The sequence below is a fragment of the Amycolatopsis sp. La24 genome, from assembly GCF_029087445.1.
In the GTDB taxonomy this organism is placed as follows: domain Bacteria; phylum Actinomycetota; class Actinomycetes; order Mycobacteriales; family Pseudonocardiaceae; genus Amycolatopsis; species Amycolatopsis nivea.
The window spans coordinates 115,344-171,198 of sequence record NZ_JARACH010000007.1 but is presented as its reverse complement, the minus strand read 5'-3'; the positions used below and the strand labels follow the sequence as shown (position 1 = coordinate 171,198).

Sequence of the window (55,855 nt, the reverse complement as noted above, 5' to 3'; positions counted from 1 at the left end):
GCGCCGAGTTCGCGCAGGAAGCCGAACGTGCGCTCGGAAGCAGTCCCGAGCACCCAGGCACCGGCCAGTTTCGCCAGTTGCACGGCGAAAATGCCCACGCCGCCCGCCGCCCCGCCGATCAGGACGGTGTCCCCGGTGTGAAGCCCGATCGCGGCGAGTGCGGCGGAGGCCGTCAGACCGGCCACCGGAAGCGTGCTCGCCACCTCGTCGCTGATGCCCTCCGGGGTGCGCCACAGAGTCGTGGCGGGAGTCTTGACCAGGACGAAATCGGCGACGGATCGCCCGATCGCGCCCCCGAACACCCGGTCGCCCACGGCGAAACCGGAGGCTCCGGCTCCTGTTTCGTCCACTACTCCGGCGAAATCGCTGCCGAACCCGGCGGGCAGGGTGATGCCGAACCGCGCCGCCATTTCCGGCCGGGCGGCGATCTGCCAGTCCATCGGATTCAGCCCGGCGGACGTGACCCGGACGCGGACCTCGCCCGGTCCGGCGTGCGGCTCAGGCACCTCCTCCAGGTCGAGGACGTCGAGTCCGCCGAATCGGCGGTAACGGACAGCTTTGCTCATCGGGGGTTCTCCTCGGGCAGTGATGGGACTTGGTCTCATCAACCGTACCGCAGTGACGAGACCAAGTCCCGTAGACTGCTCCCATGGCTCGCTGGCAACCCGACGCACCAGGACGGCTCGCCGCCGCGGCGCTCGACCTGTTCGAGGAGCGCGGCTACGAGAACACGACCGTGATCGAGATCGCGGAGCGCGCGGGCCTCACCAAGAGCACGTTCTTCCGGCACTTCCCGGACAAGCGCGAGGTGCTCTTCGGCGGAAGCGCGCTGACCGGCCTGCTCGTCGACGCGATCGCCGCGGCGCCGCCCTCGGCCGGGCCGCTCGAGGCGGTGACGCACGCGCTGGACGTGCTGGGCAACGAGTTCTTCGCCGGCGACCGGCGCGAGTTCAGCGCCCGGCGTCAGGCGGTGCTGGACGCCAATCCGGAATTGCGGGAACGTGAAGCGCGCAAACGGATCGGTCTGGTCGATTCGATGATCGAGGCGCTAGGACGCCGCGGCGTCCCCGGCCGGACCGCGCAGGTGGCCGCGAAACTGGGCGGGCTCGCCTGGGAAATCGCGCACGACGAATGGATCGGGACAAGCGGCGCGGATTTCGCTTCGCTGGCAAGGGAAGTGCTCGCCGAAGTGCGCGAGGTCAGTGCTGCTTGGTGAGGGTGTCCGCGGGTTGAGACCGCGGCGGCCATCCGGATTCCAGCAGCGCGAATACCGACGCCAAAGCGGCAGCGGGATCCGGTGCGGTACCGGTGAGATCCGGGATCTCCAGCACGAACCGTGCCAAAGCCCGGACTGCCGGGTCGTCTGGCGGCAAGTCGCTTTCGTCGGCCAGTGCGGCGGTCAGTTCGGGTTCGCAGGAATGCCATAGGCGGCGCGCGTACTCGCGCAAGGCGGGCGTCTGCACGATCAGGTCCCGTTTCGGGGCGTGCTCCGGCGGGATGTCCGTCGAGTAAGGGCCGCGGGCGGCGAAGAATTTGTGCAGGGCGGTGAGAACCGGTTCGTCGGGGGCGCGATCCCGGACCGCGGCGACGATTCCGGCTCGGCGTTCCGAGCCGTCGTCGAAGATCAGGGCGTCTTTGCCGTCCGGGACGTGCGCGAACAGGGTCGCGACGGAGAGGTCGGCCTCTTCGGCGATCTGCGCGACGGTCACCCCGTCGTAGCCGTGCTTCAGGAACAGCCGCAGCGCGACCTCGTCCAGCCTGCGGCGGGTTTCGAGCTTGCGGCGTTCGCGTCGTCCTGTGTTGACCACCACCCCAGGGTACCCCAAAGCTGAAATGGGTCTAAAGTTGAAGTCACTTCAGTTTTAGGAGGGTGTCATGACGGTGCTGGTGACCGGGGGAAACGCGGGGATCGGCTACTTCGTCGCGGAGCAGTTAGCCGAGGCGGGGGTGGAAGTGGTCCTCGGCAGCCGGGACGCGGCCAAGGCGGAGGTCGCGCTGCGGGTGCTGCGCGAGCGGGTCCCGGGGGTGCGCGCGTCGTGGGCGCGGCTGGACCTTGCCGATCTGGCGTCGGTGAAGGGGATCGAGGTCGGGGAACTCGACGCGGTCGTGCTGAACGCGGGGGTGTATCTCGAAGGGCCGGAGCGGCGGGAGACCAAGGACGGCCACGAGATGACCTTCGGGGTCAATCATCTCGGGCATTTCGCGCTGACCGCGGCGCTTCAGGACCGGTTGATGCCGGGGGCGAGGATCGTGACCATGGGCAGTTTCGCGGCGAAATCAGCGAAGCTCGATTTCGACGATCTCCAGAGCAAGCGGGATTACCAGCCGAAAACCGCGTACGAGCGGTCGAAGCTCGCGCAAACGCTCTTCGCGTTGGAGCTGGATCGGCGGCTGCGGGCGTCCGGCAGCAGCTGGCTGAGTGTGGTCGCGCATCCGGGCGGGGCATTGGACAGCCTGACTCCGGACCGGCCGCCGCTGCATGTGCGGAGCAGGAAGCTGAGTCTCGCGCGCATTGCCTTGCAGGGCAAGGATGGCGGCGCGCGGCCAGCGGTGCGGGCGGCAGTCGGTCCGGATGTCCACAGTGGTCAGATCTGGGGGCCGCGCGTGTTCGGGCTCAAGGGAAAGCCCCGGCCGGAGCCGGTGCGCGGGCCGTACGCGGACCCCGAAGCCGCCGCCCGGGTGTGGGCGGCGAGCGTGGAGCTGACCGGGGTCGAGCCGGTATTCAGCTGACGTCGATCAGCACCTTCCCGGTGACGCCCTTCTCCGACGCCTCGTGCGCACGTGCGGTTTCCGCCAGCGGGAACCGGTGCACGGGGAGCCCGTGATCCGGGCCGAGCCGGAGCCCGCCGTCGCGCAGGGCGGTGTTCAGGTCTTCCGCGCCGGCGCGCAGCCGGTCCCATCCGACGGTGTAGAGCACCAGGAACTGGTAGCGGCTGTTGAGGAAGACGTTCTGTCCAAAATCGACAGTCACGGTCCCGGTGCCGCGGTCGTCTCCGTAGGCCGCGACCACCCCGCGCGGGCGGAGAACCGCGGCGTGCAGGGGAGCGTTCACGCCGACGGCGACCTCCACGATCACGTCGACCCCGTCCGGCGCGATTTCCCGGATCGCGGCGGCGACGTCTCCTTCGGTGTACCGCACGACATGCTGCGCACCGGCGGCGCGCGCGAGCGCTGCTTTGTCCTCCGTGCTGACCGTGGCGATCACGGTCGCTCCGGCCCAGCGCGCCAGCTGGATCGCGGCGTTGCCGACCGCGCCCGCGCCGCCGCTGACGAGAATCGTCTTGCCCGCCAACGCATTCGGGGCGAGCCGCTGCGGTCCGTCCTCCGCGACGGTGAGCGCGCGGTGCGCGGTGAGCGCCGGGATCGCGAAGGCGGCACCCTCGTCGAACCCGGACTCGTCGGGGAGCGGGACGAGCCGGTCCGCCGGAAGCACGGTGTACTCCTGCGCGGTCCCGGACGTCGGCGAGTGCGCGGCGGCCAGCAGCAGCCACACCCGGTCGCCCACGGAGAATCCGTCCACCCCGGCGCCGACCGCGTCCACGACGCCCGCCCCGTCCTGGTTGGGCACGGACAACTCGGCCTCGACGCCGAAGCGGGAGCCGGAACGCGCCTTCCAGTCGGTCGGATTCACCGCGGACACGACGATCCGCACGCGCACCTCGCCCGGCCCCGGCTCGGGCACGGCGAGTTCGGACAACGTCAGCACTTCCGGGCCGCCGAACTGGCGGTAGGTCACAGCTTTCACCCTCGGTGCAATGCCCCGGCCGGCGCGGCTATTCCCGCCGGGCGACCCGCTGCAGCTTCGCGGGAGTGGCTCAGCGCCCGGCGAGCCGCGCGATCACCGGGGCGAAGTCCTGGATGAACGCGCCGTTCACGCTGTAGTACGACACCCCGAGCTCCTCCCGCCGCCGCTGCAGCTCGTCGGCCATCGCGGCCGGTCCGCCGCGCAGGAGGGTGAGGGAGTCGTGCTCGACGAGGGTTTCGTGGTCGTGCCCGATGAAACCGCGGATCCACGGCGGGATCTCTTCGCCGACGACGAAAATGTTCATCGCCAGTTCGACGTCCCGGCCGCCGGCCGCCGAGCGGATCTCGGCGGCGTACTCCGCGGTCTCGGCGCGGCTCGCGAGTACGCTGCCCGCGAGAGTGACGATGTCTGCCCGTTCCCCGGCCAGCCGCCGGGCTTTCGGACCGCCCGCGGCGACCATCACCGGCGTGTGCGCGTCACCGTCGAGGCGGCGCAGGTGCGAGATCGTGTCCGACACCTGAGCGAGCCGCTCCGGGCCGGTGCCGTACGGCAGGCCCAGTTCGGCGGCGGCCTCGCGCATCGGCGGGATCCCGGTGCCGATCCCCATCTCGAACCGGCGCTCGGTGAGCACGCTGAGGCTGTGCGCCTCCCACGCGGCCGCGCGCGGCGTGCGCAGCGGGCTGGCGTAGACGAACGTGCCGACGCGCAGTTCGGTCGTCACCGCCGCGGCGACGGCCAGCGCCGCGGTCGGGGTGGGGAGGCGGAGATTGTCCGGCGACAGCAGAGTCGAATATCCGAGATCCTCCGCACGGCGGGCCGTTTCGCGCCATTTCGCGCCGCCCTCCTGCGCTGCCGCGACCACCCCGAACCGAAATGTTTTTCCCGCCATGGCACCAGAAAACCACGGCTGCCGCACTCGCGCCAGCAAATGCGGCAGCCGGGTGAGTCAGCCGCGCTGGTACTGCTCCCAGGTCAGCTTCGGGTTGACCGCGGGGCCGTCGTCCTTGCCGTGGTTGGCGAGGCCGTTCTGCCCGAGGTAATAAGCGCCGACCTGGTGCTGCGCGCCCGAGGACAGATCCGGGTCGTTCACCGCGATCGCGTGGATGTGGTAGCCCCAGTCGCCCTGGGACGGCGTGCGCACCCAGGCCGCGAACCCGACTTTCCGGAGATCCTTGGCGAATTCAGTGCGGGTCGCCGAGGACATGTTCGCCACCGAAACGTCGAAAGCGCCGCCGCCGTCGTGCGTTCCGGCAGACGCGCCGACGCCGCCCGGGTTGTACGAGCCCTGGGTGAGGCCGACATCCTTGCCGAACAGCTTCTCCGCCGCCTGGAGCATCGCCTTGGTGCGCGTGTTCAGCGTGACGCCGTGGTAAGTCACGTGGCTGCCCGCGGACACGACGTTCGACACCGTGTACTTGCCGGAACCGAGCTTCTCCAGCGACGTCTTGCCGGGCAGACCGGACGCGTCGATTCCGGTGTAGCCAAGGGATTTCTGGTACTTCGAGTAGGCGTCGATCGTGGTGGTGCCGAAGTAGCCGTCGACGTACTTGGCGTCCAGCAGCCCCTTCGCCTGCAGCGCCTTTTCGACCAGCAGGACGCTGTCGTGCGCGCCCGGGGTCTGCGTGCTGTCGGCGCGCTGCGGGTCGATCTGGGCCGCGAGCAGCACGGCCTCCATGTTCGCCGCCGGCAGCGCCGCGGCTACGCCCGGAACGGCGACGGCGACCGTGGCCGCCGCCGCGGCTCCGGCGGTGAGCACTGCGAGTTTCCTGAGCATCCGTGTCCTCCCGGTCCTGGTCGGTCCGGGCCGAGCATCGCCGAACGGGATACACGGGACGTACAAATGCGGCTCGACCTCACTCCAGCCACTCGGTGACGAACCGGTCGTTCTCGTGGATGTGCACCGCCTCGTAGGGTCCGGGACCGAGGGAAACGAACTTGTGCGGGGTGTTCGCCGGAGCGACGAGCACCTCCCGGGCGACCCCTTCGCGCTGCTCCTCGCCGATGGTGAACAACGCGCGCCCGCGCTGGATGACGAAGGTTTCGCGGTAGGGATGCCGGTGCAGCCGAGGTCCGGTCCCGGGCTCGGTGGCGTATTCGCGGATGACGGAGACGCCGGAGCCGACCTCGTGGCCCTCGACGTCCCGGGTGGCAGGTTCTGTCATGTCCGTCGAGGCTAGCCCGGCAGGCACGCGAAGCGCAGGTCTGTGCGGAAACCCCGGACGGAATCTGATTCCGACCTCCGCAGGAGTCTGCCGTGCCGCCGGTCGGATGTCTGTCCGGTCGAAACCGGCCAGATCTCTGTCATCCGGTTGACCTCGCCGCCCGCGAGCCGGAAAGGTCGGACAACACGAGGTCTGGGAGGTGCCGTGCGGTACTCAGTCGTGGCAGCGTTGGCGACGGCGGCGGTCGTCGGAGCGGGGACCGTCGCGGCGGCCGCGCCGCAGGCGGCCCTGGTCGGCGATCCGGCGGCGTACGTGGATCCGCTCATCGGGACCGGCCGCGGCGGCACCTCGGTCGGCGAGATCAACAACTTTCCCGGGCCCGCGGCGCCGTTCGGGATGATGCAGTTCTCGCCGGACACCGACGGGTCCTACGCCGGCTACCAGTACCACAGCGACAAGATTCGCGGTTTCAGCCTCGACCACGCGTCGGTCGGCTGCAACGCGTTCGGCGACGTTCCGATCCTGCCGGTCACCGGCGACGTCGGGGCGAAACCGTGGGACCGGGTCGAGCGCTTCACCCACGACGGCGAGCAGGCTGAACCCGGCTATTACGCGGTCACCTTCCCCGATTCCGGCGTGCGCACCGAGCTGACCGCGACCACCCGCACGGGGATGGCGGCGTTCACCTTCCCGGCGGGGCAGAACGCGCAGGTGCTCGTGAAGGGCGGCGCGAGCCTGGCGGGCAACTCCGCGGCGGGGCTGCGGATCACCGGCGACCGCGAGGTCAGCGGCCAGGCGACGACCGGCCACTTCTGCGGAAAACCGAACAAGTACACCGTCTACTACGACATCACCTTCGACCGTCCGTTCACCGCGCACGGCACCTGGGACGGCAAAACCGTCCAGCCCGGCAGCGACCAGGTCGACGCGCCGAAAGCCGGGGCGTACCTGACGTTCGGCGACGCCGGCGTGGTCCACGCGAAGGTCTCGATGTCCTATGTGGACGTTCAGGGCGCGAAGAAGAACATGACCCCCGGCTGGGACTTCGCCGCGATGCGCAAGGGCACCAAGGACGCCTGGCGCGACGCACTCGGCCGGATCCGCGTGGCGGGCAAGGACTCCGCGCAGCTCAAGACGTTCTACACCGCGCTCTACCACGGCCTGATGCACCCCAACACGTTCAACGACGCCGACGGCCGCTACCTCGGCTTCGACAACCAGGTCCGCACGCTCCCGGCCGGGCATTCGCAGTATGCCAACTTCTCCGACTGGGATACCTACCGCTCGCTCGCGCCCCTGCACGGCATGCTGTTCCCGAAGGAAGCCAGCGACATGGCGCAGTCGCTGACCAACGACGCGGTCCAGGGCGGCTGGTGGCCGCGCTGGCCGATGGCCAACGGCTACACCGGGCAGATGACCGGCGACAGCTCGGTCGCGCTGCTGTCGAGCCTCTACGCCTTCGGCGCGCGCGACTTCGACGTCAAGACCGCGTTGAAGTACCTGGTCAAGGGTGCGACGTCGGTGGACGAGACGCCCGGCGCGTACCAGGAACGCCGGGGGATCGCGGACTATCTCGCCCGCGGCTACCTGCCCAACAACGACGCCTCCCGCGGCGACCACGCCCGCGTCGGCGCCTCGATCACGCTGGAATGGGCGATCGACGACTTCGCCATCTCGCAGTTCGCGGGTGCGATCGGCGACCGAGGCGTCGCCCGCGACTTCGCGAAACGCGGCCAGAACTGGCAGCATCTGTTCAACCCGGCGACCGGCTACCTGCAGCCGCGCGGCCAGGACGGCCGGTTCCCGGACGGCCCGGCCTACCAGCCGCCCGCGCCCGGCACCTTCGGCCAGGACGGTTTCGACGAGGGCAACGCCGCGCAGTACACCTGGCTCGTGCCGCAGGACACGGCCGGGCTGGTGACCGCGATGGGCGGTCCGGCGGCGGTGTCCGCGCGGCTCGACACGTTCTTCCAGAAGCTCAACGTCGGCCCGAACGAACCGTACATGTGGGCGGGCAACGAGCCCGACTTCGGCGTTCCCTGGATGTACAACCACGTCGGCCAGCCGTGGAAGACCCAAGAGGTGGTGCGCCGGATCGCGACCACTCTGTTCAGCGCTACGCCAGATGGAGAGCCCGGAAACGACGACCTCGGCGCGCAATCGTCCTGGTACGTCTGGGCCGCGCTGGGCCTGTACCCGTCGACTCCGGGCACGCCGGACCTCACCGTGCACAGCCCGCTGTTCGAGCGCGCGGTGCTGACCCTGCCCGGCGGCCGCACGCTGGACATCCGCGCGCCGGAAGCCTCGACGACCACGCAGTACGTCCACGGCCTCGCGCTGAACGGGCACCGGTGGGACCGGACGTCGCTGCCGCAAGATCTCGCGCGCAACGGCGGTCGGCTCGACTTCGCGCTGTCCGCGCAGCCGGACCGGAACTGGGCGGCGAACACGCAACCACCGTCCTATCGGGACAACGAGGAACCGTTCGTCGGCTCGGTCGCCAACCAGGTGACCCTCGAACCGGGCGGCTCCGGCACGGTCGCGGTGAACGGCCAGCGGCTCGGCGGGCACCTGCGCTCGCTGAACCTCTCGACGTCGGCGCCCGCCGGGATCACCGTGTCCGGACCGCGTTCGGTGTGGCTCGACAACCACACCGGCGGCGGGAAAACGGACCTGACCGTGACCGCGGCGGCGGGCACTCCCGCGGGTTACTACGAAGTGCCGGTGACATTGCGCGGAGCCGGACATTCCGTTTCTTCCTCGGTAATTGTTTTGGTCGCGCCGAAGGGAAGCCTCGCCGCGACCTTCGGCAATGCCGGGATTTCCGACGACGGCGACGGCGGTTCGGCGAATTTCGACGGTGCCGGAAACAGCTATTCGCGGAAAGCGCTGGCGGACGCCGGTCTCGCTCCGGGTTCGACCGGACACGCGGCGGGCACGACGTTCGTCTGGCCCGCCGCGCCGTCCGGCCGTCCGGACAACGCGGTGCCGTCCGGGCAGAAGCTCGATCTAGGTGGAACTTCAGCCGCCCGCCTGCTTTTCGTCGGTTCGGCGACGAACGGAGACCATCGCGGGAGCGCGACGGTCGCGTTCACCGACGGCACGACGGCGACCGCCGATCTTTCGTTCGGTGACTGGGTGTTGCCGGGCGGAAAAACCGAACCAGTGTTCGGCAATACGCTCGTGGCCCGCACCGCGTACCGGAATCAGCCCGGCGGCCAGGGAATCGGCGCATCGGTCTACGCGACGTCGCCGCTGGAAATCCCGGCGGGCAAGAAGATCGCGACGGTGACGCTCCCGTCCGATCCGGACCTCCACGTATTCGCCCTCGGCCTCGGCTGAGTTTGTCAAGCGGGATTCCCAGGGTGTGATCTGTTCGGGGGTTCCGGAATTTCTCGGCCCCCTTCGTCGTAAGTCACTGGCGTGCTCACGACGAAGGGGAGTGGCGTGAACGAAACACGCGAAGCGCCGAAAGCCGGGAGCCAGCTGAAGCTGGTGCTCGTGCTGGGCGTTCTGGTGGCACTGGGGCCGCTGTCCATCGACATGTATCTGCCGGCTCTGCCGGACATCACCCGCGAACTGTTGACGACGGAGTCGACGATCCAGCTGACCCTCACCGGAACGGTGCTGGGGCTCGGCCTGGGCCAGCTGATCGCCGGCCCGCTCTCGGACGCGATGGGGCGGCGGATTCCGCTCGTCGCGGGAAGCGCGATCCACGTGCTCGCGTCGCTGCTGTGCCTGGTCGCGCCGACGGTCGAGCTGCTGAGCGCGGCGCGCGTGCTGCAGGGGCTGGGCGCCTCGGCGGGCGCGGTGCTGGCGCTGGCCGTGGTGCGCGACCTCTACACCGATCGCGCCGCGGCGAAACTGCTGTCCAAGCTCATCCTGGTGATGGGCGTGTCCCCGGTGCTGGCCCCGACGCTCGGCAGCGCGCTGCTGGCGTGGACGCACTGGCGCGGGGTGTTCGTGGCGCTCGCCGCGATCGGGCTGGCGAGCGGCGTCGCGGCGGCGCTGGCGCTGCCGGAGACCCTGCCGCCCGCGCGGCGGCAGCCGTTCAAGGTCCGGGCGACCATGCGGTCCTACCGGACGCTGTTCACCGACCGCTCGTTCGTCGGGCTGGTGCTGGTGGCCGGGTTCGCGATGGCCGGGCTGTTCGCGTTCGTCAGCGGCGGGTCGTTCGTCTTCCAGCAGCAGTACGGGCTCGACCAGCAGCAGTTCGGCCTGATGTTCGGGGCGAGCGCGGTGTGGCTGATCGCCGCGACGCAGGTCAACGCCCGGCTGATGAACCGGTTCGAACCGCACCAGGTGCTGCTTTTCGCGAGCGTCGCGGCGGCGGCCTCGGCCGCGGTGCTGCTGGTGACCGCGCTGACCGGCTTCGGCGGCATGTTCGGCGTCGCGGTGCCGGTGTGGGTGGTGCTGTTCTTCGCCGGGCTGATCCTGCCGAACGCGCCGGCGGTCGCGCTCGACGCGCATGGCGACAACGCCGGGACCGCGGCGTCGCTGCTGGGCGCGGTGCAGTTCGGCGTCGGCGCGGCGGTGTCGCCGGTGGTCGGCCTGCTGGGCAACAACGCGGTCGCGATGGCGACGGTGATGTTCGGCGGACTGGTGGTGTCCGGCCTGGTGCTGTGGCTGGTCGCGCGGCCGTGGCAGGGCCGGGCGGCCGAGCCGGAGGTGCTGGCCGACACCCGGGTCCCGGTGGCCGTCGACTGAGGTGGCTCGTGGGTGGCGGTGCCGGTGCGCCCCGGCATCGCCGCTCACATGCTGCGGAGCACCGAGACGACCACGCCGAGCACCGTGGCCCGGTCGCCGTCGATCACGTCGTAGGCCGGGTTGCGGGGCTCGAGGTAGACGTGCCCGTCGCGGCGGCGGTAGACCTTGACCGTCGCCTCCTCGTCGATCATCGCGGCGACGATCTGCCCCGAATGCGCCTCGGGCTGCTGCTTGACCACGACGATGTCGCCGTCGCAGATCGCCGCGTCGACCATCGAATCGCCGCGCACGCGCAGCCCGAACACGGTGCCGCGGCCGGTGAGCCCGCGCGGCAGCTGCATGACGTCGTCCACGTGCTCCTGCGCGGAGATCGGCGTGCCCGCGGCGATGTCGCCGACCACCGGCACCGGCACGGAGTCGCTGCTTTCGCGCGTGGGCAGGTCGCCGAGGAAGGCGCGCACGTCGATCGGGCGGGAGACGGTGGGGCTGCGCCGCAGGAACCCCTTGTCCTCCAGCGCGGCGAGATGCTTCGACACCGAGGACGTCGACCGCAGCCCGACCGCTTCGCCGATCTCGCGCGTGCTCGGCGAGTATCCGTGCCTGCCCACCCAGTCCCGGATGGTGGCGAGGATGCGCTGCTGCCGCTCGGGCAGGGCCGAAGCGTCCAGGTCGTCGAAGACGTCGTCGTAGGCGGTCACGGGGCCGATCGTAGACGGCGGGCGGGCCGGTCGCCGGGGCCGGGGCGGTTGTTCCACTGTGGACGGTGGATGCGCTTGGTAGAGTGTTCCCTCCGGAGGGTGACGGAGGGGACCGGGGATGACTCAGCCGGCAGTACGGCCGAAGGTGACGGGGATCGGCATCGCGGTGGCGGTGGTCCTCGCACTGCTGGAGACCTATGTGGTACTCGGCGGATTCTGGTCGGTCGGCACAATCGTGAGCGTTGGAGGCCGCGCTGGCCCGTCCAGTTATCTGTCTGCGGCGTCCCTGGTGCTGGCGATCGCGGTGCTCGTCGGCATCGTGTTGATTTTCCCGCGGCGGCAATCGGTCGGCCGGATTCTGCTGTGGGGCGCGCCGGTGCAGCTGCTGTGCGCGCTCGCCGGGGTGATCCTCGCTCATTCCTGGTGGGACACCATCGCGTTCGGCGTGATCGCGATCCTGGCGGTGGTGCTGTGGCTGCCCGCGGTGTCCGCGAAGACGCCTCCGCCCGTGGGATACGGAATGCCTTACGGGGCACCGGTTCCGGGGATGCCGCAGTATCCGATGGGACAGCAGTATCCGGGGCAGCAGTATCCGCAGCAGTACGGCGCTCCGGGAATGCCGCAGCAGTACCCGCAGCAGCCGCAGTATCCCCAGCAGCCGTATCCGCAGCAGCCGATGCCGGGGCAATGGCCCGCCTCCGGCCCGCCGCAGCAGAATTGGCCGGGCCAGTGATCACTGCCCGGCGAAGTGCCGCTGCTCGTCCGTGACCTCGGTGAGCACCCGCTTGAACTCGGCGTACTCGGCCTGGCCGAGGCGCTGGGCGTGCCGGTCCTCGATCCCGGCGAGAATGCGGGTCGAGGCCGCGATCATGGCCTGTCCGCGTTCGGTCGGGCAGACGAGTTTCGCCCGCCGGTCGGCCGGGTCGGGGCGGCGTTCGACGTAGCCGAGCGTCGCGAGTTCGTCGACCATCGTGCCGATGACCTGCTTACGCCGTCCGGAGAGACGGGACAGTTCGGTCGCGCGGGCGCCGTCCGGGCCGAGGTAGGCGAGCACCGCGCCGTGCCGGGGGCTCAGGTCGGCGAAACCCTCGGCGGCCAGCGCGGTGAACAGTTCCCGCTGCACCGCGAACAGCAACCGCCCGGCGAGCATGCCGAGGTCGGGGTGTGCGGGCATTCGGGGGTCGGGCACGGCGGAGATCGTAGCGCGGGGTCAGGACCGCCGGGGGAGGACACAGAATTCGTTGTCTTCGGGGTCTTTCAACACAATCCAGTGGTCGTTCTCCGGATCTTCCACGACTTTCGCGCCAAGCGTGACGAGGCGGGCCACTTCGTCGCGCTGTTCCACGGTGTCCGGCGCGATGTCCAGGTGCAGCCGGTTCTTGACGGTCTTCCCCTCGGGCACCGGCTGGAACAGCAGCGACGGCCGGTCCGGCGCTTTCAGTTCGACGTAGGCGAGTCCGTGGCTGTCCGGCCACCGCTCGGCAGGCGGGTAGCCCAGCGCTTCCCGCCAGAATTCGGCGAGCGCGTCGGCGTCTCGGCAGTCGACGGTGACGGCGATCAGGTGGCTGCTCATGATCGGGGAATTACCCGCGATCGGCCGCGGTTATGCCCGGGATCTTGTTTGTCCACAGTGGACGGTCAATGCGGGTGGGCGAGCAGCGTGCCGAGACCCGGTCCGGCGGCAGGCCGGCCGAGCAGGGTGAGGCAGTGCCAGAGCGTCACCTGCGTCGCGGTCAGCACGGGTTTGCCCGCCCGGTTTTCGAGCTCGGCGAGCAGCGGCGCGGTGTGCAGGGCGGTCTCCGGGAGCAGGACGGCCTGGGCGTCCGGCGAGGCCGCGGAATCGACCAGTTCGCGGATGCGGCCGCTGTCCCACGCCGCCAGATCGCGGTCCGAACCGGCATCGGCCGACACGGCGTGCACGGTGGCGATGTCTTCCTCGGCAAGGAACGCCGAGAACGCGTCGGTGATGTCCGGCGCGTATACCGAGGCGAGCGAGATCCGCTTGAGGCCGAGCCGGTGCGCGGCGGCGAGGAACGCCAGTGACGTGCTGCTCGCCGGGACGCCCAGCGCGTCCGTCAGGGCGTCGGTCTGCGTCTTGGCCACGGCGACGCCGTCGAGGAAACTGCAGCTCGCGCACACCCAGCTGACCACGCGCGGGGACGTCGTGAACTTCGCCGCCGTCCGGACCAGCCGGTCCGGCTCGCTCAGCTCGCGCACGGCGGTCTGGACGTTCTCCCGCTCGACCACGCGCCGCGCCCAGGGCACGTAGGCGAACTCCACGCCGGGCCGGGCGTCCAGGCATCCGGCGAGGGCGGTGAAGTCGTCCTCGGCGCAATCGCGAGTGGGATACAGCAGACCGATCATCTCGGGCAGTGTCGCACTCGTTCGCCCGGACGGCAGAACTTCAGGAGCCGGGACCGGAGTAGATCTCGTCGGCGGAGGGGGCCTTGGCCGGGCGGGGGTCGCCCAGGTCGAGGTCCAGCGCCCCGTCCCGCGGGGACTCGTACCGCATCAGGGAGTAGGTCGTCCCGAAGCGCCCGAGGTAGATCGCCTTGCTGCCGTTCCGGTAGCGCACCGCCGGAGTGCCCTCCAGGTCGACGGGTTCGCCCGCGGAGTAGCCGGGCTGGCCGAGCTCGTCGGCGGCGGAGTCGAGGAAGGAGTCGCAGTCCAGGAGGTCCTTCAACTTCGCGCCGCGGCCGTGGAGCAGCGGAGCGTCCGCCGGCAGCCACTTGCCGTCCATTGTCGACATGGCTCGGGCGGACAGTCCGGTGATCTTCGCCAGCGCGGCGGTGACTTTGATCCACACCTTGTCGCCGACGCGCACCAGCGACAGCGGCGCGCCGTCCTTCTCGATCGAACCGCTCGCACTGTCGTGGTTGAGCTGCAGGTCGACGGTGAGGCCGTCGGCGCTCGTGCCTTTGAGGTGGACCGCCCTGGCCATGCCCAGTTCGTTCGCGACGGTGTCCCCGACCGTCGCGGCATCGGGCGGCGCGTCGAACGGCTTGACCGGCGAACTCGCCGCCGCGCTGACCAGCGGCAGGGTTGGACTCCCTCCGGCACCGGAGCAGGCGGCGCACACGAGCGCGGCCGCAATGGCACCGCAGCGCAGGAGGAGACGGTTTGGGACCGGGCGAGTCATGCGGTTTCCGTTCGGGACAGGCCTGGGACACCCCCGGGCGCATCCGGTTATCGCAAGGTCCGGCGGTTCGTTACGGCTGTGGTCCACAGTGGACGCGAGGCTGTCTGGTCAGGAACCGGGACCGGAGTCGAGCGACACCCGCTTGTCGTTCACCATCGCGGCGGCCGCGGCGGGCAGTCCGGCCTTCTTGGTGAGCGACTTGCTGAACCGCATCCAGATCTTGTCGCCGACGCGCAGCACGGGGACCTCGACGCCGTCCTTCTCGATCGAGCCGCTGACGCTGTCCTTGTTGAGCTGCAGGTCGATCTTGATGTCGCCGCCGCTGTTGACCGTGCCCTTGACGTGGACCGCGGTCGATTTCTTCATCGCCGCCTTGATGGCCGCGGGGTCGAGCGGGTCGGCGGTCCGTTACGGCTTATCTCGGCCCAAAGCGGATTCGTGACGCTGCGGTCCACAGTGGACGCAAGGCCTCGCGCTCCCGAACGGCGCGGGAACGCGAGGCCGTCCGGTCAGGAGCCGGGGCCGGAGAAAATCTCGGCAGCGGGCGGGGCCTGGGCCGGGACGGGCTGGTCCCAGCCGCTGAATTCCATCGTGCCTTCCGAGGGGGACTCGAGCCGCAGCAGGCGGTGGGAGCCCTCGGCTTCGAGGAAGATCGTCCGGCTGCCGTTCTTGTAGCGCAGCGCCGGGGTTCCCGCCACGTCGGCGGGTTCGGCCGCGGAGTAGCCGGGCTTGTCGACGTCGTCGGCCATGGAGCCGATGAAGACGTCGAAGTCCATGAACAGCTTGAACACCTCGCCCATGCCCTGGGCGAGCGGGGAGTCGAGCGACACCCACTTGTCGTTCACCATCGCCGCGGCCTCGGCGGGCATCCCGGTCTCCTTGACCAGCGACTTGCTGAACCGCATCCAGACCTTCTCGCCGACGCGCAGCACCGGCACCTCGACGCCGTCCTTCTCGATCGAGCCGCTCACGCTGTCCTTGTTGAACTGCATGTCGACCTTCATCTTGCCGTCTTCGCTCTTCGTGCCCTTGACGTGGACCGCGGTCGACTTCTTCATCGCGGCCTTGACGGTCGCGCCGACGGTGGCGGCGTCGGGCGCGGCGGCGGACGGCGAGGCGGGTGCGGCGGGCGAACTCGCGGCCGCGCCGGCGGCGGGCGGCGGGGCGGCGTTCCCGCCGGAGCCGGAGCCGGAGCAGGCGGTGCACGCGAGCGCGGCGGCGGCCGCTACGGCGCCCCAGCGCAGGAGGAGACGGTTCGAGACCGGGCGAATCATGCGGTTTCCGTTCGGGACAGGCCCAGGACGCCCCGGGCACATCCGGTTATTCGCCCGGCTCAGGCTTTCGTTACCGCTTGTCCGGTTTCGTCACATATCTGTGACTCACGGCCTGGTCCACAGTGGACGAACCAGGCTCAGCTGGCGGCGCGGGTGGCGGCGAAACCGGGATGCGGCAGCCGCTGCGGGCGGCCGTCCGGGTGGTACTCGAAATGCCACCATTCGTTGTCGTACACGCGATACAGGCCGAACCGTCCGCCGTGGGCTTCGAGCCACTGCGCGCCTTCGTAGGGCCGCACGTCGAGCGCGACGCCCCGCACGTGCTGCGATTGCGCGGGCGGGAGCGTGAGGTGCAGGGCGAGTTCGTGCGAACCGGCGCGCTGGACTTCGGCATGGAACAGGTCGGCCTGCGTCGCGGCGTCCCGGTGACCGGAAGTCAGGCCGAGCAGGATTCCGTGCCGCCACAACGCTTCGGTGCGCGCCGCGGTGAATGCGGCGTGCGTGCCGGGGGTGAGCCCGGCGAGGTTTTCGGCCGGATAGCGGGCCCCCAGCGCCCACTGGCACGCGACGTGCCGTGCCCGGCCCCGCGCGACCACCCACGCGACCGGCACGAAAAGCACCGCGAGCACGTGGGTGACCACTCGGTAGATTCCGGTCACTGCAACGCCTTCACGACCGCGGCGGCGGCCTGCGCGATCAGCTTGTCGTCGGTCTTCGCGTCCTTCTGCGGGCGATCGGACAGCACAGTGAGCACGATCGGCGCGCGGTGCGGCGGCCAGAGCACGGCGATGTCGTTGCGCGTGCCGTAATCGGCGGACCCGGTCTTGTCCGCGACCTGCCAGTCCGCGGGCACGCCGGCGCGGATCACGTGCGCGCCGGTGGTGTTGGCGCGCATGATCTTGGTCAGCACGGCCTGTTTGTCCGCCGGGAGTCCCGAGTCGAGCGCGACGGCGCGCAGGTCCTTGGCCCAGACTCGCGGGGTGGTCGTGTCCCGGACGTCACCAGGGCTCGTCTCGTTGAGAGCGGGCTCGATGCGGTCCACGTGGGTGACCGTATCCCCCAGCCGGCGCAGCTCCGCAGCCAGCCCGGCGGGACCCCCGATTTCGCGGAACATGAGGTTATCCGCCGTGTTGTCGCTGTAACGCAGCGCAGCGTCGAGGACGCTCTGTAACGACATTTGCTCCCCGATGTGCTTCTCCGTAATCGGGGAATTGGGCACGAGATCGCTTTGCCGAACCGTGACCGTGCGGGCCAGATCATCCCCGCGGTGCAGGATCGCTGCCGCGTTGAACACCTTGTGCGTGGAAGCGTAGGCAAACCGGTCGTCCGCGTGATAGGCGACCTCGCGGCCGTCGCCGGTGTCGATCGCGTAGACGCCGAGCCGGGCGCCGAAAGCCTTCTCCAGCGCGGCGAAATCCGGCTGCGCGACTGTCTTGGCCGCCGCCGGCGCGGCGGACTGCGCGGAACTCGCCGGGGCGTCGGGTGTTGCTGGTGTGGCACATGAGGCTAGCGCGACCAATGCGAACGCGGCCAGGGTCAGCCTGCGGAACACGGGGTTCTCCCTCCGAAGTCGATCAACTCCCCAGCAGCGTGCCCGCGTCCGGTTCATGCGGTCCAAGACACTTCCGTGCGACATGATGCGAATCTGGCATAAGCTCTGGTCGTGGACTTGGTCGGCTGCTGCAAAGCGTTCGTGAGCGTGACCGAAGCGGGGAGCTTCACCGGCGGCGCGGCGGTCGCGCGGATCCCGCAGCCGGTGGCGAGCCGCCGGATCGCCGCGCTCGAGAAGCACCTGGGGGAGCGGCTGTTCGACCGGTCGACCCGGCGGGCGCGGCTCACGCCGTTCGGGCGGGACCTGCTGCCGTCCGCGCAACGCCTGGTCCGGCTCGCCGAGGCGATGGAATCGGACGCGCAGCGCGCGCGTCGGCGGCCGTTGCGGCTGGCGGTCCCGGACACGTCGACCACCCGCGATCTCGCCGAGCTCGAAGCGCAGGCGCGGACAGTGGAGGTCTTCCTGGAGTTCCGCGTCGCCGGGCCGGCCGAGCGGGCCGAACTGGTGCGGACGCAGGAGGTGCGGGCCGCGCTGGTCGCGGTGCCGCCGGAGGACGGGGTGTGGACGGTGCCGCTCGGGCTGGCGAGCGAGGCCGAGCCGGACGAAGCCGTGGTGCACCTGGAAACCCTGCGCGCGGGCCGGTCGCCCGGAGCACGCCGCCGGGTGTGGGTGCAGCCGGAGGACGACGTGCCGCATGTTCGCGACCGCGTGTTCCGCGCCCGCGATGCGGCCGGGCTGCTGCCCGCGCAGGTCGAGGTCGCCGGGACGCTGACGACGGCCGCGGCGAGCGTGATCGGGTCGGCGGATCTGCTGTTGTGCTCGGCGGACCAGGCGCGGGAACTGGGGCTGGCGTGGCGTCCGGTGGGCGGCGCCCGGCTCGCGCGGGGATACGACGTGGCGGCGGGGCTGGGCGACGACGTCGACCGGGTGCGGACGCCATTGCGTGCGGCGATCGCGCGGTGCCTGGGGGCGGAGGTCGCGACGGGGGAGCGCGCTCGCCGTCCGGGCGCGGGCGGTGCGGCAGACTGGCGCCGTGAACACTGAGGCGCTGCTGGCACGGCTGCGGGACGAACTCGACGAGGGCGGGCTGCGAGGCTCGTTCCTCGTCCGCGATCTCGGGTCCGGCCGCGAGATCGGGATCGAGCCCGACCTGGAGTTCGCGACCGCGTCGCTGGTCAAGGTCCCGCTCGTCGCGGTGACGCAGGACCGGATCCGGCGCGGCGAACTGGACGGCGCGCGGCAGGTGGAGGTCGAACCCGGGCGTGCCGAGAGCGCGGGGCCGACCGGGCTGGCGCGGTTCCGGCATCCGGCGCGGGTTTCGGTCGAGGACCTGATGTACCTGGCCTCCGCGATCAGCGACAGCGCGGCGGCCGACGAACTGTTCGCCCTCACCTCGCCCGCGGAGGTCACGCGGACGGTGCGGGACTGGGGCATCACCGGCATCTCGGTGCGGCATTCGCTGAGCGAACTGAGCGACACGCCGGTGGAACGGTTCGGCGCGGCCGAGGTGCACCTCGCGCATTCGCTGGCGATCGGCGCGGTGACCGAGGGACAGGGACATCCGGTGCGGCAGCTGGACGTTTCGCGCGCGAGTTCCGGTTCGGCGCGCGCGTTCACCGATTTGCTGACCGCGTTGTGGACGCCGTCGAAAATCGACCCGGACGTGTCCGCGCGGGTGCGGCAGCTGATGGGCGAAAACCTGCTGCGCCAACGGCTGGCCCCGGATTTCGCGTCCGATTCCGCGAAGTGGTCCTCGAAAACCGGGACGCTGGTGAACCTGCGGCACGAGATCGGGGTGGTGGAGCACTCGGACGGCCAGGCGTTCGCGGTCGCCGCGCTCACCGAATCCCGGGTGCCCGCGGCGATCCAGCCGGAAGCGGAGATCTTGATGGCGCGGGTCGCGCGGGCGTTGCGGGACCACCTGCGGGCCCGCGGATAGGCCGGATCCGCCCTCGCGGCGAATCCGGCCGTTCCGCGTCAGGCCAGGCCCAGCAGCGTGAGGATGAGAACGATTCCGTGCGTCTGCATTTTCCCGCACCTCCCTCCCGGATCCAGGCACGGAAAACCCCCGCCGCGAAACAGTGCTCTTTCGCAGCTTGTCGGATTTCCGTGATTCTCGGCGAACCGCCCGGAACGAGCGGCGTGCACCCAGAATGCGATCCGGGAACGGGTGCGGACAAGGCGTTTCCTGTTTCCTCGAAAGCAGGAAACACGTGCCTAGCGCAGCGTCGGGTTTCCCCAGGCCAGCGCGGCCGGCCGGGTCGTGCGGGCAGCCGGGCCCGCCGCGGGACGGCGGATCTCGAGCCGCAGCCGCCGGACGCCGGTGACGTCGAGTTCGGTGTGCCGCGGGCTGCCGGACGCGGAATGGTCGAGGTGCCGGATTTCGCCGTCGAGCCGGACGCAGAACTGCCCGATCTGGAAATCCGCGTCCTCGGCGTCGTCGAGCACTCCGGCGACCGCGTTGAAATGCGCGTAGGAGCCGCCGAGGTCGATTTCCGCGAACGCCCACGCCCCGGAAGTCGGCCCGGCGGTGCGGAAAACGACGCTGTGCTCGTAGCTGATCCCGTCGATCCGCGCTGAGCCCGCGGTGATGTCCGCGCTCTTGTCGCGCCACGGCAGTTCGGTCGCCAGTACCGGCCCTGGCGCGGAATCCGTTGCTCCGCGCCAGATCCCGCGCACCGGACGCTCGTTCTGGCTGCGCCCGGTGATCGCGGAGATCAGCCCGGCGACGCCGTCGTCGGTGAATTCGGGAATCCGGAAATGCGTGGTGGAATACGGGGTGAGAAACGCCGGGATGTCTTCGACTGAAGCGCCGGGCAGCACCACCGGCAGGATGCGGCTGGTCTCGCGCTCCAGGTCGCGGGTGAGCGCGTCGCGCATGATCCGCGCCTCGAACTGGGAGCCGCGGCCCTCGTCGAAGGGCGCCTCGCCGTCCGCGCGCCGCCGGTAGTTCGGCGAGGCGATCACCAGCACGAAATCGGCGGCGTGGATGTTCCGGATCGCCCAGGCCGACCAGTCGATCCGGGACGCGTCGTCCCATTGGTCCAGCCGGACGTCGAGGCCGATCCGGGCACGGAGGAAGGTGGCGAAGGTCCCGACCTGCCGGTAGTGCTCGGCGGCGGTGTCGTGGGCGTAGCTGATGAAGATCCGGGGCGCGGCGGGGGCGGACATCGGGCTCCTCGAATTTCCGGCGGCAGCGACCCGTTCAGTCTCGGGTCCGGCCGGCGGCAGCGGGTTTTCGGCCACAAAGTGTCCAGAATCTGTCCCTTGCCGGGGTCTTCGCCAAAGGTATCGTCGTGGTCCGAGGACGGGATCGCCAGGACGCGGAAATCGACGGGGGAGCGCTGCCCAGGTGTATCACTACGACGTTTTCATCAGTTACGAACGGCGCGCCGAGGCCATCTCCAAATGGGTCCGCAACCATTTCCACCCGCGGCTGTGCGAACTGCTCGACGGCAACCTCGACCGGGACGTCCAGGTCTTCTTCGACGGGTCGGTGCGGGTCGGCGGCAAGTGGCCGGACGAACTGCGCTCCGCGTTGCGGCACACCAGGATCCTGGTCCCGGTGTGCTCGCCGAAGTACTTCTACAACGAGTGGTGCCTCGCCGAATGGGCCTCGATGGAACGCCGCGAAGAACTCGCCGGACGGGACCGCCCGGCGACCCTGATCTACCCGGTCATCTACTGCGATTCGAAAAACTTCCCGCCGTACGCGCACCAGCGCCGGATGAAGAACCTGACCGAGTGGAATCATCCGTACGAGCAATTCCAGGTCTCGGCCAAATACATCGGTTTCCACGACGAGATGAACCGCATCGCGACCGAGATCGAAGAACTGCTCAGCGCCGCCCCGGCGTGGCGGCCGGACTGGCCGGTGCTGACTCCGCGGCCGGACGTCCCGCCCGCTTCCCGGTTCCCGAGGCTCTGAGCGATGACGGGCGTCGTGATCACCTTCTATTCCTACAAGGGCGGCGTCGGCCGCAGCTTCACGCTGGCCAACATCGCGGTGCTGCTGGCCCGCTGGGGACACCGCGTGCTGTGCATCGACTGGGACCTCGAAGCACCGGGTCTGCACGAGTACTTCCGGCCGAAGCTGGACCACGATCCGCAAGGCGGCGTAGTCGATCTCGTCGCCGATTTCCGGGCGGGCACCGTCCGGCCGAACCGGCACGTCCTCCCGGTCCGCCTGGACAACGTGGCCGGCACGCTGGACTTCCTCGCCGCGGGCGGCGACGGCCCCGAGTATCCGGGACAGGTGCAGGGAATCGACTGGGAAAGCCTGTACGACGAGGAATTCGGCGAGTATCTCGAACGCTGCCGGGAAGCCTGGACCTCGGAGTACGACTACGTCCTGCTCGACAGCCGCACGGGAATCTCCGACGTCGGCAGCATCTGCACCGCGCACCTGCCGGACCGGCTGGTCGTCCTCTACACCGCGAACATGCAGAGCGTGCGCGGCGCGGTCGACGTCGCGCGCCGGGCGAACGTCGCGCGGAACGCCCTGCCGTACGACCGTCCGCAGCTTCCCGTGCTGCCGGTGCTTTCGCGGTTCGACACGCGCGAGGAGTACGACCGGTCGGAAAGCTGGCGGGAGATCTGCCTCAAGGAGACCCGAAGCCTGTTCGACAGCTGGCTTGACCAGGACGTTCCGCCCGCGGTGATCGCGCGCCACCTCACCTTGCCTTACGTCTCGTACTGGACCTTCGGCGAGCAACTTCCGGTGCTGCTGGAGAAAAGCCCGGGTGCGGACCAGATCGGGTTCGCGCTCGAGACCGTCGCCGCGGTGATCGCGCATTCCTTCGACCGGACCGAGCTGCTGGCCGAAAACCGCGACGCGTACGTGGCCGCGGTGCGCACCCGGACGCAGAGTTTCGCCTACGACATCCAGGTCAGCATGCCCCGGTCGAACCTCGAAGTTTCCCGGGAGCTGGTGGCGGAGCTGGAGAATCTCGGCATCCGGGTGGGCCGTTCGCTGTCGGGCGACCGTTCTTGGCTCGGCCGCGCGGAAACCGACGCCCGGCACCTGTGCCTGGTGATCGACGGCAAGGCGAGCCGGTGGCAGCTGGCGGAGGTCGAGTTGTTCCTGCACCGCACGCTCGGCCAGGACCGCAGGCTGATCCCGGTGCTCACCGAGGGAACCGACTCGCGCGAGCTGTCCGGCTACCTCGGCAACCTGCGGCATCTGCGCCTCAGCGCGCTGAACGGCCCGGCGAAGGTCGCGCGGAGCCTCGCCGACGAGATCGGCGCCGGGCGGGCTCTCGTCGACACCGGCCAAGCGGACCTGGTTTCCCTGCTGCGGCAAGCCGAACACGTCCGGCTGCGTCCGGAACTGTGGGACCTCGTGGGCGAGTTCGCCGGCGAACTGCCCGCCGTCGTCGGAGCCGGGGACAGCGTGCGCGCGCAGGAGCTCGGCGCGGACCTGGCTGTGGTGCTGCGCCCGCGCCACGACAACGGCGCGATACCGCCGCCGCTGCCGGTCCAGAAGGCCCTGGCGTGGGCCCAGCAAGTGCTCGACGTGCGGGTGAACGGCAACTAGCCGCACCTGCCAGACACCCGCCCGCGCCCGCGGCCGGGATGCCCCGAGGAAGGACGGCGGATGCACGAACGACTGAGCCACAAGCAGTCCGCGGCGATGATCGCGCTGATGGTGCACGGCAAGGAGATGACGAACCCGGAACTCCGCGACGCCGCGGGCTTCGCGCTCGACGGGAAGGACCGGGTCAAGCTCAACCAGCGCTACGTCAGCAGCAGGAAATCCGGCCGCGCGTTCGCGCATCAGCTCACCGACGCCGGCTGGGACTGGTGCGCGGAGGAACTGGCCGCGCTGTCCCCGCCGCAACCGGTGCGGAGCACGCTGACCGTGGTGGCTTACCTGGCGCTGAACAAGTTCTTCGAGTACCTGCGGCTGCACAACGTATCGCTCAAGGAGGTTTTCGGCGGCGCGGAGGGCAACGCGCCGCAGGCGGTCAACCTCAAGGAAATGATCGTCAAGGCCTACCGCGAACTCGCTCGCGAGCCCCGGGGCTGGGTCGGGCTGGCCGATCTGCGGTCGTCGCTCGGCGACGCCGAGACCGCCGAGGTCGACGCGGTGCTCAAGGAGCTGAGCCGTACCGGGCAAGCGAAACTGGTGCCGGAATCCAACCGCAAGGTGCTGACCGCGGCGGACCGGGCGGCGGCTGTGCGCATCGGCGGTGAAGAGAACCACATGCTGTCCATCGAGGCGTCATGATCGAACATCTGGCCGTGCTGGCGACTTTGCGGTTCGACTGGGCGGACACGCCCGACCACGTGTGGCGCGATTCGCCGTACCACGTCGACGGGCTGCACGCGGACGTGATCGCCGCGATCGACGTCGGCATCCGCGACGCGGCGGCGAGCGAGGGGCCGAGCCCGATCGGCCTGGTCATGCAGGGGATGAAGGGCGTCGGCAAGACCCATCTCCTCGGAATGGTCCGGCGGGCGGCGCACCGCGCGGGCGGGTACTTCTTCCTCGACGACCTCACCGCGGGCGACGCGTTCTGGGAGAACACGGCCGACGCGCTGCGCCGCGGCCTGCTGCGCACCGACGACTCCGGCGAGACGCAGCTGCGCAGTTTCGTGCGCCGGGTCTGCGAACGCGGCGACGTGTCCTGGGAAGCGACTTCGGCGTTGCTGGGCACGGGCGCACTGACTCGCGCGCACCTCGACGCGTTCGTGCTGGGGCTGCGCAAGCTCGACCGCCAGGTCGCCGTGGAATGCGCGGACACCGCCCGCGCGCTGGTGCTGTACGCCGCGGAAGACCTGACCCAGAACGAGATCGGCGACGAGTACCTCGGCAGTTCCGAGGAATCGAAATCCGGCGTCCGCCGGAAGTGGGGCATCCGGGCGAAGGCGAAGTCCGCGCTGGGGCAGGTGCACGACATCACGCGGCTGCTCGCGCTCACCGGTCCGCTCGTGATCGGGGTCGACCAGCTCGACACGCTCATCGCCCGGTCTTCGTTGCAGGCCCGCGAAATCGGGCACCGCGGGGAGGAGGACTTCCTCGTCGCCCAGATCGCCGACGGCCTGATGGAACTGCGCGAGGTCACCCGGCGGACGTTGACCGTGCTCGCCTGCCTCCCGACGACGTGGATGCTGATCAAGGACAAGGCCTCGGACACCGTGCCGGACCGTTTCCGCGAAACGCTGACGCTCGGCCGGGTGCTCGACGCCGAGGTCGGACGGCGGCTGGTGGAGCGGCGGCTCGGAGTGGCTTACGCCGCGATGGATTTCACCCCGCCGCATTCGACCTGGCCGGTCGCGCCTTCCGCGTTCGACGGGCCGTGGGAGGAGTACACCCCGCGCGAACTGCTGAAGCGGATCGGCGCGCACATCGACGCCTGCGTCCGCGCGGAACGGGTGCAGGAGCTGACCAGCTTCGACACCGACGCGCCACCGGTGCTGCCGGCCCGTGCGGAACCGAAGCCGGACCGCTTCGCCGAACTCGACGCCTGGTTCGAGCAGCTGCGCGCGGCCGCGGATCCGTCGGCGCTGCTCGACCACAAAGTGGAAGACGAGGTGATGCCCCGGCTGCTGTCGGCCGCGCTGCGCGGCTGGATCACCGAGGTCGGCGACGACGAAATGGAGTGGGACGCCCGCGGCAGCGAGGACGAACTGCACGCGTGGCTCACCCACACCCTCGACGAGGACTCCGATCTGGAGGAGCACTGGGCGTTCCGGGCGATCTCCGTGCGGCATCCGCTCGCGGTGCTCAACCGGTTCCGCAAGGCGCGCTCGGCCGCGGGACTGCGGCCCGGGGCGGACAACCGCCACCTCGTCCTGATCCGGAACTCCTCGTGGTCCAAAGGGGAAAAGACGCAGGCCGAGATCCGGGCGTTCGAAGCCGCCGGAGGGAAGCGGCTCAAGATGTCCGAAGCGGACGTCCGCACGTTCTGGGCGCTGGACGAGATGTTCGCCAAGGGCGGCCCGGACGTCCACGAATGGCTCATCGACCGCAGGCCCGCGCGGCGCTCCCAGCTGCTGTCCGGAGTCCTGCCCGACGCCGCGGCGCGTTCCGGCGGCCCCGCGAACCCAGCCCCGCTGCCAGTAGAGAAGCGACCCGTGCACCCGGCCCCCGCCGCCCAGCCTTCGCTCTTCACCCCGACCCCGCGCTCGAACCGCAATGGAACCTCCCAGGCCCCGCGTTCGGACGGAACCCACCCGCCGCCCGACGGCGCCCTCACCCTCGGCACCGAAACCGGTTCCGGCAAACCCATCCGCATCGAACTCTCCGCCCTGCGCAAGCACGCCGCCGTCTTCGCCGGTTCCGGGTCAGGGAAAACGGTGCTCCTGCGCCGGATCATCGAGGAATGCGCGCTGCTCGGCGTGTCGTCCATCGTGCTGGACCCGAACAACGACCTCGCCCGCCTCGGCGACGCGTGGCCGAGTCCGCCGAGCGGTTGGGGTCCGGAAGACGCCCAGCTCGCCGAGCGCTACTTCGAGGAAACCGACGTCGTCGTCTGGACGCCGGGCCGCGCCACCGGGCGGCCGCTCGGGTTCGAGCCGTTGCCGGACTTCGCGGGGGTGCTCGACGACGAGGACGAGTTTTCCGCGGCAGTCGAGGTGGCGGTCGCGGCACTCGCGCCGCAGGCCCGGCTCACCGGCAGCACCGCGAAGGCGGACATCGGACTGGCCGTGCTGCGGCAGACGATCGTGCACCACGCCCGCACCGGGTCGCGGAGCCTGCCGGAGCTGATCGAGGTCCTCGAAGACCTCCCCGAGGGCGTCACGAATCTCAACGGCGGCCGGAAAATCGCCGCTGAGGTCGCGGAGTTGCTCAAGGCCGCGATGGTGAACGACCCGCTGTTCGCCGGAGCCGGCACCCCGGCCGACCCGGCGGTGCTGCTCACCCCGGCCGACGGCAAGCGGGCGCGGATCTCGGTGATCAGCTTCGCCGGGCTGCCCGCCGAGGCGCAGCGGCAGAGCTTCGTGAACCAGCTGCAGATGGAGCTGTTCGCGTGGATCAAGCGGAATCCGGCGGGGGACCGGCCGCTGGGCGCGCTGTTCGTGATGGACGAGGCGCAGACGCTCGCGGCGTCCGGGTCGCTCACCGCGAGCACGCGCAGCACGATCGTGCTCGCCGCGCAGGCCCGGAAGTACGGGCTGGGGCTGCTGTTCGCGACGCAAGCCCCGAAGGGCCTGCACAACCAGATCGCCGGCAACGCGATGACGCAGTTCTTCGGGCGGCTCAACAGCCCGGCGCAGATCGCCGCGGCGAACGAGATGGCGCGGGCGAAGGGGAGTCCGGTGGCGGACATCTCGCGGCTGGAGCGGGCCCAGTTCTACGTGTCCGGCGAGGCGTTCGGGTTCCGGCGGGTGTCGACGCCGCTGTGCCTGAGCCACCACCCGGCGAGCCCGCTGCGGCTGGAGGAGGTGCTCGCGCGGGCCAGGGACAGGGAGGGGTGAAACAAGCGGCCCGGACCCGGGGATCCGTCCGGGTCCGGGCCGCCCGCGATCACACGCCCGCGACCGACTGGATCCAGTCGCGGTACTGGGTGACGTTGATGTAGGCGGTGTAGGACTGGCGGTCGCTGGTGGAGGCGACGCCGACCTGCTTGCCGTTCGCGTACATCGGGCCGCCGGAGTCGCCGCCTGCGGTGATGCCGTCGCCGCGGTTGGCGCACACCGAGACGCCGGCCGCGCCGTCCGGGCAGTCGACCGAGGTGACCTGGACGTTCGCCACCTTCAGCACCTGCGACTGGCAGTTGATCTCCGGCTGGTCGGTGCAGGTCGCGCCCCAGCCGTAGACCTGCGCGGTGTCGCCGACGTTGACGTCGCTCGCGGTGCCGAGCGGCGCGTACTCGGTCTGGACCTTCTGGTCGATCTGGACCAGCGAGATGTCGGCGTCGGGGGAGTCGTGCACGGACGTCGCGGAGACCTCGGTGCCCTGGGTCTGGTCGAGGCTGCCGACGTGGAAGGTGATCTGCTTGCCGCCCGCGCCCTGCGTGCAGTGCCGGGCGGTGAGGATCCAGTCGGGAGCGATGATCGTGGCCGAGCAGAGCTCCTGGCCGCCGGCGAACATCCGGGCGGCGGCGTGCAGGGAGTCGGCCGTGCTGCCGTCGATGATGGCGGGCTGGGCGGGGGCGGCGGTGGCCGGGGCCGCCGCGGCGACGGCGGCGAAGGCCAGGCCGGACAGGACTGCGGCGGTACGCGCGATTCGCACTGGTGATCATCTCCGGTGGGTACGGGGAGTGTGGTCAGGTACTGACCCACCGTCGTGAATGTCGGTAAATGACGGAACCCGCCGAAGGTCGGGCCGGTTCAGTTCCCGACTTTCGTCGTGGGACAAGCGGACCAGCGCGCGTTGACGAGCCGCCGACAAGGACTGTGAGCGCGGTCACCGTGCCCGGAGGTCCAGAATGGTGTCGGGTGGACGAGCGGGCGCGACGGGCCCCGCCTGGACAGGGAGTGCTGCACGCGGATGGAAGCCGGCTCACAGGGATCGGCACGGCTGAAGTCGTCGTACCGCTACGACGACCTCGACGTGCTCACGCTGCTGCTGGCGGGGGAACTCGACGCCGGCACCGCGCTGGTGGTGGTGCGGGCGGTGACGTTCGCGCTGGCCAAGCGCCCGATGGCGCTGGTGCTGGACCTGACCGGGCTGACCGAATTGAGCGACGCGGGCGTGCACGTCCTGCGGGCCGCGCAGGACCGCGCGGCCGCCGAGGGCGTGGTGCTGCGGCTGCTCGCGCATCCCTCGGGCGCGGCGGGCCGCAGGCTGGCCGAAACCGGGATGACCGGCGTGTTCGACATCTACCCGGACCGCACGGCGGTCCGCGTGGAGACCGACCGGATCGCGTTCCTGCGCCGGATGAAACGGCGGCTCGACGCGGGCTGAGCCGGTCCGGACCCGGGCGTTCCGGGCCCGCCCGCGCCGCCGAAGTGGCCCGAGCGGGTGAACTTCGGGGATTTTTTTCTCCAGTGGTCCGGACCAGTTCCGGCGATGTTGCGAGTTCACGCCAGCAGCGCTTCGGCGAGTCCCTGCTCCTGGATCGAGTCCCGCAGTTTCGCCAGCGCGCGGCATTGCGTCACCCGGACGTTGCCCGGCGACATCCCCAGCGCCTTCGCCGTTTCGGCCGACGTGAGGCCGACGACGACGCGCAGCGTCAGGATTTCCTGCTGCAGCTTCGGCATCCCGGCCATCAGCCTGCCCAGCGAAGCGCCGAGGTCGGCCGTCATCGTGTGCGATTCGGGGCCGTCGCCCAGGTCGGGGTTCTCCGGGACGTCGGACACCGGCCGCGAGCGGTCGCGCGACACCGCGCGGAACGCGTCGGCCACCTTGTTCGCCGCGATCGCGCGCACCAGGTGCAGGAACGATCCGCCGCGGTCCTCGTAGCCAGGGACGGCCTGCAGGACCGCGATGCACACCTCCTGCGCGACATCGTCGGCCGACAGGTACGACAGGTCGCGTCCGCCGATGCGGGCGCGGCAGTAGCGCGCGATCACCGGTTTCAGCAGCGCCAGCAGTTCCGGAGCCGCGCCGGGGACCTTGTCGCGGGCCGCGCGGACCACGGTTTCCAGCCGCTGCGCCAGCTCGGACGGACGCGGCAGCGCGGACAGCGGGACATAGCCTTCGACCGGTTCGGGCACGGTGGCGGTGGGCATAGGGGTCGTTCCTTTCGTACGGGCGGCCGCGGTGGTCTCGCCCGCTCGATCCGGGAATCGGCCGCCCGGGCGCCGGTGTTGCGCCCGCGCAGGTGTTGTCCAGCTTCTGTCCGTTGCGCGGCAACGGAATCCGCACGGACCTGGACAGATCTTGGACAGGTTCCGCCGGCGGGTAGCGCGGCGCGGCGCGGCGGCGATCCCGGTGCGGTCGGAGAAATCCCGATCGGGAAGGGGAATCGCGATGATCACGCACTGACCGGCGCCGGGCCCGGCCGGGGAGGTTCAGCCGGCCGGGCTCCACCGGATGCCGTAGGCGAACCCGGGCGCGAGCCGGTCGAACCGCAGGTGCACCTCGCCTGAGCCGTCCGGGCTCACCACGTCGCCGCGCGCGCCCAGATCGCGTGCGTCGTCCTGGAACACGCGGTCCAGCCGCACGATTTCGGTCGGCGGCGCGGCCGGGAAGCGCACGTGCAGGTCGAACCGGTCGACCGGATGCCGCGGCACGCACACGTAGTGCGGATGCCGGAACTCCGCGCGGAACCGCAGTCCGAGGTCGTGCGTTTTCCCGCGCGGCAACGGGTCGGCCAGCTGCAGCGCCAGCCCGACCCGGTCGTTCGACTCCATCGCGCGGCGGACCAGCGTGCCGCCGTGGAAGACGTCGACGTCCAGATCGCTTTCCCGCACCGGCCCGGAGGCCGTGGACGTCGTGGTGAGGGTGAGCGCGAGGTCCAGTTCGGCGAGGTCGTCGGCGTCGGCGACGATCCGCCGGAACTCGAACACCTCGGGCCGCTCCTGGTCCAGGGCAAGGGACACGCGCAGCAGTTCGGTGTGCCAGCTGCCCTCGGGCGCGGGCCGCCCGCCGCCCTCGCGCGGGCCGGCGAGCGCGAGGTGCGCGACGTGCTCGATGCCCTCGTCGATGCGCCGCCGGATCGTGCGGTCGTCGCGGTCGAGCTCGCGCGCGGCCCAGTGCACCCGCTCCTGGTAGAACGGCTTGCGCGCCGGTTCGTGCATCGCGAACGCCGCGAGCACGGCGATCCGGAGGTCGTCCGGGAGCGTCTTGGCCAGCGGTTCCAGCACGTGCGCGAGCCGGTCGCGGATCTCGACGTTTTCCGCGTTGTCGGGAATCCCGCACACCTCGCGCAGGACCGGGCCGACCCGAATCCCGAGCGGAGTGGTGAAAACGCCGCGCCCCTTCCGGAGCACTTTCAATTCCGCGACCAAGTCCGCCGCGTTCGGTTCCACCCGTTCCTCCCTCGCGTCTCCCCGCCCGCAGCCACTGTTCCGCAATGCGGGCGCGGATGTCCAGCCTCGCCCGGGCCCGGCGCACGGACTGTGACCGGAATGATTTCCCATTCCCGCGTCCGGCTGGTGCGGCCGGGTTTATCCAGGGCGGAAATTCGCTCGGATGGCTCCTTCCCGAAACGGCGGGTGACTGTTCCAGTCAGGGACGGCCGCGCCGCTTTCGATCCCGCGACCGGGGCTGGCGCCCTGCTCATCGGAGCGGAATGCCTTTCGCCGCGGCGTCGCCTCCGGTTCCCCGTTCACGCGATTAAGGTGGAAACGGGAAACTCCTTCCCCGATTGCCGCGCGCTCCCGCATTCTCGGGACAAGCCGCTGATCAGGCAGGCGGAAATCCTCGGAAGGAGCTTGTCGTGAAGGTCGTCTGTTCGTTTTCTCTGCTGGTGCGCGCCGCGTTGTGGCTCGCCGCGGCCGCGCTCGTGTCCGGAGTCGCGCTCGGCCATCCGGGCGGACCGGCTCCGGTCGCGCCGCCGGTGTCGGTGCGGACCGCGCCGTGACGAAACCCCGTCCCGGCGTCTGCCGGACAGTCATACTGGGAGCGAGAAGAAGGTGGGGGCGGATGACAGCGCGCGCGACGTTCGGGGCGGAACTGCGGCGGCTGCGCACCTCGGCCGGGCTGTCGCTCGCCGAACTGGCCGCACGGGTGCATTACAGCAAGGGGTACCTGAGCAAGGTCGAAACCGGCCTCGCCGCACCGAATTCCACACTCGCGGCATTGTGTGAATCCGAATTCGGCACTCCAGGAGCCCTTACCGCACTGGTTCCCGCGGAAACCGGAAAACGCCGGACCCGGCCGGACGTCCGCCCGTCCGGCCTCCCTCCGGTAACCGCGGACTTCACCGGCCGCGATGCCGAATCCCAGGCCGTGCGCGAGATTCTCGAGTCCGACGGCGGAGTCTGCGTCATTTCCGGCATGGGCGGAGCCGGCAAGACGGCACTGGCGGTGCGGTGCGCGTACCGGCTGGAGGCGTCCTTCGCCGACGGCAGCCTCTTTCTCGATCTCCGCGGCACCTCCGACGAACCGGTCACGCCCGCCGACGCGCACGACCGTCTGCTGCGGATCCTCGAGGTGCCCGCCGACCGGATCCCGGCCGATCCCGACGACCGCGCGGCGCTCTTCCGGACCTGCCTGCGCGGCCGGAGTTTCCTGCTGGTGCTGGACAACGCGGGCAGCACCGGTCAAGTGCGCCCGTTGCTGCCCGCGGAACCGAAATGCCGGGTCGTGATCACCAGTCGCAGCCGCCTGCCCGCATTGGACGAAGCCGAGCACGTCTCGCTGGGCGTGCTCCCGTCCGCTTCCGCCGCCGCCCTGGTCGCCACCCTGACCGGGGCGACCCCGGATGCCGCCCTGCGCATCGCAGACCGCTGCGGCCGCCTCCCGCTGGCAATCCGGATCGCCGCCGCCCGCCTGCGCGCCCATCCGGCGTGGGAGGTCGCGGAGTTGGAACGCCGCCTGGCCGACGAAACCCGCCGCCTGGGCGAACTCGACGACGGCGAACGAAGCCTGGCTGCCGCCTTTCGGTTGTCAGTCCGCCAATTGGAGCAGCCGGAAGCACGGCTGTTCGGCTTGCTGGCCCTGCACCCCGGCATCGACTTCGACGTGACCGCCGCGCAAGCGCTCGGCTCCCTGGACGCGGTGGCGGCCGAGCGCCTGCTGGACCGCCTGCACCAGGCGTACCTGCTCACCCAGCCGGAACTGGGCCGGTACGGTTTCCACGACCTGGTAAGGGTTTTCGCCGCCTCCGACGTGCCCGGCGAGGACGCGCTCCGCCGCCTGGCCGATTTCTCGGTCGCGACCGCGGAACGCGCCGACCGAGCGCTGAGCGGCCCGCGGTACCGCCCGGAGGTGACCTGCCCGCCCGGTCTGCCCGAGGTGGAATTCCCGGATCAGGACAGCGCGATCGCGTGGTTCCGCGCCGAATGGCCGAACCTGGTCGCGCTCTGCCGCCGGACCGGGGAGTCCGAGCGATGCTGGCAGCTGGCGTTCTTCCTGCGAGGCTTCTTCTACCTGACCAAACTGTGGGACCCGTGGATCGCGACGCACCGCTGGGCCCGCGCCGCCGCCGAAGCTGTCGGCAACCGCTGGGCCGCCGCGACGACCACCGCGAATCTGGGAATCGCGTACGTCGACCGCGGCGATCTGGACGAGGCGTCCCGGTGCTACCGCCAGGCCCTGCGGGAGTACCGGGAAATCGGCGACCGCCACGGCGAAGCGACCGCGCTGGCACATGCCGCGTGGGCCGAGCACTATCGGGGCAACCACGAACAAGCCCTGCGCGACCTGCGCTCCGCAGCCGATTTCTACGACCTGACCGGCAACCGACGCAGCGGCGCCATCACGACGCGAGGTGTCGCCCTGGTCCTGACCGCGCTGGGACGGCCTGCCGAAGCCGCCCGCCTGGTCGAGGAAACGCTGGCGGTTTTTGAGGAACTGGGGCTGGAACTGGACGTCGTGATGGGACTGAACTGCCTAGGCTGGGCACGATTCCGCGCCGGGGATCATCCGGGTGCTGAGTCGGCGTACCGGGAAGCGGCCACCCGTGCGGAGACCTGCGGCAGCACCCACGAGGCGGCGCGGGCTCACCTGGGGTTGGGAAATGCCGCTGCGGCGCAGGGGATTGCGGATGAGGCTGCGACGCAGTGGGAACGGGCCGAGGCGACCCACCCGGATCTCGACCCGGTGACGGTGGGGGAGGCGGCTGCGCGGGCAGAGTTCCGGTGAACGGCGGAGGGCGCTGGCTTCTCCGGAGGGGACTGGGCTGAGGTCGGTGCGCCGGGTTTGTCGAGTTCAAGCCTGGGCGGGGGCGTGCACGACGGTTCCCGGTCTGGTTCGCGGGCCGGGGCATCGGTCGGAGAGAGTAAGAAGTGGCCGCCGCTCGGCGGGCAGCGGCTCGATCGTCGCGAGACGAGGGCTCGCTGCAGTGGCGCACGAGGGCTGACGTGGCGGACACGAGCGACGGGCCGCGTTCGGCGGGGTTGGCCGTGGTTTTCTGTCCGCCGGAATTAGTGGGGGGTGCGGCGGGTTGGCGTGACGGCTGTGTTCGCGGGGCTGGTGGTTGTCTTCTGCTCGCAGGGTTAGCCAGCGGAGCTTGAGGGCTGGGTGTCGCGGTGGGTTGGAGTGACGGCTGTGTTCGCCGGGCTGGCGGTCGTCCTCTGCCCGCGGGGTTCGTGAGCAGAGCCTGAGGGCTGGGGGTGAGCGGCGAGGCGGGGCACAGCCGCGTTTGGTGGGCCGGGCAGTGTCTCTCCGTCCGCGGGCCAGGCGTTTCGATCCCGGAGCGAACCCGGCGCCGGGAGTGTGCTCGCGGTCTCTGCCAGCCGTGGCCGGGCTTTCGGGGCGGGTGGCGGCGTGTTGGGATGGGCGGATGGAGTCGCCCGAGCCGGTTGAGCAGTTGCCTCGTGTGGCGGGTTTTCGGGCGCTCATGTTCGCCTTGCCGCCGGTCGGGCGGAGGTGGTCGGCGGGGTTGCGGGCAGCGGCGGCGGTGGCCGTTCCGGGGATCGCGCTGGTGTTGGCGGGGGCTTCGGCCTCGGCGTTGTTTGTCACGCTGGGGACGTTCGCAGTCTTGTACGGCGAAGGGCGGCCGTACCGGGTTCGGGCGGGTGTCGTGGCTACTGCTGGTGCCGGGTTGCTCGCGGCGGCTGCGTTGGGTGCTTCGGTGGGGACCGTGGTGCCGCCGGGGCCGGTGTCGGTGCTGGTGGTTTCCGTGGTCGCGGTGCTGGCGACCTATGTCGTCGACGCATTGCGGCTTGGGCCGCCGGGGCCGTTGTTCTTCGCGTTCGTGTGCGCGGGTGCGCAGGCGGCGGTCGAGGCTGGGGCCCGGCCGTGGGTGGTGCTGGGGTGCGCTGCGACAGGGGTCGGGTCGTCGGTTGTGGTGTCGATGGCCGGGGTGCTGGTCGATCGGACGAAACCGGAGCGGACGGCTGTCGAGCGTGCGGTGCGGGCTGTCGACGCGTTCATCTCGGCTGAGCGGAAGACGGCGGAGGCTCGGCACGCTGCCGGTGCCGCGGTGTCTGCGGCGTGGACGTCCCTGCATGACGCGGGACATCCGCGCCGGGGCACGCAACCGGACCTGGTGGCGGCGTTGCTTGCTGCCCATCGGCGGTTCGCGGACGCTTCGCCGGGCGAATCCGTCGAACTGCCGCCGGGGAAACTGCCGTTGCCGCGACCGAACCTCGGGTACCGGCTGCGGCGGGCGGTTCCGTTGCGGTCGCATGCCGCGTTGACGGCGTTGCGCGTCGGTGCCGGTTGCGTGGTCGCTGGGGAACTGGCGGTGGCGGTCGGGTTTGGACGGCCGCACTGGGCGGTGCTGAGTGCGTTGGTGGTGCTGCAGCAGGGGTTGGACCGGCGGCGGGCGAATGTTCGTGCGCTGCACCGGTTTGTCGGGACCGCGGCTGGGCTCGTGCTGTTCGGGCTGGTGATGATGGTCGCGCCGTCCGGGGTGATGCTGATTTTGATTCTGGCGGTGCTGCAGTTCTGCGTGGAGCTGGTGGTACCGCGGAATTATGCGGTGGCGACAGTCGTCATCACGCCGCTCGCCCTGCTGGCTGCCGGGGTGGCGAGCCAGCCGGGGCCGGTGTGGCCCGCGGTGGCGGACCGTTTCGCGCAGACGGCGATCGGGGTCGTGGTGGCGGTGGCTGTGCAGTATGTGGTGGCGCCGCGTGCGCACCGGAAGACGTTGGACTGGACCGGGTCTCGGGTGCGCGCCGCCGCGCGTGCAGTGTTGGCCGGTGCGCCGGTTCCGCGGGCGGCTGCGCGCCGGGACCTCCAGTTCGAACTGGAAGGCGCGACCCGGGCCGGGGTGGATTCGGTGCACAATGAGCCCGGCTGGGCCGCTGAGCGCTGGCCCGCCCACGCCGCCCTGGTCCACGACGGCTACGACCTGCTCCAAGCCTGCTGGTCCGCGCCGGACGGCAGGGTGCGGGACGTCGAACGGTGGGAGCGTGCGTTCGGCCGCTGAGACCGGGATGCCTGCCCGGCTGGATGGTGGCGCGGTGTGGTGGGTGTGGGTTCGGCCGGTGAGGCCGGGATGCCCGCACGGCTGGATGGTGGCGAGGCGGGAGCGTGCGTTCAGCGACTGAGACCAGGACGCCTGCCCAACCGAATGGTGGCGCGGTGTGGTGGGGCGCGGGCGTGTGTTCGGCCGGTGAGACCGGGACGTCTGCTCAGCCCAACGGCGCCTGTCCGGCTGGATGGCGGCGCGGCCTGGCGAGGGGATGGGCTGGTGCCCGGCGATTGCGCAGGTGCTCGGCGAGAACGCCGGTCCGACCGTGGCGAGCGCGAGGCTGCTTGCTGATCGGGGCTTCGCGGACGCTCGACAGGGTTGCACAAAGCTGCGGTCATCGCCGCGAACCTGCGTGTGGCTGCCTCGCGGACGATGGGCGCTGACCTCGGCGCGCTAGGTCGCGATTTCGCCGCGGCCCAGCATCCGCCTCCGAACCGAGCAGTTCGAGGCCCAGCCAACGACCGGACAGCGGTCGTCAGCGCGAGCCCCGAGCCGCTCGTTCTGAAACGGCCCTGTCATCGAGGACGCAGGGCTGCCTCGACCTCCTCCTGGTCCGACTCGCCGGGCACGATGGTCAGCGGGCCCGCGACGTCCAGCAGGCCCGGATGCCGGACGGTCCAGCTCAGCACCGGCAGCGAGTCCTTCGTGAGGTCGTGTGCGGACGTCACGGTGACCCCGGGCGTCGGGCCGCAGGTGACGACGTCTGCGGACGGGCCGCGGCCGTCGCTGTGGCAGAAGGCGGCTCGGCCGTCGGCGGATAGGGCCAGCAGCGCCGGGGTGCCGTCGGCGGTGGTGGCTGGCAGGACGTGGTCGTAGCCTGCCAACCGGCGCGTGATCAGGCGGTGGACGCGTCGGCCGCGGATGCTGGTCATCGGCGCGGTGTAGGTGCGGGCTACGGCGTCGAGCCGCTCTGAGTCCACGGGATCAGGCCTCCTCCGGTTGTTCCGGGCGGGGCGACCGGACGAACCAGGCTCCGATCACCGCGGCCACACCGATGCAGCCAGCGACGAGGAACGCCATGTGCAGGCCGTCGGCATCGGGGCTTACTGCCGCGTGTTCGGCGCTGCTCAGGGTCGCGACGCTGATGAACACGGCGGTGCCCAGGGCACCGGCGACCTGTTGGAGCGTCGAGAGGATCGCGCTGCCGTGCGAGTAGAGGTGGTCGGGCAGCGCTGCCAGCGATTCGGTCATCAGCGGCGTCATCATCAGGCCGAGACCGGCCATCAGGACGATGTGGATGCCGATCACCGCGATCAGCGGCGAACCCGGGCCGAGCAACGAGAACAGCCACAGCGAGACCGCCATCGCGAGCGCGCCGGGCAGGACCAGCAGGCGCGCGCCGACCCGGTCGAACAGGGCACCGACCGGACGGCCGAGCAGGCCCAGCACCAACCCGCCGGGCAGGACGGCTAGGCCGCTGACGAAGGTGGACTTGTGCAGGACGGTTTGCAGGTACAGCGGCAGCAGGATCGCGCCCGCGCCGATCAGGCACATGAACAGCAACGCGCTGAGCCCCAGCGCGACGACGAAACTGCGGTGGGTGAACGGCCGCAGGTCGAGCAGGGCGCGGTCGCGTTGTTGCAGGCGAAGCTGCCGCCAGCCGAACACTGCCAGCGAAACCACGCCGACGACGATCGGCAGCCACGGCGGCATCAGCGCGGTCTCGGCGGATTCGCCCGCGGACGACAGGCCGTACAGGACTCCGCCGAAACCGATCGCGGACAGGACGACCGAGAGCACGTCGAGCGGGACCGCGCGGGTTTCGCTGTCGATCCGCAGCTGCAGCATCCCCGCGACCAGCGCGGCCAGTGACAGCGGCAGCACGATGAAGAACATCCACCGCCAGCCGAGCGACGACAGCACCGCGCCGCCGATCGTGGGGCCGATCGCGGGCGCGACCGCGATGACGATGCTGATCGTGCCCATCGTCGCGCCGCGGCGCTGGGCGGGCACGAGCCGCATGACGGTGGTCATCAGCAGCGGGATCATCACCGCGGTGCCGCACGCCTGCACGACGCGGCCGGCCATCAGCAGGCCGAAACCGGGCGCGACGCCGCACAGCAGCGTGCCGAGGCTGAACGAGGCGAGCGAGAAGACGAACACCTGCCGCGGCGTGAACCGTTCGAGCAGGAACCCCGTCGTCGGGATCACCACCGCCATGGTGAGCAGGAAACCGCTGGTGAGCCACTGGATCGTGGTGGTCGGGACGGCCAGGTCGACGGTGAGGTCGCGCAGCGCGACGCTCAGGATGGTCTCGTTGAGGATCATCACGAACGCCGACAGCACGAGCACGCTGATCAGCAGCCCGGGCTTGGCGGGCGGGCGCTCCAGTGCTTCCGTGGCGGGGGAGGAGACGCCGCTCATCGGCGCCCCTCGCTGACCGAGGCGAGGGCGCTTGCGAAGGCGGCGGGCACGAGGTCGGCGGCGCGAACGAAGCGGGCGCCGGCCGACGGAAGGCTGCCGGGGAAAGCTCTGCGCGCGGCTTCACCGGCCGCTGCGGACGGGGTTGGGGACTGCTGGATCTTCACCTGGCCAGGATACGGAGAAGCACCGACAAAACCGGCGGCCTTTTCCTCCCGCGGACCGCGGCGGCGGCCCGCGAAGAGCCTCGGGAAACGGCGGAAAAAGCAGCTCGACCAGCGGTAGGTCGCCAGCCGCGGCAACGATAAGCGAATCAGGAATCTCGTTCGCGGGCTTGGCGTGATCCGCAGGCGCCAGGATCGCCGGGCGGCCTTCTCCCGCCGAGGTCCGTGAGGGGCTCCTTCACGGACTTGGATTCCCTCAAGGCGTCCTTTACGGCCCTCGCCACCGCGCGCGAAACGGTCAGCAGATGCTCCATTGTGGAGCGTTCCGCCGCCACACCGTCACGGATTCATCGCCAGCACCAGGAATCCCGCCAACAACACCAGATGCACCCCGCCCTGAAGCCGCGTAGCCCGCCCCGGCACCACCGTCAGCACACTGACCACCACTGTGAGCGCCAGCAGCACGATGTGCGTCGGGCCGAGACCGAGCAGCAGCGGGCCCTTCAGCCACACCGACGCGAGCGCGATGACCGGAATCGTCAGGCCGATGCTGGCGATCGCGGAGCCGTACGCGAGGTTGAGGCTGATCTGCATCCGGTCGCGCCGTGCCGCGCGGACCGCCGCGAGCGTTTCCGGAGCCAGGATCAGCAGGGCGATCACCACACCGACGAAGGACTGCGGCAGCCCGGCCGCGCGCACGCCGGCTTCGATCGCCGGGGATTCGACCTTCGCCAGACCGACCACGGTGACCAGGGCGATCAGCAGCAGAACGAGGCTCACCAAGGTCTTCTGGGCGCTCGGCGGTTCCGCGTGCTCCTCCTCGCGGGTCTCGCCGTCGTGGTCGACGGGAAGGAAGAAATCGCGGTGGCGGACGGTCTGCGTCATCACGAAAGTGGCGTAGAGAACTAAGGACGCACCGGCCGCGAAAGCCAGCTGCGGCCCGGAAAACGCCGGTCCGGGCGTGCTCGCGGTGAACGTCGGCAGAACGAGGCTCAGCGTCGCCAGCGTGCCGACCGTCGCCAGGGCCGCGCCGCTGCCTTCGGGGTGGAAGCGCGTTTCCCCGTACCGGCGCGCGCCCACGAGAAGCGAGAGCCCGACGATGCCGTTGGTGGTGATCATCACGGCGGCGAACACCGTGTCGCGCGCCAGGGTTTCGGCCTGGTCGCCGCCGGAAGCCATCATCGTGACGATCAGCGCGACTTCGATCACGGTCACCGCGACCGCGAGCACCAGCGAGCCGTACGGTTCGCCGACCCGGTGCGCGACGACCTCGGCGTGGTGGACCGCGGCGAGAACCGTGCCCGCCAGCGCGATCGCGACCAGCGCGACCGGCACCGGACCCAGCGTGCGACCCCAGGTGAGCGCCAGCAGGACCAGGGCGAGCAACGGCAGCAAAGTGGTCCAGGACAACAGATAACCGCGGACGCTCGCCATGCGCACACCCTGGCATATCGGACCCCTGGTCGCCGGGCATCCCGTCCGCGCGGGGGAGTGTCGCGTCCGAAATGGACACTGCCCGTCGCCCGGCCGGGCGCGAAATTCACTCGTTCGGCCTAGCGAATGCAGGGTTCCGCAGGTCGGCGGCGGGGTACGCGCGGCGGACAGGGGTGGTCGGCGCGGAAAGGAGCCGAGGATGACCCGGGAAATGAAGATGGCCGACCGCGCGATGCCGGCAGGCGGCGACGGCGCGGAGTATTCCTTCTGGCGCGAGCACACGCACATCAACCTCAGTCCGGTGGCCGCACCGTCGATCCTGGGACTCGCCGGGTTCGCGGTGTCCACGTTCATGGTGGCGGCCAACATGGCCGGCTGGTTCGGCGACAGCACGACGACGCCCCTGCTGCTCGCCCCCTTCGCGTTCGCCTTCGGCGGCGTCGCGCAGTTCCTCGCCGGGATGTGGTCCTACCGGGCCCGGGACGCGCTCGCGACGGTGATCCACGGGGCGTGGGGCGCGTTCTGGATCGGCTTCGGCGTCTACCAGCTGTTCGTCGGCCTCGGCGGGCTGCCGTCGACGGCGGCGAGCCCGGTCGCGGCGGCCGCGATCGGCTTCTGGTTCATCGGGCTCGCGGCGATCACCTGGACCGGCGCGCTCGCCGCGCTGGCGGAAAGCCTCGTGCTCTGCGCGCTGCTCGCGGTCCTCGCCGCCGCGTCGACGCTGCTGGCGATCGGCCTGATCGGCGACGTCGGCGTCGTGCGCACCATTGCCGCCTACTTCCTGCTCGTGTCCGCGGTGCTGGCCTGGTACGCGTGCAGCGCGATGGTCCTCGAAGCGGCGCACCACCGGGTGGTCCTGCCGATGGGCCTGCGCGTCCCGCGCCCCGCCCGGACCACGACAGTGCCGTTGCACCAGGCGATCCAGTTCGATCACGGCGAACCGGGAATCAAGGCCGGGCAGTAGCCCCGGCGAGGAGGTGACCACCGGATGAAGATGAGCATGGCGCTCACCGCGTTCACGCCGCGGGACCGGAAGCTGCGGGAGAGCAGGCTGCCGCTCACCGCCGAGTTCCTGGCCGGGGCGTGGCTGGTGTTCGCGGCGTTCGCGTACAGCTACTCGTTCACGCTGTCCGCGACGGCCGGGTTCTGGAACAGCCTCGCGTGCGGGATCGCCGTGGCGGCGGTCGCGCTGGTCCGGTTCGGCCTGCCGGAACGCGCGCGCTGGCTCGGGCTGGTCAACGTCGCGATCGGGTTCTGGCTCATCGCCGCGCCGTTCGCGTTCGGCTACCCGGTCGACGGGCACCGCGACGCGATCCGCACGAATTCGCTGATCGTCGGCGTGCTGCTGGCGATCTTCTCGGTGATCTCGGTGACTGTCGCCTATCGCAGGCACAGCGGCGAGTTCCGGGAGTGAGGAGGGTGTACTGGCCGGTGCTGGCGGTGCTCGCGATCGGCGTGCTCGCTTTGGGCAGCGCGGGATTGCGTGCGCGCAAGGCGACGCCGCCGGCCCGGAAAGAGGCGCTCGTCGGGGCCTGGCTGGTGGCCGCGTCGGGCGTGGTGTGGTGGGCGTCCGCGCCCGCCGCCGGAGCGGTGCTGCTGGTGGTCGGCGCGGCCGTCGTGTTCGGCGCGGCGCTGACGAACGGGCAGCTGCCGTATCACCGGGACAGCTGACACAAGCCGGGGTTTGCCGCGGGTCCCGGCCGGTTACCCGCCCCGGGTGAGGCCGGGCGGCCGCGGGCTGCCCGGCGATCGTCGGGTGCGCGGGAGGTCGGTCATGACACAGCTGAAGCCCCGGCCAGTGGTGATCGCCGCCGCGCCGCGCCGGGGCAAGAAGGGCTCGGTGCTGCTGGGCATCCTGCGCACCACCGACCACAAGCAGATCGGGCTGCTCTACCTCGGCACGTCGTTCGCGTTCTTCCTGGTCGGCGGCGCGATGGCGCTGCTGATGCGCGGCGAACTCGCCCAGCCGGGGCTGCAATTCCTGTCGCAGGAGCAGTACAACCAGCTGTTCACCATGCACGGCACGATCATGCTGCTGCTGTACGCGACGCCGAATGTGTTCGGTTTCGCCAATTTCGTGCTGCCGCTGCAGATCGGCTCTCCGGATGTCGCGTTTCCGCGATTGAACGCGTTTTCCTACTGGTTGTACCTTTTCGGCGGATTGATCGTGCTGAGCGCGTTCCTCACGCCGGCCGGGGCGCCGGACTTCGGCTGGACCGCTTACACGCCGCTGTCCGACGCCGTCCACAGTCCCGGTGTCGGCGGCGACCTGTGGATCATGGGCCTGATCGTGTCCGGTCTGGGCACCATTCTCGGCGCGGTCAACATGACCACCACGATCCTGTGCCTGCGGGCTCCGGGAATGACGATGTTCCGGATGCCGCTTTTCACCTGGAACATTTTCTTCACCGCGATTCTCGTGCTGATCGCGTTCCCGATCCTCACCGCGGCGCTGTTCGCGCTGGAGGCGGACCGAAGGCTCGGCGCGCACGTGTTCGACCCGGCGAACGGCGGGGCGATCCTCTGGCAGCACCTGTTCTGGTTCTTCGGCCATCCCGAGGTGTACATCGTCGCGCTGCCGTATTTCGGGATCGTCACCGAGATCATCCCGGTGTTCAGCCGGAAACCGCTCTACGGCTACCGGCTGATGGTGTTCGCGACGGTCGGCATCACCGGGCTTTCCGCGACGGTGTGGGCGCACCACATGTTCGCCACCGGCGCGGTGCTGCTGCCGTTCTTCTCGATCATGACCTTCCTGATCGCGGTGCCGACCGGGCTGAAGTTCTTCAACTGGATCGGCACGATGTGGAAGGGGACGCTGTCGTTCGAATCGCCGATGCTGTGGTCGGTCGGATTCCTCGTCACGTTCCTGCTCGGCGGCCTGACCGGGGTCCTGCTGGCCGCGCCCGCGCTGGACTTCCACATCACCGACACCTATTTCGTCGTCGCGCACTTCCACTACGTGCTGTTCGGCACGATCGTGTTCGCCACGTTCGCCGGGATCTACTTCTGGTTCCCGAAGATGACCGGAAGGATGCTCGACGAATCGCTCGCCAAATGGCACTTCTGGACCACGTTCATCGGCTTCCACACGACGTTCCTGGTGCAGCACTGGCTCGGCGCGGAAGGAATGCCGCGACGGTACGCGGACTACCTCCGCAGCGACGGGTTCACCGTGCTGAACACCATTTCGACCATCGGCGCGTTCATTCTCGGCGCTTCGGTGCTGCCGTTCATCTGGAACGTGGTGAAGAGCTACCGCTACGGCGAGAAGGTCAACGTGGACGACCCGTGGGGCTTCGGCAATTCGCTGGAATGGGCCACCTCGAGCCCGCCGCCGCGGCACAATTTCACCGAACTGCCGCGGATCCGCTCCGAACGGCCCGCTTTCGAACTGCACTATCCCGACATGGTCGAGCGGATGCGGGAGGAGCAGCACATCCATTGGGGCAAGCGGGCGAAGGCGGAATCGGACGCCTGATCAGGCCAGCCACATCAGCGGACGCCCGGATCTCGGACGCGCACAAGGTACGCACCTGAGCCCGGCCGAGAGCTTTGCGCGATCAGCCCTGCTGGCGGCGGAACTCGTCCAGCACCCGGCGCTCCCGCTTCGTCGGGCGACCCGCGCCGCGCTCGCGGCGGGCAACCGGGATCGCGGCTTCCGGCGGCGGCTTCGGGGTGCGGTCGATGAGACAGGTGGCCGCGACGGCCGCGCCGACCCGTTTCTGGATCACCTGCACGACCTCGACCACGCGGGTCGTCGTCCCGATCCGGGCACGGACCTCGTCGCCGGGCACGACCGTGGTCGCGGGTTTCGCCGGGCGGTCGTTCACGCGCACGTGCCCGCCGCGGCAGGCGGCCGCGGCGTCGGCGCGCGTCTTGGTCAGCCGGACCGCCCAGAGCCAGCGGTCGATCCGCGTCGATTCCATGGGTCCATCATGGCGGGTCCCACTGCCAGCGCAGGCCGAGGATCCCCGGAGTGACCTCGGCCGACACGACGTGCGCGGGAAGGCCTTCGGTGATCGGCAGTTCGGCGACGGTCGTCTCCGGCCCGGCGGGGGAGTCGAGGCGGTAGGCGTGGCAGGCCCGCGGTTCGAAGCCGGGCGCGAAGTGCAGTTCGAGCAGGTGCTCGTGCACGGCGTTGCGGAACCGGCGCTCGTAGGACCAGTCCGGGCGGTCGTCGGTGAACTCGAATTCGTACTCGGCGATCGCGGTTTCGCCCCGGTCCAGTCCTCGGCCGAGGACGAGTTCGCACACCGTGAACCCTTCTTCGGCGAGGGTTTCCGTGCGCCCTGGCGAGCAGTAGCGGGTGCGCACCAGTCGCGGCGGGCAGCCGGGGCCGACGCCGTGCGCGGTGACCAGCCGGATGTGCGTGTCGTCCTCGGTTGCGCGGACGACCTCGCGCACTTCCAGCCGGTGCAGCCGCCGGTCCGGGCCCACGTGCACGGCCTCGTGGAGGCTGACGACCACCAGCGACGTCCGGTACGCCGTCTCGAACGAGTTCAGCACGCGCAGCACGGCGTTCCGGCGTCCCCACAGCCGTTCCCAGCGCACGACCGGGACCGGCGGCGGTTCCGGATCGCGTTCGATCAGCCCGGTCAGCGAGCCAGGCGGCAGGTCAAGCACGCCCTCGAGAATCCGCACGGCGACGCGCGAACGGGCGCGGGCGGGCACGGTGCGGCCGGTCCGCCAATAGCTGAGAGTCGTGGTGCTGACCGCCGCGCCCGCCGCGGCGAGCCGGTCGCGCAGCCGGTCGAGACCGAGCCCGCTGCGGTCGATGGCCAGGGTCAGGGCACGGCTGAACGGCCCGTCCGCCAGCGCGTCGGCGAGCCGGTCCGGCTGGGTGCCGGGACCTGTCGAGAACACCTGCGTCCTCCTCGGGTCGTCCCCACCCATTCGCGTCCGGAACGAGCGGCGGCGCAACCCGTCGAAGGTCGGGTCTTGGCCGGTCAGCGCGGTTCCTCGACGAACGGCTCGCACAGTTCGACGACCCATTCGCTCTCGTCGCCGGAAGTGTGGAGGTAGACCTCGCAGGGGAAGTCGTCCGCGCGGAACCCGTGCTCGTCGGTCCACCGGGCGAGCCGCTGGTAGCCGGCGAGGAATCCGCTCGCCGGCCCGCGGTGGACCAGCGTCGCGGCGCGGGCGGCCGGCAGTTCGGCTGCCTCGAGGCCGTTCGGCCGGGCGACGGCCCCGGACACCGGGAGCGCCGCGTGCACGACGACGGGATCGTCTTCGCCCGCTGGCTTTTCGTAGTAGCAGGTCAACGGCCCGGCCGGGACGGCGTCGGATCCTTCGAGGCGGCGGCCGAGTTCCGCGCACAGTGGGCGCAGGACCGGGCTGATCGCCTCGGGGGAGAAGCTCTCGACGGTCGCGGTGAGCCGCACGACGTGTGCGGCGGGGAGGTCCTTGACGATGATTTCGGTGTCCGGCATGGCGTGCTCGCTTTCCAGCGTGCGGAGTCTCGCCTCGACCTCGGCCAGCCGGAGCCGGTCGGCGGCGACGCGTTCGGCCAGCTCGGCCCGGCGCAGGGCCAGCATGCCGCGGACCTGGTCGAGCGGGATCTGCTCGTCCAGCAGCGCGGCGACCTCGCCGAGCCCGAAGCCGAGCTCCTTGAGCGCGACGATCCGGTTCAGCGCGGCCAGCTGCCCGGCGGTGTAGCGCCGGTAGCCGGTGCACGGGTCGACCTCGGCGGGCCGGAGCAGGCCGAGCGCGTCGTAGTGCCGCAGCATGCGAACCGAAACCCGGCCGTGGCGCGCGAATTCTCCGATGGTGAACATGACCTCCCCAGCACACGCTCTGACACGGTGTGAGAGTCAAGTGTCCCCGCCGGACCGGGAACGGGCCGGCCCCCTGCGCCGACCCGCCCCGGCGGACCCCTCGTCCCCCGACGAACGAGGGGACCTCGCCGGTCCGCCGCCCTCCACAGGACGGACCGGCGCCGGTCGCGGCTCCCGCGAACGGAACAGCGCAGGTCCGCCTTCGTGACGGCAGTCGCCCGCAAAGCCACCCGATCGGGTGAGGATCCGCAGGTCCGTAGGCTGGCCGGGTGAATCGCACGGACCGGCTGTACGCACTTGTCGAGGAACTCCGGGCGGTCGCGCCGCGCACCCGGACCGCGGCGTGGCTGGCGTCCCGGTTCGAGGTCAGCGTGCGCACGGTCGAGCGCGACCTCGGCGCGTTGCGCGAGGCAGGCGTCCCGATCTGGACCGAAACCGGCCGGACCGGCGGCTACGGGCTCGACCGCGAACGGACCCTGCCGCCGCTCACGCTCACGCCGGAGGAAGCCATCGCGATCACCGTCGCGCTGCGTTCGGCCGCCGGTTCGCCCTTCGCGGGCGCGGCGGAGTCGGCGGCGCGCAAGGTGCTCGCGCGGCTGCCGTCCGACGTCCGCGACGCCGAACAGCACCTCGCCGCGCGGCTGCACCGGGTCGGCGAGCCCGAACCGCCCGCCGTCCACAGCGGACTGATCCTGACCGCTCTCGCCGCGCGGCGCGTCCTCCGGCTGTCGTATGTGGACGCCAAAGGCCAGGAGACCGAACGCGACGTCGAGCCGCTGGGCCTGCTGTGGGGCCCGGCGGGCTGGTACGTGCTCGGCTGGTGCCGCCTGCGCGACGCGGTCCGCGGCTTCCTGCTGGACCGGATCCGCGCCCTCGCGCTGACCGGCGACCGCGTCGAGCGCCGCGAGGTCGACCTCGACGCCGAACTCGCGCGGATCTCCGCCCGCCCGCTCGGCGAGTGACCTGCGCCACGCGGCGGGGAAACACCGACAGGACGGTGTCGCCGGCGGCCGCGATCGTTCTCGCATGGCAAACGACCTGAACCCCGAAGAAATCCCCGCCCTCTGGTGCCGCATGTGGAACGAGGACGCCTCGCTCGCGCACCGGCTGCTCACCGCCGACGGCCGCCAGTGGTCCGGCACCAAACCCGGCCTCGACCCGCTGGTCGGCCCGGCGGACGCCGAGGCGTTCATCGCGAAGTACCAGCGCGACGTCGGAAACGTGTTCGTCCCGCGCACTTTCGTCGTCGACGGCACCGAACGGCTCGCCTTCACCTGGGACGTCACCCGGCGCGACGGCGTGGTCATCACCGGAGCCGACCTGTGCGTGCTCGCCGGCGGAAAGGTCTCGCGGAACTGGACGATCCCCTCGCCGGACGGCCGGTCGGAACTGCCGGACGGGCCTGGCGAAGGCGATCTGGACCGCGAGGAATTGCGGGTGCTCGCCAAGGACGCGCACCCGTGGCACGGCGAACTGGTGCTCGACCCGGAGCGGCAGACCATCGCCGGGACCTGGTCGGACGGCTCGCGCGGCGGGATCGCGGTGCTGGTCGCGGTTGACGGCCGGGTCGACCGGGAATGGGTGGTGCCGGGGACGCGTCCGCTGCCGTGAGCGAGTCGCTGGTCCGTGCGTCAACAGTGCGCACGGACCAGCGGGCTCGTGCCATAGTGGACCCCGTGATCGAACTGCCCGTCCATCGGTTCCGTGCGCGCGACGGGCTCGAACTGGCTTACCGCGAACTCGGCGAAGGCACGCCGGTCGTGTTGCTGCACGGATTCACCTCGTCCGGCGAGGCGTGGCTGCGCAGCGGGCTGGCCGAGCAACTCGCCGAACGCGGGTTCCGCGTGCTGCTGCCGGATTTCCGCGGGCACGGCGCGAGCCCGCAGCCCGGCGATCCAGCCTGCTATCCGCCGGACGTGCTCGTCGACGACGGGCTCGCGTTCGCCGAGCAGCTCGGCCTGACCGAATACGCCCTGGGCGGGTACTCGCTCGGCGCGCGAGTCGCGCTCCGCATGGTCGTGCGGGGAGCGCGGCCGTCCCGGATACTCCTTGGCGGACAAGGACTTGCCGCCATGCAGCGGGGCGGCGGAGGCGGTCCGCTGCACCGGGTGCTCACGGCGTTGGCCGAGGGCCGGACGGTGGAACGGGCCGACGCCCAGACGGCGTACTGGATCGGCCGTCTCGGCGCCGACCCGCGGGCGCTGCTGCTCGTTCTCCATTCGGTCGTGCCGATGCGCGAACTCGCCGCGCTGAACATTCCGGCGCTGGTCGTGGTCGGCAGCGAGGACGAGGGGCACGCTGACGGCGAGCCGCTCGCCCGGCTGCTGACCGCGGAGTTCGCCGCGGTTCCCGGCAATCACTACGGGGCGTCGGCCGCGCCGGAGTTCACCGCCGCGGCGGTCCGGTTCTTCGCGGGCGAAATTCCACAGTAGACGGACGGTCAGGCTCCGATCCGGCGCTCGAATCCCGCCGGCACGATCAGGTCATCGCGGCTCAGGTCGTGCACGCTGCGGTGCCCCAGCGCGAGCAGCGTCGAGTCGATGCCGTTGCGCAGGACGTCCAGCACGTTCTCCACCCCGGCCTGTCCGCCCGCGGCGAGGCCCCACAGGTACGCGCGCCCGATCAGCACCGCGCGGGCCCCGAGCGCGAGCGCCTTCACGACATCGCTGCCGCGCCGGATTCCGCCGTCCAGCAGCACTTCCACCTCGCTGCCGACTGCCTCCGCGACCGCGGGCAGCGCGCGGATCGTGGCGGGGGTGCCGTCGAGGTTGTTGCCGCCGTGGTTGGACACCGAGATCGCGCTGACCCCGGCGTCGACCGCGCGGCGGGCCTCGTCGACGCGGTACACGCCCTTGAGCAGGAACGGCCCGTCCCACTGCTTCCGCAGCCAGCTGACGTCTTCCCAGGTCGGCGGCGCGGTCTGCATCCACTGGCCGTACGCGCCGAAGAACGTGGGAACCGGCGTGCCGGGCTCGGCCATGTTCGGGACGCTGAGGTCGGGCAGCTTCTTGGTGCGGGCGTAGGTCAGCAGCCAGCGCGGATGCATCATGCCCTCGGGCGCGAAGCGGATCAGTTCGCGCAGAGTCATCTTTTCCGGGATGTGCGGGCTGCCCCAGTCGCGGCTGTGCGAGAACGACCAGTCGAGCGTGAGGATGATCCCGACCGCGCCCGCCGACCGGGCCCGGTCGAGCCGGCGCAGGATGTCGTCGCGACTGCCGGTCCAGTAGACCTGGAAGTACGTGTTCGGGTTGACGGCCACTACTTCCTCGACGGGCTTGCTCGCGAACGACGACAGCCCCATCGACGTCCCGCGCGCCGCCGCGGCGCGAGCCACTGCGACCTCGCCGTCGGGGTGCACGGCCTGCACGCCGGTCGGCGAGATCAGCACCGGCAGTGCGACGTCGCGGCCGAGGACGTTCGTGCTCAGATCGCGTTCGCCGGGCAGCCCGGCGGTGCGCGGGGCGAAGCGCAGTTCGTCGTACGCGGCGAGATTGTCTTGCAGCGTCAGCCCTTTTTCCGAACCGGCGATCAGTGCCGAGTAGACGGACGCGGGCAGGCGCTTCTTCGCCCGCCGCTGTGCTTCGGCGACGGATTCGAACCAGGTGGTGCTCATCGTTTTCCCTTCGGGTCGACGCGCAGAGGGCGCCAGGTGACGCGCGGCCGCAGCGGGACCGCGGTGCGGTGGTTGAGGCAGCCCGCCCACACCCCGGCGCCGTACGCGAGGTCGTCGGCGATCGCGCCGGTGGTGTAGCGGAGAGGGTCGAGACTGGGGCGGTGCCGGAGCCAGGCGGTCAGCGGCGGTCCGGCGAGCAGGGACGCGACCGCGGCCCGGCGTCCCCAGCGTTTCCGCCCGCCCGGCAGCAGGAGCGCGGCGAGCAGGGGAGTGGCGAATTGCGTGCTGTAGCGGCCGAATCCGAGCCAGGTTTGGCCGACGGCGGTGGCCATCGTCTGGGCGACGCCGTGGGTGGGCACGTCGGTTTTGCGCAGTACGCGGGTCATGGTCAGTACCGCGCCCGCGAACGCGGCGGCGGCCGGAAGCGGACGGCGGGCGAGGAGAGCGGCGACGGTCAGCGTCGGCCAGGGATGCAGGACGAGCGGAGCCATCGCGGCCGGGCGGCGGAGAGCGAGCGGTGCGGCGGAAGTCCCGTAGCTGGCGCGGCGGCTGAGCAACGTGCGCCAAGTTGCCGGTTCGTGGTGGTCGACGTGCGCGGACGGGTCGTAGCGGATCCGGAAACCGGCGTCGTGGAGTCGCCAGCCGAGGTCGACGTCCTCGCCGACGCGCATTGCCGGGTCGAAGACCGCGCCGTCGCGGGCGACGGATTCCAGTGCTGTGCGGCGGACTAGGAGTGCCGCAGTGGGCACATAGGACAGTCGGGTGCCGGGTGCGACGCGGGCGGCGGCGGTGCCGAGGTCGAGGCTGCTGGCGGCGCGGGTGTAGCGGCCCGCCCAGGTATCGGGGGCCAGGGGACAGACGCGTGGGGCGACGGCGGCGACGAGCGGGTCGGCGAAATGCCCGGCCAGCCGGTCGATCCAGTCCGGCGACGGAACGCAATCGCTGTCCAGGAAAGCGATCAGGTCGGTGGAAACGTGTTCCAGTGCGGTGTTTCGAGCCGCGCCAGGGCCGCCGTTGACGTCGCGGCGGACGAGTTTCGCGCTGTGCGCGGAGGCTGCGGCGGCGATGGCGGCCGGGTCGGCGGATCCGTCGTCGACGACCAGCGCGGGGTATCGGCCGTCGAGCGCGGCGAGGCAGCGGCCGAGCAGTTCGGCACGGTCGCGGACCGGGATGACGACGGTCGCGTCGGCGGTTTTGGCTGGTGGCACCGGGTGTGCGAACCCGGCGTCGGTGAGCAGCCGGGCGAGGACGCCTTCTGCCGAGGTCTCGACCGGGTTGTCCGCCAGGCGTTCCCACGCCGTCCGCCCGGCTTTCGTGAGGCGCAGAACGCGGGCGGGGGAGCCGCCGAAGAGGAGGCCGTCGGTGAGTTGTTTGACGCTCGGGTCCACGGCGAGGCGGAATCCGGCGGGCAGCGGGGTGGTCACAGCGCCAGCCCTCCGTCCACCGGGATGACTGCGCCGGTCGTCGCGCTGCTCTCCGGGCTGGCGAGGAACGCCAGGACGGCGGCGACCTCGGCGGGATCGAGCAATCGCTGCACAGGTTGTTGCGCGGCAAAGCTTTGTGCCGAAGGAAGGTCGTACAGGCGGGCGCTCTCGGCGAGGATCGGCGTGTCGGTCGAGCCGGGGCTGACCGCGTTCGCGGTGACGCCGGAGTCGCCCAATTCCGTGCCCAGCGCGCGAATCAGCCCGGCGACTCCGGCTTTCGCGGCGCAGTACGCGGCGAGCATCGGCAACCCGCGCGTGGCGGCGGCGGACGCGACAGCCAGGAACCGTCCGGAGCGGGGTTTCGGACGGCGCAGCAACGCGGGAATCGCGACGTGCGCGAGGTTGAGGACACCGCGGAGGTTGACGTCGAGGACCGCTTCTTCCTGTTCCGGCGGCATTTCCCACAGCGGTACTCCGCCCGCGATCACCCCGGCGGCCGCGATGGCCGCGTCGAGGCCGCCCCAGCGTTGTTCCGCTTCCGCGACCGCTGCGGCCAGTTGGGCGCGGTCGCGGACGTCTGCGCGGAATTCCTCGGCGATGCCGCCGGTTTCGCGGATTGTCTCGACCACTGTGGACAGTTCTTCGCCGGTTCCCATGGGGTAGGGGAGAGCTGGGTCGTTTTCGGCGATGTCGACCGCGAGCACGGCCCAGCCTTGTTCGGCCAGCTTTGTCGCGGTGGCTGCGCCGATCCCGCGCGCGGCGCCGGTTACGAGGGCGGCTTTCATGGCGTGCCTACCGAAGTCCAGTCGCGCACGTGCGCTCGCAACTGCGCCGTCAGGTCGTCGAGGAGATCCCGTCCTTCGTCTGCTGTCGCGCCGGTGGGGTCGCCGAGGATTCCGGTGTCAGTCACCGCTTTGACACCGCCTTTGCGTAGTGCGGGGAGCAACTGGCTCAATGGACGGTCGTCTCCCGGCACGGCTTTGTCCATCTGCACCTTGTCCGGCCGAAGGTTCAGCTGCAGAGCGGTTTCCGGCCGTCCGGCGTGCGGATCTCCTTGCCAGCGCGGCTCGAACACCGAAACGTCCCGCGATTCGGCCCGCAAAGTCGCGACCGCACGGGTCACCGAAGCGGCATTTCCGCCATGGGCGGACACGAAAAGCAGCCGCCGGAAGGTTTCGGAGGCCGACCGGCCCAGTTCCACGAGCAGAAGTTCCGTGGCCGCCTGGCCGATCGACAGCGTCCCGGCGAAGCCCGCGTGTTCGCCGCTCGACCCGTACGGCACGGCCGGTGCGACCAGCACGTCCGGTCGCTCCGCGGCGAGCCGGTCGCACAACGCAGTCGCGATGTCGGTGTCCGTGCTCAACGGCAGGTGCGGGCCGTGCTGCTCGGTGGCCCCGAGCGGCACGGCGAGGATCGCGCCGGACGCCGCGTGTTCCGCGACGTCCGGCGACGACAGATCGGCCAGGCGCATTTCAGCGGCCCGGTGCCGGGGCGAAGCCGGCGAGCGGGTTTTCGTCGCAGGCCCGGTCCGGCGGACGGCGCATGCCGATGGTCACCGGCACCGGTTCGCGCTTGCGGGTGCGGTGCGAGTGGTCCAGCGACGGTTTCGGCACGCTGCCCGCGGCGACCCCGGCCAGCGCGCGTTCGCCGTGGCCGCGCACGCATTCCGGGTCCGGGCCGTCGAGCGGCAGCCCGGTGAAGAACTTCGCCGCCATGCACCCGCCGCGGCAGGCGTCGAAGGCCGAACACGACGTGCAGGCCCCGCCGCTCTGCGGGCTGCGCAGTTCGGCGAACAGCTCGGATTCCCGCCACACGCTGGTGAATCCGCCTTCGCCGCGGGTGTTTCCGGCGAGGAAGGTGTCGTGGATGGCGAACGGGCACGCGTAGACGTCGCCGACCGGGTCGATCAGGCACACCACCCGGCCCGCGCCGCACAGGTTCAGCCCGGGCAGGCCGCCGTCGCCGTAGCCCGCGAGGTGGAAGAACGAGTCGCCGGTGAGCACGTTTTCGCCGTGTTTCACCAGCCACTCGTACAGCTCCCGCTGCTGGGCGGCGGTGGGGTGCAGCTCGTCCCAGACGTCCGCGCCGCGGCCGGACGGGCGGAGCCGGGTGAGCCGCAGCTGGGCGCCGTAGCGGTCGGCAATGGCTTTGAAGTCGTCGAGCTGCCCCGCATTCTGCCGGGTCACCACGACAGAAATCTTGAAGTTCCCGAACCCGGCCGCGGCGAGGTTCTCCATCGCCCGGATCGCGGTGCGGTAGGAGCCGGGGCCGCGGACGTGGTCGTTGACCTCCTCGGTGGCGCCGTCGAGGGAGATCTGGACGTCGACGTAGTCGCTGCCGGCGAGCCGTTTCGCGACGTCCTCAGTGATCTTGATGCCGTTGGTGGAGAACTTGACCCCGACGTGGTGTTCGGTCGCGTAGTCGACCAGCTCCCAGAAATCGGGCCGGACGGTCGGTTCGCCGCCGCCGATGTTCACGTAGAACACCTGCATGCGCTCGAACTCGTCGATCAGCGCCTTGCACTCCTCGGTGCTCAGCTCGCGCGGGTCGCGGCGGCCGGACGAGGAGAGGCAGTGCACGCAGGACAGGTTGCAGGCGTAGGTGAGCTCCCAGGTCAGGCAGATCGGCGCGTCGAGCCCGAACTGGAATTCGTCGACAAGCGGCATCACACGCTCCTCGGATGGATCATGTCCGACGCCGCGAGTGCGGCGAGGGCGGCGCGGTAGCGGGGCAGTTCCGCCTGCGCGACCCCGGCCTGCGCGCACGCGGCGCGGGCGGAGGGGTGGTCGGTCAGCGCCTGCACCGCGGCGAGCATGGTGCGGCTCTTGAGAAAGGACAGCCGGCGGGTGCCGAAGTGGTACAGCAGCGCGCCGAACCGCTCCGGCCGGATGGAGACCCGGCTGTCCAGTTCCCAAGCACCGTCCAGATCGAACGCCGCGGCGCTGCGATCAGTAGACACCGCACATTCCGTCGATGGAGACCTCCTCGACGAGCAATTCGTCGGCTACGACCTCTTCGGCCTTCGTCTCGGCGGCGGTTGTCGTCTCGCTCATCGTGACTCCCTTGTCTCGTGGCGGCGATATTTGACACTTCGTGTCGAATGTGAGGGCGACAATACTGTCACCGAGTGCCAGAAGCAATGCCTCGCCGGTGCGAGGCACCCGAATGGGCGTTCGCCGCGGCCGGGAACCGACTGCCCCGCCGGTCCGACTCCTCAGGAGGCGGACCACGCGAAGGGAGCAGGATGGCCATCGGCATCGACGAGGAACCGGCACGGGTGGCGGGGTGGGCGGCGATCCGGCCGTTAGTGCTGCGGCTGCATTTCTACGCCGGAGTGTTCGTCGGCCCGTTCCTCCTGGTCGCTGCGTTGACCGGGATCGCGTACGTGTGGACGCCGCAGCTGGAGCAAGCCGTCTACGCGCACGAATTGCACGTCCCGGCCGCTGCCGGGGTCGTCCCGCTGGACCAGCAGGTCCTTGTCGCGCGCGGTCAGGTCCCGGACGGGAAAGTCATCGGCGTCCGCCCGGCGCCGTCCGCGACCGACACCACCCAGGTGATTTTCGACCGTCCGGGTCTGGAGCCGAGCTACCGGTACACAGTGTTCGTCAACCCGCACGACGGCGAGGTCCGCGGCGCATTGGAGACCTACGGTTCCGGACAGGCGCTGCCAGTCCGCGGCTGGATCGACACCCTCCACCGCAACCTCCATCTAGGCGACTTCGGCCGCCTGTACAGCGAACTCGCGGCCAGCTGGCTGTGGGTGATCACCCTTCTCGGAGCGGCCTTGTGGCTCGGCCGCCGTCGGCGCTTGCGCGCGGTGCTGCTGCCGTCCGCGGGCAAACCCGGCCGGGGACGACTGCGTTCCTGGCACGGCTCGACCGGCCTGTGGATCGCGGCCGGTTTGCTGTTCCTTTCCGCGACCGGCCTGACGTGGTCGCTGCACGCCGGCGCGAACATCACCGACCTCCGGTCCACTTTGGACTGGACGACGCCGTCGGTCTCGTCGGCCGCCCCGTCGCCCGGCGATGTCGGCTGGCAGGCGGTCCGAGACGCGACCGCGCGCGCCGGATTGTCCGACCCAGTGGAAATCCGGCCGCCTTCGGACGGCGGTTACGTAGTGCAGCAGGTCGGCCGGAGCTGGCCGTCCAAACAGGACTCGATGTCGGTTGATCCCGGGACGGGGAAGATCACCGGGACGTTGAGGTTCGCTGATTACCCGCTCGCCGCGAAGCTGAGCCGGTGGGGGATCGACGCGCATATGGGGCTGTTGTTTGGGGTGGCGAACCAGGTGGCGCTGACGGTGCTCGGGGCGGCGTTGGTTTGTGTTGTCTTGTGGGGGTACCGGATGTGGTGGCTGCGGGGCCGTTCCGGACGGTCCCGGCCTGGTGAGCGGCTGCGCGGCAGCGGAGGCTCTGTGCGACTGGCGGCGGTTGGCGGTCAGTCGCCGGAGGTGCTTGCCGGTCGGGGCGCGGGGCTGCGTGACGTTGCTCCGGGTGGGTCGTTGGTGGGCGTTGAGCCGGTGGGTGGCGAGGTTTCGGTGGGCAGGGAGGCTGATCCAGGTCGACCGGATCGCGCGCGGGTGCGTGACGTTGCTCCGAGTGAGTCCTCGGTGAGCATCGAATCGGTATGCGGCGAGGCGCCGATGGAGGGTGCGGCTAGCTTCGGTCGGCTGTCCTCGGATGGCGCAGGGTTGCGCGATGACGCTTCCCCGGCACAGCCCTTAGCGGAGTCGGCGTGCCAGGAGCCGACGCGTGGGCTTCGACCCCCTCGGTCGCGAGGCAGGAGCCGTTTTGGCCGCTTGCCAGTGCGTGGCGCATGGCGGCGGATCCCCGGTCGAGTGCTGGCCCCGGTCCTGGTCGGACTGGCGGCGGTGAGCTGGTTCCTGCCGGTGTTCGGGGTGTCGTTGCTGGGATTCCTGGCGGTGGACTGCCTGCTGGGCCTGCGCCGGGAGGCCGTCCGATGATCGCCGAACCGGGTCTGCGATGGATCCTGACGCTGCTGTTCGCGGCGGGCGGGGCGTTCTGCCTGTACCGATGCGCGCGGCGCCCCGGCTTCAGCGGACGAGTGGCCGATGCACTCCACGCGGCGATGTGCGCCGGGATGGTCACGATGGCCTGGCCCGCGACGATGACGTTCGCCCGGATGCCGCAGGTGGTGCTGTTCGCGGCGGCAGCCGGATGGTTCGCGGTGAGCACGGCGCTGGGATTCGGGCATGGACGCCTGCCCGGAGCACACCACGCGCTGATGATGGCCGGGATGGCGTGGATGGCGTTCGTGATGCCGTCGGCGATGGCGGGAATGACGATGTCCGCGACCGCGATGGGCGGCGAGCACGCCGGAATGGACATGGGCGACGCTGGCATGACGATGACCGGGCACGCGCCTGCGCATGTCGTGGTGGTGGCGGTTGTGCTCGCGGTGGTCTTCCTGGTGGCGGGGATCGCGTGGCTGGCCCGGGCGATCGATCACGCCCGGACGGTCGCCCGCCCCGGACGGCGGGAGGTCGGGCTCGCGATGGAAGGCGTGATGAGCTTGGGGATGGCGGTGATGGCGGTAGCGATGATCTGAGCCCGGCGGGGTGGTTCGGATGCGCCGCCTTCTGAGATTGAGGTGGTTTCGGGCCGCGTCTCGCAGCCTGGGGCGGCCTTCGTTATGGCTGCACAGCCAGAATTCGCTGAGCCTGTCGTCTGGCGAGCTGTGTTTCGCGAGGCGGGCTTCACGGATCTGACTTGAGTGGCTGGTTCTGGGCGGGTGGGACAGATTTCGCGGTGTCCGTTATTGGGCTGAGCGGATGTGTCCTCGCTGGATTGGCGTTAGCCACGAGGGCGGTTGTCCGCGGTCAGGTCCGCGGGCGCAGAACTTCGCGGGTTCGATTTGGGCTTCG

The 55,855-nt window shown here is 70.6% G+C and carries 57 protein-coding genes (1 of these 57 running past the window's edge); 24 read left to right on the top strand and 33 right to left on the bottom strand.

What is annotated here, in order from left to right:
• Positions 1-566 carry the 5' portion of an NADP-dependent oxidoreductase gene (locus PUT80_RS11105; protein WP_037819483.1) on the bottom strand. 352 nt of this gene lie to the left of the window's left edge, so only the first 566 of its 918 coding nucleotides appear in the window; it begins with the start codon at positions 564-566; its stop codon lies off the left edge, out of view.
• Between the two features lie 83 nt (positions 567-649).
• Here PUT80_RS11105 and PUT80_RS11100 point away from each other — a divergent pair, with 83 nt between their 5' ends.
• Positions 650-1,216 carry a TetR/AcrR family transcriptional regulator gene (locus PUT80_RS11100; RefSeq protein ID WP_037819484.1) on the top strand — a complete coding sequence of 189 codons (567 nt, stop codon included), beginning with the start codon at positions 650-652 and terminating at the stop codon, positions 1,214-1,216.
• Here PUT80_RS11100 and PUT80_RS11095 read toward each other — a convergent pair.
• On the bottom strand, positions 1,200-1,808 hold the full coding sequence (locus PUT80_RS11095; RefSeq protein WP_051729751.1) for a TetR/AcrR family transcriptional regulator: 609 nt from the start codon (positions 1,806-1,808) through the stop codon (positions 1,200-1,202). The two genes, PUT80_RS11100 and PUT80_RS11095, sit on opposite strands and share 17 nt — an antisense overlap.
• Before the next feature lie 67 nt (positions 1,809-1,875).
• Between PUT80_RS11095 and PUT80_RS11090 the strand changes: the two genes are divergently transcribed.
• The gene (locus PUT80_RS11090) at positions 1,876-2,730 is read left to right on the top strand and encodes an SDR family NAD(P)-dependent oxidoreductase (protein WP_037819485.1); all 855 of its coding nucleotides are present in this window, start codon (positions 1,876-1,878) and stop codon (positions 2,728-2,730) included.
• On the opposite strand, the gene PUT80_RS11085 is transcribed toward PUT80_RS11090, so the two are convergent.
• The 4 genes from PUT80_RS11085 to PUT80_RS11070 form a co-directional block, all read right to left on the bottom strand.
• The gene (locus PUT80_RS11085) at positions 2,723-3,745 is read right to left on the bottom strand and encodes an NADPH:quinone reductase (RefSeq protein ID WP_037819486.1); all 1,023 of its coding nucleotides are present in this window, start codon (positions 3,743-3,745) and stop codon (positions 2,723-2,725) included. The genes PUT80_RS11090 and PUT80_RS11085 overlap by 8 nt on opposite strands.
• 70 nt (positions 3,746-3,815) lie before the next feature.
• Entirely contained in the window at positions 3,816-4,634 is an 819-nt protein-coding gene (locus PUT80_RS11080; RefSeq protein WP_275291835.1) for an LLM class flavin-dependent oxidoreductase, read from the bottom strand.
• Positions 4,635-4,691: 57 nt separating this feature from the next.
• Positions 4,692-5,519 carry a hypothetical protein gene (locus PUT80_RS11075; protein ID WP_037819487.1) on the bottom strand — a complete coding sequence of 276 codons (828 nt, stop codon included), beginning with the start codon at positions 5,517-5,519 and terminating at the stop codon, positions 4,692-4,694.
• 79 nt (positions 5,520-5,598) lie between these two features.
• Positions 5,599-5,907 (bottom strand): cupin domain-containing protein, encoded by a 309-nt coding sequence (locus PUT80_RS11070; protein WP_275291834.1) that lies wholly within the window; start codon positions 5,905-5,907, stop codon positions 5,599-5,601.
• A gap of 204 nt (positions 5,908-6,111) precedes the next feature.
• Between PUT80_RS11070 and PUT80_RS11065 the strand changes: the two genes are divergently transcribed.
• Positions 6,112-9,249: a GH92 family glycosyl hydrolase gene (locus PUT80_RS11065; protein ID WP_275291833.1), complete on the top strand. Its 3,138-nt coding sequence runs from the start codon at positions 6,112-6,114 to the stop codon at positions 9,247-9,249.
• Between the two features lie 105 nt (positions 9,250-9,354).
• Complete coding sequence (locus PUT80_RS11060; protein ID WP_275291832.1) at positions 9,355-10,614, top strand: Bcr/CflA family multidrug efflux MFS transporter; 1,260 nt, start codon at positions 9,355-9,357, stop codon at positions 10,612-10,614.
• A gap of 44 nt (positions 10,615-10,658) precedes the next feature.
• Here PUT80_RS11060 and lexA read toward each other — a convergent pair whose 3' ends face one another.
• Entirely contained in the window at positions 10,659-11,312 is a 654-nt protein-coding gene (gene lexA, locus PUT80_RS11055) for a transcriptional repressor LexA (RefSeq protein ID WP_043833424.1), read from the bottom strand.
• A 118-nt stretch (positions 11,313-11,430) separates the two neighbouring features.
• On the opposite strand from lexA, the gene PUT80_RS11050 reads away from it, so the two are divergent.
• Entirely contained in the window at positions 11,431-12,045 is a 615-nt protein-coding gene (locus PUT80_RS11050; protein WP_275291831.1) for a hypothetical protein, read from the top strand.
• On the opposite strand, the gene PUT80_RS11045 is transcribed toward PUT80_RS11050, so the two are convergent.
• From PUT80_RS11045 to bla, 8 genes are all read right to left on the bottom strand, one after another.
• Positions 12,046-12,501 (bottom strand): MarR family transcriptional regulator, encoded by a 456-nt coding sequence (locus tag PUT80_RS11045; RefSeq protein WP_275291830.1) that lies wholly within the window; start codon positions 12,499-12,501, stop codon positions 12,046-12,048.
• A 21-nt stretch (positions 12,502-12,522) separates the two neighbouring features.
• Positions 12,523-12,885, bottom strand: coding sequence for a VOC family protein (locus PUT80_RS11040; protein WP_238607142.1), 363 nt, complete (start codon positions 12,883-12,885; stop codon positions 12,523-12,525).
• 65 nt (positions 12,886-12,950) lie between these two features.
• Positions 12,951-13,676 (bottom strand): decarboxylase, encoded by a 726-nt coding sequence (locus tag PUT80_RS11035; RefSeq protein WP_275291829.1) that lies wholly within the window; start codon positions 13,674-13,676, stop codon positions 12,951-12,953.
• A gap of 40 nt (positions 13,677-13,716) precedes the next feature.
• Entirely contained in the window at positions 13,717-14,451 is a 735-nt protein-coding gene (locus PUT80_RS11030; RefSeq protein ID WP_275291828.1) for a hypothetical protein, read from the bottom strand.
• A 108-nt stretch (positions 14,452-14,559) separates the two neighbouring features.
• Complete coding sequence (locus tag PUT80_RS11025) at positions 14,560-14,817, bottom strand: hypothetical protein (protein ID WP_275291827.1); 258 nt, start codon at positions 14,815-14,817, stop codon at positions 14,560-14,562.
• Positions 14,818-14,960: 143 nt separating this feature from the next.
• Positions 14,961-15,725, bottom strand: a complete 765-nt coding sequence (locus PUT80_RS11020; protein ID WP_275291826.1) for a hypothetical protein — start codon at positions 15,723-15,725, stop codon at positions 14,961-14,963.
• A gap of 137 nt (positions 15,726-15,862) precedes the next feature.
• Positions 15,863-16,384 (bottom strand): D-alanyl-D-alanine carboxypeptidase family protein, encoded by a 522-nt coding sequence (locus PUT80_RS11015; protein WP_037819499.1) that lies wholly within the window; start codon positions 16,382-16,384, stop codon positions 15,863-15,865.
• Positions 16,381-17,277 (bottom strand): class A beta-lactamase, encoded by an 897-nt coding sequence (bla, locus tag PUT80_RS11010; RefSeq protein WP_275291825.1) that lies wholly within the window; start codon positions 17,275-17,277, stop codon positions 16,381-16,383. The genes PUT80_RS11015 and bla overlap by 4 nt, the downstream gene beginning before the upstream one ends.
• A 111-nt stretch (positions 17,278-17,388) precedes the next feature.
• Between bla and PUT80_RS11005 the strand changes: the two genes are divergently transcribed.
• Entirely contained in the window at positions 17,389-18,321 is a 933-nt protein-coding gene (locus PUT80_RS11005; RefSeq protein ID WP_275291824.1) for a LysR family transcriptional regulator, read from the top strand.
• Positions 18,311-19,216, top strand: a complete 906-nt coding sequence (locus tag PUT80_RS11000; protein WP_275291823.1) for a serine hydrolase — start codon at positions 18,311-18,313, stop codon at positions 19,214-19,216. The genes PUT80_RS11005 and PUT80_RS11000 overlap by 11 nt, the downstream gene beginning before the upstream one ends.
• 278 nt (positions 19,217-19,494) lie before the next feature.
• Here the strand turns inward: PUT80_RS11000 and PUT80_RS10995 are convergent, their stop codons facing one another.
• Positions 19,495-20,448, bottom strand: a complete 954-nt coding sequence (locus PUT80_RS10995) for an SEFIR domain-containing protein (RefSeq protein ID WP_275291822.1) — start codon at positions 20,446-20,448, stop codon at positions 19,495-19,497.
• Positions 20,449-20,629: 181 nt separating this feature from the next.
• On the opposite strand from PUT80_RS10995, the gene PUT80_RS10990 reads away from it, so the two are divergent.
• From PUT80_RS10990 to PUT80_RS10975, 4 genes are read left to right on the top strand one after another with little or no spacing between them, the layout of a single operon-like run.
• Positions 20,630-21,205 carry a TIR domain-containing protein gene (locus PUT80_RS10990; protein ID WP_275291821.1) on the top strand — a complete coding sequence of 192 codons (576 nt, stop codon included), beginning with the start codon at positions 20,630-20,632 and terminating at the stop codon, positions 21,203-21,205.
• Between the two features lie 3 nt (positions 21,206-21,208).
• The gene (locus tag PUT80_RS10985; RefSeq protein ID WP_275291820.1) at positions 21,209-22,813 is read left to right on the top strand and encodes an AAA family ATPase; all 1,605 of its coding nucleotides are present in this window, start codon (positions 21,209-21,211) and stop codon (positions 22,811-22,813) included.
• A gap of 60 nt (positions 22,814-22,873) precedes the next feature.
• A complete protein-coding gene (locus PUT80_RS10980) occupies positions 22,874-23,506 on the top strand; it encodes a hypothetical protein (protein ID WP_238607136.1) in 633 nt (210 codons plus the stop codon).
• The gene (locus tag PUT80_RS10975) at positions 23,503-26,700 is read left to right on the top strand and encodes a DUF87 domain-containing protein (RefSeq protein WP_275291819.1); all 3,198 of its coding nucleotides are present in this window, start codon (positions 23,503-23,505) and stop codon (positions 26,698-26,700) included. Before PUT80_RS10980 ends, PUT80_RS10975 begins: the two co-directional genes overlap by 4 nt.
• A 49-nt stretch (positions 26,701-26,749) precedes the next feature.
• On the opposite strand, the gene PUT80_RS10970 is transcribed toward PUT80_RS10975, so the two are convergent.
• Entirely contained in the window at positions 26,750-27,457 is a 708-nt protein-coding gene (locus PUT80_RS10970; protein WP_037819510.1) for a trypsin-like serine protease, read from the bottom strand.
• 258 nt (positions 27,458-27,715) lie between these two features.
• Here PUT80_RS10970 and PUT80_RS10965 point away from each other — a divergent pair, with 258 nt between their 5' ends.
• Positions 27,716-28,132, top strand: coding sequence for an STAS domain-containing protein (locus PUT80_RS10965; protein WP_009076775.1), 417 nt, complete (start codon positions 27,716-27,718; stop codon positions 28,130-28,132).
• A gap of 116 nt (positions 28,133-28,248) precedes the next feature.
• Here PUT80_RS10965 and shbA read toward each other — a convergent pair whose 3' ends face one another.
• Both shbA and PUT80_RS10955 read right to left on the bottom strand, forming a co-directional pair.
• A complete protein-coding gene (gene shbA, locus PUT80_RS10960) occupies positions 28,249-28,899 on the bottom strand; it encodes an RNA polymerase sigma factor ShbA (RefSeq protein WP_167756624.1) in 651 nt (216 codons plus the stop codon).
• 282 nt (positions 28,900-29,181) lie between these two features.
• Complete coding sequence (locus PUT80_RS10955; RefSeq protein WP_238607134.1) at positions 29,182-30,141, bottom strand: hypothetical protein; 960 nt, start codon at positions 30,139-30,141, stop codon at positions 29,182-29,184.
• A 410-nt stretch (positions 30,142-30,551) separates the two neighbouring features.
• Here PUT80_RS10955 and PUT80_RS10950 point away from each other — a divergent pair, with 410 nt between their 5' ends.
• From PUT80_RS10950 to PUT80_RS10940, 3 genes are all read left to right on the top strand, one after another.
• Positions 30,552-30,695, top strand: coding sequence for a hypothetical protein (locus PUT80_RS10950; protein ID WP_205670120.1), 144 nt, complete (start codon positions 30,552-30,554; stop codon positions 30,693-30,695).
• 62 nt (positions 30,696-30,757) lie between these two features.
• Positions 30,758-32,920: a tetratricopeptide repeat protein gene (locus tag PUT80_RS10945; RefSeq protein ID WP_275291818.1), complete on the top strand. Its 2,163-nt coding sequence runs from the start codon at positions 30,758-30,760 to the stop codon at positions 32,918-32,920.
• A 640-nt stretch (positions 32,921-33,560) separates the two neighbouring features.
• Positions 33,561-35,153, top strand: coding sequence for an FUSC family protein (locus PUT80_RS10940; protein WP_275291817.1), 1,593 nt, complete (start codon positions 33,561-33,563; stop codon positions 35,151-35,153).
• Positions 35,154-35,713: 560 nt separating this feature from the next.
• Here the strand turns inward: PUT80_RS10940 and PUT80_RS10935 are convergent.
• The 4 genes from PUT80_RS10935 to PUT80_RS10920 form a co-directional block, all read right to left on the bottom strand.
• Positions 35,714-36,118 (bottom strand): hypothetical protein, encoded by a 405-nt coding sequence (locus PUT80_RS10935; RefSeq protein WP_275291816.1) that lies wholly within the window; start codon positions 36,116-36,118, stop codon positions 35,714-35,716.
• Positions 36,119-36,122: 4 nt separating this feature from the next.
• The gene (locus tag PUT80_RS10930) at positions 36,123-37,562 is read right to left on the bottom strand and encodes an MDR family MFS transporter (protein ID WP_275291815.1); all 1,440 of its coding nucleotides are present in this window, start codon (positions 37,560-37,562) and stop codon (positions 36,123-36,125) included.
• Positions 37,559-37,726: a hypothetical protein gene (locus tag PUT80_RS10925; RefSeq protein WP_275291814.1), complete on the bottom strand. Its 168-nt coding sequence runs from the start codon at positions 37,724-37,726 to the stop codon at positions 37,559-37,561. Before PUT80_RS10925 ends, PUT80_RS10930 begins: the two co-directional genes overlap by 4 nt.
• A 336-nt stretch (positions 37,727-38,062) precedes the next feature.
• On the bottom strand, positions 38,063-39,157 hold the full coding sequence (locus PUT80_RS10920; protein ID WP_275291813.1) for an ionic transporter y4hA: 1,095 nt from the start codon (positions 39,155-39,157) through the stop codon (positions 38,063-38,065).
• Between the two features lie 199 nt (positions 39,158-39,356).
• Here PUT80_RS10920 and PUT80_RS10915 point away from each other — a divergent pair, with 199 nt between their 5' ends.
• From PUT80_RS10915 to ctaD, 4 genes are all read left to right on the top strand, one after another.
• On the top strand, positions 39,357-40,121 hold the full coding sequence (locus PUT80_RS10915) for a GPR1/FUN34/YaaH family transporter (RefSeq protein WP_037819524.1): 765 nt from the start codon (positions 39,357-39,359) through the stop codon (positions 40,119-40,121).
• A gap of 24 nt (positions 40,122-40,145) precedes the next feature.
• On the top strand, positions 40,146-40,571 hold the full coding sequence (locus PUT80_RS10910) for an SPW repeat protein (RefSeq protein WP_051172342.1): 426 nt from the start codon (positions 40,146-40,148) through the stop codon (positions 40,569-40,571).
• A gap of 5 nt (positions 40,572-40,576) precedes the next feature.
• Positions 40,577-40,828 (top strand): hypothetical protein, encoded by a 252-nt coding sequence (locus tag PUT80_RS10905; RefSeq protein WP_037819525.1) that lies wholly within the window; start codon positions 40,577-40,579, stop codon positions 40,826-40,828.
• 103 nt (positions 40,829-40,931) lie between these two features.
• On the top strand, positions 40,932-42,638 hold the full coding sequence (gene ctaD / locus PUT80_RS10900; protein WP_043833386.1) for a cytochrome c oxidase subunit I: 1,707 nt from the start codon (positions 40,932-40,934) through the stop codon (positions 42,636-42,638).
• Between the two features lie 82 nt (positions 42,639-42,720).
• Here ctaD and PUT80_RS10895 read toward each other — a convergent pair whose 3' ends face one another.
• From PUT80_RS10895 to PUT80_RS10885, 3 genes are all read right to left on the bottom strand, one after another.
• Entirely contained in the window at positions 42,721-43,086 is a 366-nt protein-coding gene (locus tag PUT80_RS10895; protein ID WP_199818137.1) for an RNA-binding S4 domain-containing protein, read from the bottom strand.
• Positions 43,087-43,093: 7 nt separating this feature from the next.
• Positions 43,094-44,023: a hypothetical protein gene (locus tag PUT80_RS10890; protein WP_037819528.1), complete on the bottom strand. Its 930-nt coding sequence runs from the start codon at positions 44,021-44,023 to the stop codon at positions 43,094-43,096.
• A gap of 83 nt (positions 44,024-44,106) precedes the next feature.
• A complete protein-coding gene (locus tag PUT80_RS10885; RefSeq protein WP_275291812.1) occupies positions 44,107-44,934 on the bottom strand; it encodes a MerR family transcriptional regulator in 828 nt (275 codons plus the stop codon).
• Positions 44,935-45,203: 269 nt separating this feature from the next.
• On the opposite strand from PUT80_RS10885, the gene PUT80_RS10880 reads away from it, so the two are divergent.
• From PUT80_RS10880 to PUT80_RS10870, 3 genes are all read left to right on the top strand, one after another.
• Positions 45,204-45,896 (top strand): YafY family protein, encoded by a 693-nt coding sequence (locus PUT80_RS10880; protein WP_037819530.1) that lies wholly within the window; start codon positions 45,204-45,206, stop codon positions 45,894-45,896.
• Between the two features lie 64 nt (positions 45,897-45,960).
• The gene (locus tag PUT80_RS10875; RefSeq protein WP_275291811.1) at positions 45,961-46,545 is read left to right on the top strand and encodes a nuclear transport factor 2 family protein; all 585 of its coding nucleotides are present in this window, start codon (positions 45,961-45,963) and stop codon (positions 46,543-46,545) included.
• A gap of 65 nt (positions 46,546-46,610) precedes the next feature.
• On the top strand, positions 46,611-47,366 hold the full coding sequence (locus tag PUT80_RS10870) for an alpha/beta hydrolase (RefSeq protein ID WP_275291810.1): 756 nt from the start codon (positions 46,611-46,613) through the stop codon (positions 47,364-47,366).
• A gap of 8 nt (positions 47,367-47,374) precedes the next feature.
• Here the strand turns inward: PUT80_RS10870 and mftD are convergent, their stop codons facing one another.
• Genes mftD through mftA form a run of 7 tightly spaced genes read right to left on the bottom strand, consistent with a single transcriptional unit; the run spans position 47,375 to position 53,024 of the window.
• Positions 47,375-48,547: a pre-mycofactocin synthase MftD gene (gene mftD / locus PUT80_RS10865; RefSeq protein ID WP_275291809.1), complete on the bottom strand. Its 1,173-nt coding sequence runs from the start codon at positions 48,545-48,547 to the stop codon at positions 47,375-47,377.
• Positions 48,544-49,971, bottom strand: a complete 1,428-nt coding sequence (gene mftF, locus PUT80_RS10860) for a mycofactocin biosynthesis glycosyltransferase MftF (protein WP_275291808.1) — start codon at positions 49,969-49,971, stop codon at positions 48,544-48,546. Before mftF ends, mftD begins: the two co-directional genes overlap by 4 nt.
• Entirely contained in the window at positions 49,968-50,756 is a 789-nt protein-coding gene (locus PUT80_RS10855) for a mycofactocin-coupled SDR family oxidoreductase (RefSeq protein WP_037819535.1), read from the bottom strand. Before PUT80_RS10855 ends, mftF begins: the two co-directional genes overlap by 4 nt.
• Positions 50,753-51,442: a mycofactocin biosynthesis peptidyl-dipeptidase MftE gene (mftE, locus tag PUT80_RS10850; protein ID WP_037819536.1), complete on the bottom strand. Its 690-nt coding sequence runs from the start codon at positions 51,440-51,442 to the stop codon at positions 50,753-50,755. The genes PUT80_RS10855 and mftE overlap by 4 nt, the downstream gene beginning before the upstream one ends.
• A 1-nt stretch (position 51,443) precedes the next feature.
• The gene (mftC, locus tag PUT80_RS10845) at positions 51,444-52,637 is read right to left on the bottom strand and encodes a mycofactocin radical SAM maturase (protein WP_043833372.1); all 1,194 of its coding nucleotides are present in this window, start codon (positions 52,635-52,637) and stop codon (positions 51,444-51,446) included.
• Complete coding sequence (gene mftB / locus PUT80_RS10840) at positions 52,637-52,930, bottom strand: mycofactocin biosynthesis chaperone MftB (RefSeq protein ID WP_043833371.1); 294 nt, start codon at positions 52,928-52,930, stop codon at positions 52,637-52,639. Before mftB ends, mftC begins: the two co-directional genes overlap by 1 nt.
• The gene (gene mftA, locus PUT80_RS10835; protein WP_037819541.1) at positions 52,920-53,024 is read right to left on the bottom strand and encodes a mycofactocin precursor MftA; all 105 of its coding nucleotides are present in this window, start codon (positions 53,022-53,024) and stop codon (positions 52,920-52,922) included. Before mftA ends, mftB begins: the two co-directional genes overlap by 11 nt.
• A 191-nt stretch (positions 53,025-53,215) precedes the next feature.
• Between mftA and PUT80_RS10830 the strand changes: the two genes are divergently transcribed.
• Together PUT80_RS10830 and PUT80_RS10825 are read left to right on the top strand one after the other, a co-directional pair.
• On the top strand, positions 53,216-54,934 hold the full coding sequence (locus PUT80_RS10830) for a PepSY-associated TM helix domain-containing protein (protein ID WP_275291807.1): 1,719 nt from the start codon (positions 53,216-53,218) through the stop codon (positions 54,932-54,934).
• A complete protein-coding gene (locus PUT80_RS10825; protein WP_037819542.1) occupies positions 54,931-55,539 on the top strand; it encodes a DUF5134 domain-containing protein in 609 nt (202 codons plus the stop codon). The genes PUT80_RS10830 and PUT80_RS10825 overlap by 4 nt, the downstream gene beginning before the upstream one ends.
• The last annotated feature ends 316 nt before the right edge of the window (positions 55,540-55,855 follow it).

Excerpts from the sequence above, each read along its gene's own strand:
- PUT80_RS10965 (WP_009076775.1), top strand. The coding sequence starts at position 27,716 with ATGGAAGCCGGCTCACAGGGATCGGCACGGCTGAAGTCGTCGTACCGC.
- mftD (WP_275291809.1), bottom strand. The coding sequence starts at position 48,547 with ATGAGCACCACCTGGTTCGAATCCGTCGCCGAAGCACAGCGGCGGGCG.
- PUT80_RS11040 (WP_238607142.1), bottom strand. The coding sequence starts at position 12,885 with ATGAGCAGCCACCTGATCGCCGTCACCGTCGACTGCCGAGACGCCGAC.
- PUT80_RS10985 (WP_275291820.1), top strand. The coding sequence starts at position 21,209 with ATGACGGGCGTCGTGATCACCTTCTATTCCTACAAGGGCGGCGTCGGC.
- PUT80_RS10885 (WP_275291812.1), bottom strand. The coding sequence starts at position 44,934 with ATGTTCACCATCGGAGAATTCGCGCGCCACGGCCGGGTTTCGGTTCGC.
- PUT80_RS11020 (WP_275291826.1), bottom strand. The coding sequence starts at position 15,725 with ATGATTCGCCCGGTCTCGAACCGTCTCCTCCTGCGCTGGGGCGCCGTA.
- mftE (WP_037819536.1), bottom strand. The coding sequence starts at position 51,442 with ATGCGCCTGGCCGATCTGTCGTCGCCGGACGTCGCGGAACACGCGGCG.
- PUT80_RS11035 (WP_275291829.1), bottom strand. The coding sequence starts at position 13,676 with ATGATCGGTCTGCTGTATCCCACTCGCGATTGCGCCGAGGACGACTTC.
- PUT80_RS11080 (WP_275291835.1), bottom strand. The coding sequence starts at position 4,634 with ATGGCGGGAAAAACATTTCGGTTCGGGGTGGTCGCGGCAGCGCAGGAG.
- PUT80_RS11090 (WP_037819485.1), top strand. The coding sequence starts at position 1,876 with ATGACGGTGCTGGTGACCGGGGGAAACGCGGGGATCGGCTACTTCGTC.
- PUT80_RS10930 (WP_275291815.1), bottom strand. The coding sequence starts at position 37,562 with ATGAGCGGCGTCTCCTCCCCCGCCACGGAAGCACTGGAGCGCCCGCCC.
- PUT80_RS11100 (WP_037819484.1), top strand. The coding sequence starts at position 650 with ATGGCTCGCTGGCAACCCGACGCACCAGGACGGCTCGCCGCCGCGGCG.
- PUT80_RS10975 (WP_275291819.1), top strand. The coding sequence starts at position 23,503 with ATGATCGAACATCTGGCCGTGCTGGCGACTTTGCGGTTCGACTGGGCG.
- shbA (WP_167756624.1), bottom strand. The coding sequence starts at position 28,899 with ATGCCCACCGCCACCGTGCCCGAACCGGTCGAAGGCTATGTCCCGCTG.
- PUT80_RS10980 (WP_238607136.1), top strand. The coding sequence starts at position 22,874 with ATGCACGAACGACTGAGCCACAAGCAGTCCGCGGCGATGATCGCGCTG.
- PUT80_RS10940 (WP_275291817.1), top strand. The coding sequence starts at position 33,561 with ATGGAGTCGCCCGAGCCGGTTGAGCAGTTGCCTCGTGTGGCGGGTTTT.
- PUT80_RS11075 (WP_037819487.1), bottom strand. The coding sequence starts at position 5,519 with ATGCTCAGGAAACTCGCAGTGCTCACCGCCGGAGCCGCGGCGGCGGCC.
- PUT80_RS11050 (WP_275291831.1), top strand. The coding sequence starts at position 11,431 with ATGACTCAGCCGGCAGTACGGCCGAAGGTGACGGGGATCGGCATCGCG.
- PUT80_RS10855 (WP_037819535.1), bottom strand. The coding sequence starts at position 50,756 with ATGAAAGCCGCCCTCGTAACCGGCGCCGCGCGCGGGATCGGCGCAGCC.
- PUT80_RS10830 (WP_275291807.1), top strand. The coding sequence starts at position 53,216 with ATGGCCATCGGCATCGACGAGGAACCGGCACGGGTGGCGGGGTGGGCG.
- PUT80_RS10875 (WP_275291811.1), top strand. The coding sequence starts at position 45,961 with ATGGCAAACGACCTGAACCCCGAAGAAATCCCCGCCCTCTGGTGCCGC.
- PUT80_RS10995 (WP_275291822.1), bottom strand. The coding sequence starts at position 20,448 with ATGTCCGCCCCCGCCGCGCCCCGGATCTTCATCAGCTACGCCCACGAC.
- PUT80_RS10825 (WP_037819542.1), top strand. The coding sequence starts at position 54,931 with ATGATCGCCGAACCGGGTCTGCGATGGATCCTGACGCTGCTGTTCGCG.
- PUT80_RS10895 (WP_199818137.1), bottom strand. The coding sequence starts at position 43,086 with ATGGAATCGACGCGGATCGACCGCTGGCTCTGGGCGGTCCGGCTGACC.
- PUT80_RS10945 (WP_275291818.1), top strand. The coding sequence starts at position 30,758 with ATGACAGCGCGCGCGACGTTCGGGGCGGAACTGCGGCGGCTGCGCACC.
- ctaD (WP_043833386.1), top strand. The coding sequence starts at position 40,932 with ATGACACAGCTGAAGCCCCGGCCAGTGGTGATCGCCGCCGCGCCGCGC.
- PUT80_RS10915 (WP_037819524.1), top strand. The coding sequence starts at position 39,357 with ATGACCCGGGAAATGAAGATGGCCGACCGCGCGATGCCGGCAGGCGGC.
- mftA (WP_037819541.1), bottom strand. The coding sequence starts at position 53,024 with ATGAGCGAGACGACAACCGCCGCCGAGACGAAGGCCGAAGAGGTCGTA.
- PUT80_RS10920 (WP_275291813.1), bottom strand. The coding sequence starts at position 39,157 with ATGGCGAGCGTCCGCGGTTATCTGTTGTCCTGGACCACTTTGCTGCCG.
- PUT80_RS11025 (WP_275291827.1), bottom strand. The coding sequence starts at position 14,817 with ATGAAGAAATCGACCGCGGTCCACGTCAAGGGCACGGTCAACAGCGGC.
- PUT80_RS11030 (WP_275291828.1), bottom strand. The coding sequence starts at position 14,451 with ATGACTCGCCCGGTCCCAAACCGTCTCCTCCTGCGCTGCGGTGCCATT.
- mftC (WP_043833372.1), bottom strand. The coding sequence starts at position 52,637 with ATGCCGCTTGTCGACGAATTCCAGTTCGGGCTCGACGCGCCGATCTGC.
- PUT80_RS10910 (WP_051172342.1), top strand. The coding sequence starts at position 40,146 with ATGAAGATGAGCATGGCGCTCACCGCGTTCACGCCGCGGGACCGGAAG.
- PUT80_RS11070 (WP_275291834.1), bottom strand. The coding sequence starts at position 5,907 with ATGACAGAACCTGCCACCCGGGACGTCGAGGGCCACGAGGTCGGCTCC.